The sequence below is a fragment of the Streptomyces viridochromogenes DSM 40736 genome, from assembly GCF_000158955.1.
GTDB lineage: Bacteria > Actinomycetota > Actinomycetes > Streptomycetales > Streptomycetaceae > Streptomyces > Streptomyces venetus.
In genome coordinates this window covers 2,053,159-2,109,727 of record NZ_GG657757.1, presented here as the reverse complement: position 1 = coordinate 2,109,727, position 56,569 = coordinate 2,053,159, and the positions used below count along the sequence as shown (strand labels likewise).

General features: G+C 70.6%; 49 protein-coding genes and 1 pseudogene. 33 read left to right on the top strand and 17 right to left on the bottom strand.

The genetic code is table 11. From position 1 onward, the window contains the following. From uvrC to SSQG_RS09180, 13 genes are all read left to right on the top strand, one after another. On the top strand, positions 1–1,511 hold a 1,511-nt coding region (uvrC, locus tag SSQG_RS09240), incomplete at its 5' end, for an excinuclease ABC subunit UvrC (RefSeq protein ID WP_039932206.1). Beyond that, entirely contained in the window at positions 1,508–2,467 is a 960-nt protein-coding gene (gene rapZ, locus SSQG_RS09235) for an RNase adapter RapZ (RefSeq protein ID WP_003989469.1), read from the top strand. The genes uvrC and rapZ, both read left to right, overlap by 4 nt. Beyond that, positions 2,464–3,543 (top strand): gluconeogenesis factor YvcK family protein, encoded by a 1,080-nt coding sequence (locus tag SSQG_RS09230; RefSeq protein ID WP_039932205.1) that lies wholly within the window; start codon positions 2,464–2,466, stop codon positions 3,541–3,543. Before rapZ ends, SSQG_RS09230 begins: the two co-directional genes overlap by 4 nt. After that, positions 3,534–4,526, top strand: coding sequence for a DNA-binding protein WhiA (gene whiA, locus SSQG_RS09225; protein WP_003989467.1), 993 nt, complete (start codon positions 3,534–3,536; stop codon positions 4,524–4,526). Before SSQG_RS09230 ends, whiA begins: the two co-directional genes overlap by 10 nt. A 151-nt stretch (positions 4,527–4,677) precedes the next feature. Further along, positions 4,678–7,632 (top strand): M14 family metallopeptidase, encoded by a 2,955-nt coding sequence (locus SSQG_RS09220; RefSeq protein WP_039932204.1) that lies wholly within the window; start codon positions 4,678–4,680, stop codon positions 7,630–7,632. Positions 7,633–7,875: 243 nt separating this feature from the next. Beyond that, positions 7,876–8,883, top strand: a complete 1,008-nt coding sequence (gene gap / locus SSQG_RS09215; RefSeq protein WP_003989465.1) for a type I glyceraldehyde-3-phosphate dehydrogenase — start codon at positions 7,876–7,878, stop codon at positions 8,881–8,883. 143 nt (positions 8,884–9,026) lie between these two features. Next, positions 9,027–10,238, top strand: a complete 1,212-nt coding sequence (locus tag SSQG_RS09210) for a phosphoglycerate kinase (protein ID WP_003989464.1) — start codon at positions 9,027–9,029, stop codon at positions 10,236–10,238. A gap of 6 nt (positions 10,239–10,244) precedes the next feature. Further along, on the top strand, positions 10,245–11,021 hold the full coding sequence (tpiA, locus tag SSQG_RS09205; RefSeq protein ID WP_003989463.1) for a triose-phosphate isomerase: 777 nt from the start codon (positions 10,245–10,247) through the stop codon (positions 11,019–11,021). Between the two features lie 101 nt (positions 11,022–11,122). Next, entirely contained in the window at positions 11,123–11,353 is a 231-nt protein-coding gene (gene secG, locus SSQG_RS09200; RefSeq protein ID WP_039932203.1) for a preprotein translocase subunit SecG, read from the top strand. A 207-nt stretch (positions 11,354–11,560) separates the two neighbouring features. Continuing rightward, positions 11,561–11,896, top strand: a complete 336-nt coding sequence (locus SSQG_RS09195) for an RNA polymerase-binding protein RbpA (protein ID WP_003976875.1) — start codon at positions 11,561–11,563, stop codon at positions 11,894–11,896. A 135-nt stretch (positions 11,897–12,031) separates the two neighbouring features. Next, positions 12,032–13,300 carry an MFS transporter gene (locus SSQG_RS09190; RefSeq protein ID WP_039932202.1) on the top strand — a complete coding sequence of 423 codons (1,269 nt, stop codon included), beginning with the start codon at positions 12,032–12,034 and terminating at the stop codon, positions 13,298–13,300. 71 nt (positions 13,301–13,371) lie between these two features. After that, positions 13,372–15,024, top strand: coding sequence for a glucose-6-phosphate isomerase (pgi, locus tag SSQG_RS09185; RefSeq protein ID WP_003989460.1), 1,653 nt, complete (start codon positions 13,372–13,374; stop codon positions 15,022–15,024). 95 nt (positions 15,025–15,119) lie between these two features. After that, entirely contained in the window at positions 15,120–16,094 is a 975-nt protein-coding gene (locus SSQG_RS09180) for a hypothetical protein (RefSeq protein ID WP_003989459.1), read from the top strand. Between the two features lie 24 nt (positions 16,095–16,118). Here SSQG_RS09180 and SSQG_RS09175 read toward each other — a convergent pair whose 3' ends face one another. The 3 genes from SSQG_RS09175 to SSQG_RS09165 are packed head-to-tail and all read right to left on the bottom strand — an operon-like array spanning position 16,119 to position 19,855. Then, complete coding sequence (locus tag SSQG_RS09175; protein WP_003989458.1) at positions 16,119–18,536, bottom strand: FtsX-like permease family protein; 2,418 nt, start codon at positions 18,534–18,536, stop codon at positions 16,119–16,121. A 51-nt stretch (positions 18,537–18,587) separates the two neighbouring features. Next, a complete protein-coding gene (locus tag SSQG_RS09170) occupies positions 18,588–19,343 on the bottom strand; it encodes an ABC transporter ATP-binding protein (RefSeq protein ID WP_039932201.1) in 756 nt (251 codons plus the stop codon). Beyond that, the gene (locus SSQG_RS09165; protein WP_039932200.1) at positions 19,340–19,855 is read right to left on the bottom strand and encodes a PadR family transcriptional regulator; all 516 of its coding nucleotides are present in this window, start codon (positions 19,853–19,855) and stop codon (positions 19,340–19,342) included. Before SSQG_RS09165 ends, SSQG_RS09170 begins: the two co-directional genes overlap by 4 nt. Positions 19,856–19,977: 122 nt before the next feature. On the opposite strand from SSQG_RS09165, the gene SSQG_RS09160 reads away from it, so the two are divergent. From SSQG_RS09160 to SSQG_RS09140, 5 genes are all read left to right on the top strand, one after another. Beyond that, on the top strand, positions 19,978–21,249 hold the full coding sequence (locus tag SSQG_RS09160; RefSeq protein WP_039932199.1) for an ABC transporter substrate-binding protein: 1,272 nt from the start codon (positions 19,978–19,980) through the stop codon (positions 21,247–21,249). 152 nt (positions 21,250–21,401) lie between these two features. After that, on the top strand, positions 21,402–23,060 hold the full coding sequence (locus tag SSQG_RS09155; RefSeq protein ID WP_003989454.1) for a glycoside hydrolase family 13 protein: 1,659 nt from the start codon (positions 21,402–21,404) through the stop codon (positions 23,058–23,060). A 37-nt stretch (positions 23,061–23,097) separates the two neighbouring features. After that, positions 23,098–24,423 (top strand): ABC transporter substrate-binding protein, encoded by a 1,326-nt coding sequence (locus SSQG_RS09150; RefSeq protein ID WP_003989453.1) that lies wholly within the window; start codon positions 23,098–23,100, stop codon positions 24,421–24,423. Between the two features lie 6 nt (positions 24,424–24,429). Then, complete coding sequence (locus SSQG_RS09145) at positions 24,430–25,791, top strand: ABC transporter permease subunit (RefSeq protein WP_039932197.1); 1,362 nt, start codon at positions 24,430–24,432, stop codon at positions 25,789–25,791. Continuing rightward, on the top strand, positions 25,788–26,627 hold the full coding sequence (locus SSQG_RS09140; protein ID WP_003989451.1) for a carbohydrate ABC transporter permease: 840 nt from the start codon (positions 25,788–25,790) through the stop codon (positions 26,625–26,627). The genes SSQG_RS09145 and SSQG_RS09140 overlap by 4 nt, the downstream gene beginning before the upstream one ends. 180 nt (positions 26,628–26,807) lie before the next feature. Here the strand turns inward: SSQG_RS09140 and pgl are convergent, their stop codons facing one another. From pgl to tkt, 5 genes are read right to left on the bottom strand one after another with little or no spacing between them, the layout of a single operon-like run. Next, positions 26,808–27,593 (bottom strand): 6-phosphogluconolactonase, encoded by a 786-nt coding sequence (pgl, locus tag SSQG_RS09135; RefSeq protein WP_003989450.1) that lies wholly within the window; start codon positions 27,591–27,593, stop codon positions 26,808–26,810. After that, entirely contained in the window at positions 27,590–28,723 is a 1,134-nt protein-coding gene (gene opcA, locus SSQG_RS09130) for a glucose-6-phosphate dehydrogenase assembly protein OpcA (protein WP_003989449.1), read from the bottom strand. The genes pgl and opcA overlap by 4 nt, the downstream gene beginning before the upstream one ends. Continuing rightward, positions 28,720–30,243, bottom strand: coding sequence for a glucose-6-phosphate dehydrogenase (gene zwf / locus SSQG_RS09125; RefSeq protein ID WP_003989448.1), 1,524 nt, complete (start codon positions 30,241–30,243; stop codon positions 28,720–28,722). The genes opcA and zwf overlap by 4 nt, the downstream gene beginning before the upstream one ends. A 4-nt stretch (positions 30,244–30,247) precedes the next feature. Then, positions 30,248–31,366, bottom strand: a complete 1,119-nt coding sequence (gene tal, locus SSQG_RS09120; protein ID WP_003989447.1) for a transaldolase — start codon at positions 31,364–31,366, stop codon at positions 30,248–30,250. Between the two features lie 34 nt (positions 31,367–31,400). Then, positions 31,401–33,488, bottom strand: a complete 2,088-nt coding sequence (tkt, locus tag SSQG_RS09115; protein WP_003989446.1) for a transketolase — start codon at positions 33,486–33,488, stop codon at positions 31,401–31,403. A gap of 347 nt (positions 33,489–33,835) precedes the next feature. On the opposite strand from tkt, the gene SSQG_RS09110 reads away from it, so the two are divergent. The 3 genes from SSQG_RS09110 to SSQG_RS09100 all read left to right on the top strand — a co-directional run bounded on the left by SSQG_RS09110 (position 33,836) and on the right by SSQG_RS09100 (position 36,492). Then, positions 33,836–34,822, top strand: coding sequence for a heme o synthase (locus SSQG_RS09110; protein ID WP_039932196.1), 987 nt, complete (start codon positions 33,836–33,838; stop codon positions 34,820–34,822). Positions 34,823–34,880: 58 nt separating this feature from the next. Beyond that, positions 34,881–35,213 carry a hypothetical protein gene (locus SSQG_RS09105; protein WP_039932195.1) on the top strand — a complete coding sequence of 111 codons (333 nt, stop codon included), beginning with the start codon at positions 34,881–34,883 and terminating at the stop codon, positions 35,211–35,213. Between the two features lie 172 nt (positions 35,214–35,385). Next, positions 35,386–36,492: an amidohydrolase family protein gene (locus SSQG_RS09100; protein WP_003989443.1), complete on the top strand. Its 1,107-nt coding sequence runs from the start codon at positions 35,386–35,388 to the stop codon at positions 36,490–36,492. Here the strand turns inward: SSQG_RS09100 and SSQG_RS09095 are convergent. The 4 genes and pseudogenes from SSQG_RS09095 to SSQG_RS09080 all read right to left on the bottom strand — a co-directional run bounded on the left by SSQG_RS09095 (position 36,489) and on the right by SSQG_RS09080 (position 40,077). Further along, positions 36,489–37,496, bottom strand: a pseudogene (locus tag SSQG_RS09095) (COX15/CtaA family protein). The gene SSQG_RS09100 and the pseudogene SSQG_RS09095 sit on opposite strands and share 4 nt — an antisense overlap. A 46-nt stretch (positions 37,497–37,542) precedes the next feature. Further along, entirely contained in the window at positions 37,543–38,259 is a 717-nt protein-coding gene (locus SSQG_RS09090; protein WP_052310440.1) for an ABC transporter permease, read from the bottom strand. A 50-nt stretch (positions 38,260–38,309) separates the two neighbouring features. Next, positions 38,310–39,233 carry an ABC transporter ATP-binding protein gene (locus SSQG_RS09085; RefSeq protein ID WP_003989440.1) on the bottom strand — a complete coding sequence of 308 codons (924 nt, stop codon included), beginning with the start codon at positions 39,231–39,233 and terminating at the stop codon, positions 38,310–38,312. Positions 39,234–39,264: 31 nt separating this feature from the next. Continuing rightward, on the bottom strand, positions 39,265–40,077 hold the full coding sequence (locus SSQG_RS09080) for an aminoglycoside N(3)-acetyltransferase (RefSeq protein WP_003989439.1): 813 nt from the start codon (positions 40,075–40,077) through the stop codon (positions 39,265–39,267). Positions 40,078–40,238: 161 nt separating this feature from the next. On the opposite strand from SSQG_RS09080, the gene SSQG_RS09075 reads away from it, so the two are divergent. Genes SSQG_RS09075 through SSQG_RS09040 form a run of 8 tightly spaced genes read left to right on the top strand, consistent with a single transcriptional unit; the run spans position 40,239 to position 46,801 of the window. Beyond that, entirely contained in the window at positions 40,239–40,982 is a 744-nt protein-coding gene (locus tag SSQG_RS09075; protein WP_003989438.1) for a helix-turn-helix transcriptional regulator, read from the top strand. After that, the gene (gene sufB, locus SSQG_RS09070) at positions 40,979–42,400 is read left to right on the top strand and encodes a Fe-S cluster assembly protein SufB (protein WP_003989437.1); all 1,422 of its coding nucleotides are present in this window, start codon (positions 40,979–40,981) and stop codon (positions 42,398–42,400) included. The genes SSQG_RS09075 and sufB overlap by 4 nt, the downstream gene beginning before the upstream one ends. 58 nt (positions 42,401–42,458) lie before the next feature. Further along, the gene (gene sufD / locus SSQG_RS09065) at positions 42,459–43,643 is read left to right on the top strand and encodes a Fe-S cluster assembly protein SufD (protein ID WP_003989436.1); all 1,185 of its coding nucleotides are present in this window, start codon (positions 42,459–42,461) and stop codon (positions 43,641–43,643) included. Beyond that, the gene (locus SSQG_RS09060; RefSeq protein ID WP_003989435.1) at positions 43,640–43,960 is read left to right on the top strand and encodes a non-heme iron oxygenase ferredoxin subunit; all 321 of its coding nucleotides are present in this window, start codon (positions 43,640–43,642) and stop codon (positions 43,958–43,960) included. The genes sufD and SSQG_RS09060 overlap by 4 nt, the downstream gene beginning before the upstream one ends. A gap of 7 nt (positions 43,961–43,967) precedes the next feature. After that, positions 43,968–44,732: a Fe-S cluster assembly ATPase SufC gene (gene sufC / locus SSQG_RS09055; protein ID WP_003989434.1), complete on the top strand. Its 765-nt coding sequence runs from the start codon at positions 43,968–43,970 to the stop codon at positions 44,730–44,732. Further along, complete coding sequence (locus tag SSQG_RS09050; RefSeq protein ID WP_003989433.1) at positions 44,729–45,985, top strand: cysteine desulfurase; 1,257 nt, start codon at positions 44,729–44,731, stop codon at positions 45,983–45,985. Before sufC ends, SSQG_RS09050 begins: the two co-directional genes overlap by 4 nt. A gap of 16 nt (positions 45,986–46,001) precedes the next feature. Beyond that, complete coding sequence (sufU, locus tag SSQG_RS09045; protein ID WP_003989432.1) at positions 46,002–46,472, top strand: Fe-S cluster assembly sulfur transfer protein SufU; 471 nt, start codon at positions 46,002–46,004, stop codon at positions 46,470–46,472. Continuing rightward, entirely contained in the window at positions 46,469–46,801 is a 333-nt protein-coding gene (locus tag SSQG_RS09040; RefSeq protein WP_003989431.1) for a metal-sulfur cluster assembly factor, read from the top strand. The genes sufU and SSQG_RS09040 overlap by 4 nt, the downstream gene beginning before the upstream one ends. 74 nt (positions 46,802–46,875) lie before the next feature. Here the strand turns inward: SSQG_RS09040 and SSQG_RS09035 are convergent, their stop codons facing one another. Then, the gene (locus SSQG_RS09035; RefSeq protein WP_039932193.1) at positions 46,876–47,706 is read right to left on the bottom strand and encodes an AbfB domain-containing protein; all 831 of its coding nucleotides are present in this window, start codon (positions 47,704–47,706) and stop codon (positions 46,876–46,878) included. A 170-nt stretch (positions 47,707–47,876) separates the two neighbouring features. On the opposite strand from SSQG_RS09035, the gene SSQG_RS09030 reads away from it, so the two are divergent. The 3 genes from SSQG_RS09030 (at position 47,877) to dapD (ending at position 49,865) form a co-directional block, all read left to right on the top strand. Further along, positions 47,877–48,197: a DMT family transporter gene (locus SSQG_RS09030; RefSeq protein WP_003989429.1), complete on the top strand. Its 321-nt coding sequence runs from the start codon at positions 47,877–47,879 to the stop codon at positions 48,195–48,197. Then, a complete protein-coding gene (locus SSQG_RS09025; protein ID WP_039932192.1) occupies positions 48,197–48,745 on the top strand; it encodes a TetR/AcrR family transcriptional regulator in 549 nt (182 codons plus the stop codon). The genes SSQG_RS09030 and SSQG_RS09025 overlap by 1 nt, the downstream gene beginning before the upstream one ends. 130 nt (positions 48,746–48,875) lie before the next feature. Beyond that, positions 48,876–49,865, top strand: a complete 990-nt coding sequence (gene dapD / locus SSQG_RS09020; protein WP_003989427.1) for a 2,3,4,5-tetrahydropyridine-2,6-dicarboxylate N-succinyltransferase — start codon at positions 48,876–48,878, stop codon at positions 49,863–49,865. Between the two features lie 32 nt (positions 49,866–49,897). Here dapD and SSQG_RS38145 read toward each other — a convergent pair whose 3' ends face one another. The 3 genes from SSQG_RS38145 to SSQG_RS09005 form a co-directional block, all read right to left on the bottom strand. Beyond that, positions 49,898–53,749, bottom strand: coding sequence for a tetratricopeptide repeat protein (locus tag SSQG_RS38145; protein ID WP_003989426.1), 3,852 nt, complete (start codon positions 53,747–53,749; stop codon positions 49,898–49,900). Further along, the gene (locus tag SSQG_RS38140) at positions 53,746–54,186 is read right to left on the bottom strand and encodes a hypothetical protein (RefSeq protein ID WP_052310252.1); all 441 of its coding nucleotides are present in this window, start codon (positions 54,184–54,186) and stop codon (positions 53,746–53,748) included. Before SSQG_RS38140 ends, SSQG_RS38145 begins: the two co-directional genes overlap by 4 nt. Positions 54,187–54,263: 77 nt before the next feature. Further along, the gene (locus tag SSQG_RS09005; RefSeq protein WP_039932190.1) at positions 54,264–54,872 is read right to left on the bottom strand and encodes a hypothetical protein; all 609 of its coding nucleotides are present in this window, start codon (positions 54,870–54,872) and stop codon (positions 54,264–54,266) included. Between the two features lie 203 nt (positions 54,873–55,075). Here SSQG_RS09005 and SSQG_RS09000 point away from each other — a divergent pair, with 203 nt between their 5' ends. Then, a complete protein-coding gene (locus SSQG_RS09000) occupies positions 55,076–55,306 on the top strand; it encodes a hypothetical protein (RefSeq protein WP_039932189.1) in 231 nt (76 codons plus the stop codon). Between the two features lie 15 nt (positions 55,307–55,321). Here the strand turns inward: SSQG_RS09000 and dapA are convergent, their stop codons facing one another. Further along, positions 55,322–56,203, bottom strand: coding sequence for a 4-hydroxy-tetrahydrodipicolinate synthase (gene dapA / locus SSQG_RS08995; RefSeq protein ID WP_003989421.1), 882 nt, complete (start codon positions 56,201–56,203; stop codon positions 55,322–55,324). Positions 56,204–56,569: the final 366 nt, after the last annotated feature.

The following is a 56,569-nucleotide window of genomic DNA, read 5'->3' as shown; positions in this document are numbered from 1 at the left end:
CCGAGGAGTTCTGCGACTTCATGACCGGCCGGACGAACACCTACATCCGCCGCCTGGAGAAGCAGATGAGCGAGGCGGCCGAGGCGATGGAGTACGAGCGCGCGGCCCGGCTGCGCGACGACATAGAGGCCCTGAAGAAGGCCATGGAGAAGAACGCGGTCGTGCTCGCCGACGCGACCGACGCCGACCTGATCGCGGTCGCCGAGGACGAGCTGGAGGCGGCCGTCCAGATCTTCCACGTGCGCGGCGGGCGGGTGCGCGGTCAGCGCGGCTGGGTCACCGACAAGGTGGAGGAGATCACCACCGGCGCCCTCGTGGAACACGCGCTCCAGCAGCTGTACGGCGAGGAGAGCGGCGACGCCGTCCCCAAGGAGGTCCTGGTCCCCGCCCTGCCCGACCCCGTGGAGCCCGTCCAGGAGTGGCTCGCCGGGCGGCGCGGCTCCGGCGTCTCCCTGCGCGTCCCGCAGCGCGGCGACAAGAAGGCCCTCATGGAGACGGTGCAGCGCAACGCGCAGCAGGCGCTCGTGCTGCACAAGACCAAGCGCGCCTCCGACCTGACCACCCGCTCGCGCGCCCTGGAGGAGATCGCCGACGCGCTCGACCTGGACAGCGCCCCGCTCAGGGTCGAGTGCTACGACATCTCCCACCTCCAGGGCGACGACGTCGTGGCCTCCATGGTCGTCTTCGAGGACGGCCTCGCCCGTAAGAGCGAGTACCGCCGCTTCCAGATCAAGGGCTTCGCCGGTCAGGACGACGTCCGCTCCATGCACGAGGTGATCACCCGCCGCTTCCGGCGCTATCTCGCCGAGAAGGAGAAGACGGGCGAGTGGATGGACGGGGAGGAGGCCGAGAACGGAGCGAACGGCGAGCACGCCGAGCACGCCGAGAGCCCCCTCGCCGGCGCCGCGAACACCCTCACCGAGGACGACGGCCGCCCCAAGAAGTTCGCCTACCCGCCCCAGCTCGTGGTCGTCGACGGCGGCGCCCCCCAGGTCGCGGCCGCCCGCCGGGCCCTGGACGACCTCGGCATCGACGACATCGCCGTGTGCGGCCTCGCCAAGCGTCTGGAGGAGGTCTGGCTGCCCGGCGACGACGACCCGGTGGTCCTGCCCCGCACCAGCGAGGGTCTGTACCTGCTCCAGCGCATCCGTGACGAGGCCCACCGCTTCGCGATCACCTACCAGCGCACCAAGCGGTCCAAGCGCTTCCGGTCCAGCCCCCTGGACGACGTGCCGGGCCTCGGGGACACCCGCAAGCAGGCACTTCTGAAGCACTTCGGTTCGTTGAAGAAACTGCGATCCGCCACCATCGACCAGATCTGCGAGGTCCCCGGCATAGGCCGCAAGACCGCCGAGACGATCGCGGCGGCCCTCGCCCAGGCGGCTCCGGCCGCACCCGCCGTCAACACGGCGACTGGGGAGATCATGGAAGAGGAACCCGGCACCATGGGTTCCAGTGGGGAACACGTGAGCACGGGAGCCCCGGACGAACGACGGGGGCAGGAGACATGAATGTGAACGAGCACGACGGACACACAGAGCAAGCCGGAGACGGAGCACAGGTGAGTACGGGCACGCCCAACGAGAAGGCCACGGTCCCGGACGCGGCCATCCCCGAGCTGGTGATCATCTCCGGCATGTCCGGGGCGGGCCGCTCGACGGCCGCGAAGTGCCTGGAGGACCTCGGCTGGTTCGTCGTCGACAACCTGCCGCCCGCGCTGATCCCCACCATGGTGGAGCTCGGCGCCCGCTCCCAGGGCAACGTGGCCCGCATCGCCGTCGTCGTCGACGTCCGCGGCCGCCGCTTCTTCGACAACCTTCGCGAGTCCCTCGCCGACCTGGAGGTGAAGAACGTCACCCGGAGGATCGTCTTCCTGGAGTCCTCCGACGAGGCCCTGGTGCGTCGCTTCGAGTCGGTGCGCCGCCCGCACCCCCTGCAGGGCGACGGCCGCATCGTCGACGGCATCGCCGCCGAACGCGAGCTCCTGCGCGAGCTGCGCGGCGACGCCGACCTGGTGATCGACACCTCCAGCCTGAACGTGCACGAGCTGCGCGCCAAGATGGACGCCCAGTTCGCCGGCGAGGAGGAGCCGGAGCTGCGGGCCACGGTCATGTCCTTCGGCTACAAGTACGGCCTGCCGGTCGACGCCGACCTGGTCGTCGACTGCCGCTTCCTGCCGAACCCGCACTGGGTCCCGGAGCTGCGCCCCTTCACGGGCCTCAACGAGGAGGTCTCCGGGTACGTCTTCAACCAGCCCGGCGCCAAGGAGTTCCTCGACCGCTACACGGAGCTCCTCCAGCTCGTCGCCACCGGCTACCGCCGTGAGGGCAAGCGCTACGTGACCATCGCCGTGGGCTGCACGGGCGGCAAGCACCGCTCGGTCGCCATGTCGGAGAAGCTGGCGGCCCGGCTCGCGGCCGAGGGCGTGGAGACGGTGGTCGTCCACCGGGACATGGGACGCGAATGACACGACGTACTCCCCGGCTGAGCCGGCTGCGCCGGGTGATGCCCGAGGGCAACACCTCAGGCAAGGGCAGCCGGCCCGCCGAGGCCCGGGGCGGCAGGCCGCGCCGCCGGGGCGCCCAGCCCAAGGTCGTCGCCCTCGGCGGCGGCATGGGCCTGTCCGCCTCGCTCGCCGCGCTGCGCCGGATCACCGGCGACCTCACCGCCGTCGTCACCGTGGCCGACGACGGCGGCTCCAGCGGCCGGCTCCGCGACGAGCTGGGCGTGCTGCCGCCCGGCGACCTGCGCAAGGCCCTGGCCGCGCTGTGCGGCGACGACGACTGGGGCCAGACCTGGGCCCGCGTCATCCAGCACCGCTTCCAGTCCCAGGGCGACCTGCACGAGCACGCGGTGGGCAACCTGCTGATCGTCGCCCTGTGGGAGCAGCTCGGCGACCACGTCCAGGCCCTCGACCTGGTCGGACGCCTGCTGGGCGCCCAGGGGCGGGTGCTGCCCATGTCCGCCGTCCCGCTGGAGCTCCAGGCCCTGGTCAAGGGCCACGACCCGGCCCGCCCGGACGAGGTCGACACCGTCCGCGGCCAGGCCACCGTCGCCCTCACCCCGGGCGAGGTGCAGTCCGTGCACCTGGTGCCGAACGACCCGCCGGCCGTGCCCGAGGCGGTCGACGCCGTCCTGGACGCGGACTGGGTGGTGCTCGGACCCGGCTCCTGGTTCTCCTCGGTCATCCCGCACCTGCTCGTGCCCGAACTGCTGGACGCGCTCACGCAGACCAAGGCCCGCCGGGTACTCTCCCTGAACCTCGCCCCGCAGCCCGGAGAAACCGAGGGCTTCTCCCCGCAGCGTCATTTGGAGGTTTTGGGACGACACGCCCCTAAACTCGCCCTGGACGTGGTGCTGGCCGACGAGGCCGCCGTGCCCGACCGCGACTCCCTGACCGACGCCGCCGAGCGGTTCGGGGCCGCGGTCGAGCTGGCGCCGGTGGCCCGGCCCGACGGCACCCCGAGGCACGACCCGGAGCTGTTGGCCGCCGCGTACGACCGTATTTTTCGGATGCATGGAAGGATCGGCCCATGGCGATGACGGCAGCGGTGAAGGACGAGATCTCCCGGCTCCCCGTCACCCGGACCTGCTGCAGAAAGGCGGAGGTCTCCGCCATCCTGCGGTTCGCCGGCGGCCTCCACCTGGTGAGCGGTCGGATCGTGATCGAGGCGGAGCTGGACACCGCCATGGCGGCGCGCCGCCTCAAGCGGGACATCCTGGAGATCTTCGGCCACAGTTCCGAGCTGATCGTGATGGCTCCGGGCGGGCTGCGCCGCGGCTCGCGCTACGTGGTGCGGGTCGTCGCGGGCGGTGATCAGCTGGCCCGCCAGACCGGTCTGGTGGACGGGCGGGGCCGCCCGATCCGCGGCCTGCCCCCGCAGGTGGTCTCGGGGGCCACCTGCGACGCCGAGGCCGCCTGGCGCGGAGCCTTCCTGGCGCACGGCTCGCTCACCGAGCCCGGCCGCTCCTCCTCCTTGGAGGTGACCTGCCCGGGCCCCGAGGCCGCGCTCGCTCTGGTGGGCGCCGCGCGCCGCCTGTCGATCGCCGCCAAGGCCCGTGAGGTGCGCGGCGTGGACCGGGTCGTCGTCCGCGACGGCGACGCGATCGGGGCGCTGCTCACCCGCCTCGGTGCCCACGAGTCGGTGCTGGCCTGGGAGGAGCGCCGGATGCGCCGCGAGGTGCGCGCCACGGCGAACCGGCTCGCCAACTTCGACGACGCCAACCTGCGCCGCTCGGCCCGTGCGGCCGTCGCCGCCGGTGCCCGCGTCCAGCGCGCCCTGGAGATCCTCGCCGACGACGTCCCGGAGCACCTCGCCGCCGCCGGCCGGCTGCGCATGGAGCACAAGCAGGCCTCCCTGGAGGAGCTGGGCGCGCTCGCCGACCCGCCGCTGACCAAGGACGCCGTCGCCGGCCGGATCCGCCGCCTGCTCGCCATGGCCGACAAGCGCGCCTCCGACCTCGGCATCCCGGGCACGGAGGCCAACCTCGCCGAGGAGGAGCTCGCCGACAACCTCGTGGGCTGATCCCACGGCCCGTCAAAAAGCCGGGGTCGGCGCCCACTTGGGTGATCGGCACCGGCTTTTGCGTGTCGTTCAGGCGCTCTTGACTCGATCATGGACTGTCATGAGCCTGGCATCTGTTCGCTGCTGCGGCGGACCCAGGCTAGGGGGGTTCATGAGACGAAGAGCGAGATCGATCCTCGCTGTCGGCGCGCTCCTGATCGGCGGAGCGAGCATCGCACCCATCGCCCAGGCACAACCGGACAGCACAGCCCCGTCCGACCCGGACGAAGTCAAGGTCTTCCGCGCCGACGTCACCCGCCGGCAGGTACCCCTGCTGCTCGCCGCCGGCCAGGACGGTCACGAACTCAGCGAGCGGGTACCCGCGAAGGGCACCGCCACCGTCGAGGTCTATCTGACCGACCGGCAGGCGAAGAAGCTGGAGCAGCAGGGCGTCGACCTCACCGAGCACGACCTCTCCGCCAAGGCCAAGGCCCGCGTCGGCGACGCCGCTCAGGGCGTGTTCCGCCCCTACAGCGGCAAGGGCGGCCTGAAGGAGGAGATCCTCGCGGCCGCTCAGGAGAACCCGGACCTCACCAAGGTCGTCTCCATCGGCAAGACCGTCAGGGGCCAGGACATCCTCGCGCTGAAGCTCACCCGGGGCGCGAAGAAGGCGAAGGACGGCTCCAAGCCCTCCGTCCTCTACATGTCCAACCAGCACGCGCGCGAGTGGATCACACCGGAGATGACCCGGCGGCTGATGCACCACTACCTGGACAACTACAAGAAGGACCGGCGGATCAAGAAGATCGTCGACTCCACCGAACTGTGGTTCGTCCTCTCGGCCAACCCCGACGGCTACGACTACACCTTCGCCGACGACGACAACCGCATGTGGCGCAAGAACCTGCGCGACATGAACGGCGACGGCGTCATCGGCACCGGCGACGGCGTCGACCTCAACCGCAACTTCTCCTACAAGTGGGGCTACGACGACGAGGGTTCGTCCCCCAACCCCACCAGCGAGACCTACCGCGGCCCGGGCCCGGGCTCCGAACCGGAGACCCAGGCGCTGCACGCCTTCGAGAAGCGGATCGGCTTCACGTACGGCATCAACTACCACTCGGCCGCCGAACTGCTCCTGTACGGAGTCGGCTGGCAGGTGGCCACGCCGACCCCGGACGACACCCTGTACGAGGCGCTCGCCGGCACGCCCGAGAACTCCGCGATCCCCGGCTACCACCCGCAACTCTCCTCCGAGCTGTATACCACCAACGGCGAGGCGGACGGCCACGCGGCGAACGTCAACGGCATCGCGATGTTCACCCCCGAGATGTCGACCTGTCAGTCGGCCTCGAACGCCGACCCGAACGACGAGTGGAAGGCGGCCGACTGCCGGTCGGTCTTCACCTTCCCGGACGACGAGAAGCTGATCCGGCAGGAGTTCGCCAAGAACGTCCCGTTCGCGCTCTCCGTCGCCGAGTCCGCCGCGCATCCCGACCGGCCGTCCTCGTCGGTCGGACTGAGCGCCGCCGACTTCACCCCCGCCGCGTTCTCGACGTCGTACGCCCGCGGCGGTGACCAGGAGGTCTCCGTCGTCGCGCGGAAGTCGCTGCGCGACAAGGAGCTGAGGTACCGCGTCAACGGCGGCCGCACCGAGGACATGGCGCTCCGGCCCTGGAAGGGCGGTGAGACCTACGGCGGTGAGGACAACCTCTACTTCGACGAGTACCGGGCGAAGGTCAAGGACGGCGACCCGGGCGACCGGGTCGAGGTGTGGTTCACCGCGGAGACGAGGAACGGCAGGAAGGTCTCCAGCGAGCGCTTCACCTACACCGTCGCCGAGCGGCCCCGGGCGAACACCCTCGTCGTCGCCGAGGAGGGCGCGACCGCCACACAGGCGCAGAAGTACGTCGACGCGCTCAAGGCGGGCGGCCGCAAGGCCGTCGTCTGGGACGTCGCCCGGCGGGGCGCACCCGACGCGCTCGGCGTGCTGAGCCACTTCGACACCGTCGTCCACTACACGGGCGCGAGCGTCCCCGGCAACGCCACCCAGCTGCAACTGCGCGCCTTCCTCAACGCGGGCGGCAGGCTGATCGAGGCCGGCGAGCAGGCCGGCGGCAGCGTCGACCTCGGCGGCGGCGCCCTGTCCAACGACTTCAGCCAGTACTACCTCGGCGCCTACAGCCGCACCACGGCCGCCGGAGCCACCGGCTTCACCGGCTCCGGCGAGCTGAGCGGCTTCACGGGACCGCTCGCCGACGCGCCCGGCAACCCGCTGGACAAGGCGGGCCGGTACAACGTCACCTCCGACGAACTGCCGGCCGAGCAGTACCCGCGGTTCGCGAGCAAGGGCGCCGGACAGTTCGCCGGGGCGACCAATCCGTACGGCCCGTACGCCGGCTCCTCGATGGCCGCCGCCGTCCACACCGACGACGCCTACAAGCGCCTCACCCGCACCGTGGACCTCACGGGTGTCACCGCCGCCGACCAGCCCGCGCTGCGCACCCAGCTGATGTGGGACACCGAGTCCGGCTACGACAACGTCCTGGTCGAGGCCCACACCACGGGCGCCGACGACTGGACGACCCTGCCCGAGAAGGGCGGCGCCACCAAGGCCACCGTGCCGACGGAGTGCGAGGGCGGCTTCTACGTACGCGAGCACCCCTGGCTGAAGCACTACCTGACCCAGTCGGACGGCGGCTGCGCCGCGACCGGCAGCACCGGGCAGTGGCACAGCATCACCGGCTCCTCCGGAGGCTGGCAGCAGGTGAACTTCGACCTGAGCGCGTACGCCGGCAAGTCGGTCGAGCTCTCGATCAGCTACGTCACCGACCCGGGCACCGGCGGGTACGGCGTCCTCGCGGATGAGGCCTCGCTCGTCGTCGGCGGCACGGCGAAGGAGACCGAGGGCTTCGAGACCTCGCTCGGCGCGTGGAAGGCGACCGGCCCGCCCGCGGGCAGCCCGGCCGCCCTCAAGGACTGGGCCCGCACCGGGGCCCTCTTCCAGACCTACGGCGCGGTCACCACGGACGACACCGTGCTGCTGGGCTTCGGTCTGGAGCACGTCGTCACCGCGGCCGACCGCGCGGCACTGATGAGGAAGGCGCTCGCCTCCCTCGACGTGTGACCTCCCGAGACCAGGGAACTCTCGGTCAACAGGCACCACGCCGAGTAGCGAAATCGAGTGACCCCGCTCTCGGTGGCGGGCGGTCCGTACCCCTACTGGCCGGTACGGACCGCCCTGCCGTGTATGGGGCATCTGGATGTCACCACCGGGGCCTCAGGGAGGTAGGGTCGGAGGCGGTCGGGGACATCCCAAACAGAGCTCGCCGGCACCTCATGGCCGGCGTACCAACGAGGAGATCGGTTCGTGACGATCCGCGTAGGCATCAACGGCTTCGGCCGCATCGGGCGTAACTACTTCCGCGCGCTCCTGGAGCAGGGTGCAGACATCGAGATCGTGGCTGTCAACGACCTGGGTGACACCGCGACCACCGCTCACCTGCTGAAGTACGACACCATCCTGGGCCGCCTCAAGCAGGAGGTCTCGCACACCGAGGACACCATCACCGTCGGCGACAAGACCATCAAGGTTCTCGCCGAGCGCAACCCCGCCGACATCCCGTGGGGCGAGCTGGGCGCCGACATCGTCATCGAGTCGACCGGCATCTTCACCAAGAAGGCCGACGCCGAGAAGCACATCGCGGGCGGCGCCAAGAAGGTCCTCATCTCGGCTCCGGCCAAGGACGAGGACGTCACCATCGTGATGGGCGTCAATCAGGACAAGTACGACCCGGCGAACCACCACGTCATCTCCAACGCCTCCTGCACCACCAACTGTGTGGCGCCGATGGCGAAGGTTCTCGACGAGAACTTCGGCATCGTCAAGGGCCTGATGACCACGGTGCACGCGTACACCAACGACCAGCGCATCCTGGACTTCCCGCACAAGGACCTGCGTCGCGCGCGTGCCGCCGCCGAGAACATCATTCCGACCACGACCGGTGCCGCCAAGGCCACCGCGCTGGTCCTGCCGCAGCTCAAGGGCAAGCTGGACGGCATCGCGATGCGCGTCCCGGTCCCGACCGGCTCGGTCACCGACCTCGTCCTGGAACTCGGCCGCGAGGTCACCAAGGAAGAGGTCAACGCCGCCTTCCAGAAGGCCGCCGAGGGCGAGCTGAAGGGCATCCTCGAGTACACCGAGGACCCGATCGTCTCCTCCGACATCGTCAACGCCCCGGCGTCCTGCACCTTCGACTCCTCCCTGACCATGGTCCAGGAGGGCAAGAACGTGAAGGTCATCGGCTGGTACGACAACGAGTGGGGCTACTCCAACCGCCTCGTCGACCTGACGGTCTTCGTCGGTAACCAGCTCTGATCGAATAGACCAGGCACCACGATGTGAGAGCAGGGCTCGGGCAGCGCGCGGTCGCGCTGTCCGAGCCCTGACTCACGTACAGATCAGAGCTGTCCGATCACGAGCGCTTACGAGCGATCACGAGCTCTTTCAGGAGTCCCTGCATGAAGACGATCGACGAACTCCTCGCCGAAGGGGTGGCGGGCAAGCGGATCTTCGTCCGCGCCGACCTGAACGTGCCGCTGGACGGCACCACCATCACCGACGACGGCCGTATCCGCGCCGTACTGCCCACCGTCAAGGCCCTCGCCGACGCGGGCGCCCGCGTGGTCGTCGCCTCGCACCTGGGCCGCCCCAAGGGTGCCCCGGACCCGGCCTTCTCCCTCGCCCCGGCCGCCACGCGCCTCGGTGAACTCCTCGGTGCGGACGTGCCGTTCGCCACCGACACGGTCGGCGAGTCCGCCCGCGCCACCGTCGCCGGCCTCGCCGACGGCCAGGTCGCGGTCGTCGAGAACCTGCGCTTCAACGCCGGTGAGACGAGCAAGGACGACGCCGAGCGCGGCGCCTTCGCCGACCAGCTCGCGGCCCTCGCGGACGTCTACGTCGGCGACGGCTTCGGGGCCGTGCACCGCAAGCACGCCTCCGTCTACGACCTCCCGGCCCGCCTGCCGCACGCCGCCGGCTACCTGATCGCCACCGAGGTCGGCGTCCTGAGGAAGCTCACCGACGACGTCAAGCGGCCCTACGCCGTCGTCCTGGGCGGCGCCAAGGTGTCCGACAAGCTCGCCGTCATCGACCGGCTCCTCGGCAAGGCCGACCGGCTGCTCATCGGCGGCGGCATGGTCTTCACCTTCCTCAAGGCCAAGGGCCACGAGATCGGCTCGTCCCTGGTCCAGGAGGACCAGCTCCCGGTCGTCCGGGAGTACATCGAGCGCGCCGAGAAGAACGGCGTCGAGCTGGTCCTGCCGGTGGACGTCGTGGTCGCTCCGGAGTTCCCGGACCTCAAGACCAAGGCCCCGGGCCGGCCCAGCACCGTGGCCGCGGATGCCATCCCGGCCGGCCAGATGGGCCTGGACATCGGCCCGGAGTCCCGCAAGCTGTACGCCTCGAAGATCGTCGACGCCGCCACCGTCTTCTGGAACGGCCCCATGGGCGTCTTCGAGCACCCTGATTTCGCCGAGGGCACCAAGGCGGTCGCCCAGGCTCTCCTCGACTCCCAGGCCTTCACGGTGGTCGGTGGTGGCGACTCCGCCGCGGCCGTCCGCATCCTGGGCTTCGACGAGAACGCATTCGGCCACATCTCGACCGGTGGAGGCGCCTCCCTCGAATACCTCGAGGGCAAGACGCTCCCCGGCCTCGCCGCACTGGAGGACTGACCCTTTATGAGCACGCGCACGCCACTGATGGCGGGCAACTGGAAGATGAACCTCAACCACCTCGAGGCCATCGCCCATGTCCAGAAGCTCGCCTTCGCCCTGGCCGACAAGGACTACGAGGCCGTCGAGGTCGCGGTCCTGCCGCCCTTCACCGACCTGCGCTCCGTGCAGACCCTGGTCGACGGCGACAAGCTGAAGATCAAGTACGGCGCCCAGGACATCTCCGCGCACGACAGCGGTGCCTTCACCGGCGAGATCTCCGGCCCGATGCTGGCCAAGCTGAAGTGCACGTACGTCGCCGTCGGCCACAGCGAGCGCCGCCAGTACCACAACGAGACCGACGAGATCGTCAACGCCAAGGTCAAGGCCGCCTACAAGCACGGCCTGACCCCCATCCTGTGCGTCGGCGAGGAGCTGGAGGTCCGTGAGGCGGGCAACCACGTCTCCCACACCCTCACCCAGGTCGAGGGCGGTCTGAAGGACCTCTCCGCCGAGCAGGCCGAGACCGTCGTGATCGCCTACGAGCCCGTGTGGGCCATCGGCACCGGCAAGGTCTGCGGCGCCGAGGACGCCCAGGAGGTCTGCGCGGCGATCCGCGGCAAGATCGCCGAGCTGTACTCGCAGGACCTGGCCGACAAGGTCCGCATCCAGTACGGCGGCTCCGTGAAGTCCGGCAACGTCGCTGAGATCATGGCCCAGGCCGACATCGACGGCGCCCTGGTCGGGGGTGCCTCGCTGGACGCCGACGAGTTCGTCAAGATCGTGCGCTTCCGCGACCAGTGAGTATGCGGTAGCGGCGATCCGTCGTACCCTTGCGGGGTCCAGTACTGTGCTGGGCCCCGCGTCGTCCATCCGAATCCGAGGAAGTTGGTCCAGCCGTGGTTTTGGGGTTCTCGATCGCCCTGATCGTCTTCAGCCTGCTGCTGATGCTGCTGGTGCTGATGCACAAGGGGAAGGGCGGCGGCCTCTCCGACATGTTCGGTGGCGGCATGCAGTCCTCCGTCGGCGGCTCCTCGGTCGCCGAACGCAACCTCGACCGGATCACGGTCGTGGTCGGTCTGCTGTGGTTCGCGTGCATTGTCGTGCTCGGCATCCTGATGAAGATGAACAACTGATCGAGCCGCAATCCACACGGACCTGTACGTAAGGCCCCATGTTGGGTACGCGCAGCTGAGCGCGGCCTATCATGGGGCTTGCGTCTAGGTGTGAGGGTTGTAACTCCAATCACTGGACGCGCGTTGGGCCTTACGTAGACTGAGGCGCTCGCGGCGAAGCGGAACGCCGACTCGCTTCGCGGCACCATCACGCAGGGAGTTACGACCGTGGCAAGTGGCAACGCGATCCGGGGAAGCCGGGTCGGGGCGGGGCCGATGGGCGAGGCCGAGCGCGGCGAGTCCGCGCCGCGGCTGCGCATCTCCTTCTGGTGCTCCAACGGACACGAGACCCAGCCGAGCTTCGCCAGCGACGCGCAGGTGCCCGAAACCTGGGACTGTCCCCGCTGCGGCTTCCCGGCAGGCCAGGACCGGGACAACCCCCCGGACCCGCCGCGCACCGAGCCCTACAAGACGCACCTGGCGTACGTACGCGAGCGGCGCAGCGACGCGGACGGCGAGGCGATCCTCGCCGAGGCGCTCGCCAAACTGCGGGGCGAGATCTAGAAGTCGAGACCGGCCGGGCACCATCAGGTGCCCGGCCGGAGCTGCTTTCCCCACGGGCGTGACGGCCGCTCGCGGACCGATTGTCAGTGGTGCCCTCTACGGTTTGTGCATCGGGCGGACCGTGAGGGGGAAACAGTGTCGACGGTCGAGGTGGGGGACGTGCGCGCGCCCGCGTGGCGCGGTGGCTTCGGACGGCTGTGGAGCGCGGCCGTGCTGTCCAGCTTCGGAGACGCGCTGCGTACGGCCGCGCTGCCCCTGCTGGCCGTCACCCTGACCGACGATCCGCTGCTCGTGGCCTCCGTCACGGCCTGCGGCTATCTGCCCTGGATCGTCTTCGGACTGCTCGGCGGGGCCGTCGCCGACCGCGTGGACCAGCGGCGCGCCATGTGGACGGTCGACGCGCTGCGCGGCCTGCTGGTCGCCGCTTTCGCGGTGGCCGTCGCGCTCGGTCACGCCTCGATCGGCCTGCTGATCGTGCTGGCCTTCGCGCTGACCGCGCTTCAGACCCTCTTCGACAACGCCGCCACGGCGCTGCTGCCCGCCCTGGTCGACCGGGGCGCCCTCGGTAGCGCCAACGCCCGACTGATGACCGGACAGCGCGTCGCCGGCGGCCTGCTGGGCGGCCCTGTCGTGCCGCTGCTCCTGGTGGCCGGGACCGCCGTCCCCTTCGCGGCCGACGCCGTGACCTTCCTGGCGGCCGCGGCGCTGGTGGCCTCCCTGCGCACGCCGCCGCCCGAGCGGAAACCGCGACCGGCGGGCAGCACCCTGCGCCGGGAGATCGCCGAGGGGCTGCGCACCCTGGTCCACGACCGGGCGCTGCGTGCCCTGTGCACCGCCACCGCCCTGTGCAACATCGGCATGGGCGCCCTCGTCGCCACCCTCGTCGTCCTGGTGACCGGCTGGCTGGACGCCGGCAACGCGGGATACGCGGCGGCCATGACCGCGTACACCGTCGGCAGCCTGGCCGGGGGAGCGCTGGGCGGCCGGCTCGTCGACCGGGTCGGCCGGATGCGTGCGGTGCTGGTCGCCGGGGTGGTGCAGACCGGGACGCTCGTCGTCATGGGGGCCGTGCGCAGCCTGGCCGTGCTCGTCGCCGCGCTGGCCGTGTTCGGGTTCATGGGGATGGTGTGGAACGTCAACACCACGACGCTGATGCAGCAGCGCAGCCCCACCGGGGTGCTGGGCCGGGTCAGCTCCGCGTTCCGGACGCTCGCCGTCGCGGGCGCGCCCGTGGGCGCGTTGCTGGGCGGAGCCGTCGCCTCCGTCTGGGGCGACAACACCCCGGCACTGCTCGCCGCGGTTTTCTTCGCCCTGTCCGTCACCGCGCTGATACCCGCGCGCCGGCCGGACGTACCTGTTGTTGCGCCGGAGGACGGAGCGACGACAGTTCACGGCAACCGCTGATCCAATAGGTTGGGACCGGCAGCGGGGCAGGTACGCAGCAGCACAGGCAAGGAAGAAGGCTGAAGTCCGAGATGAACGCAGACGGCCGTACCAGGCTCAACCAGACGTCCGAGTGGACGGCACTGGCCAAGCACCGCGAGGAGCTGGGCGACGTCCAGTTGCGCGAGCTGTTCGCCGCCGACTCCGGCCGCGGCTCCGGCTACACCCTCCGGGTCGGCGACCTGTACGTCGACTACTCCAAGCACCTCGTCACCGACGACACCCTGCGGCTGCTGCGGGAACTGGCCGCAGCCACCGACGTGTTCGGGCTGCGCGACGCGATGTTCCGCGGCGAGAGGATCAACACCACCGAGGACCGCGCCGTGTTGCACACCGCTCTGCGGGCGCCGCGGGACGCGGTGGTCGAGGTCGACGGCGAGAACGTCGTCCCGAGGGTGCACGCCGTGCTCGACAAGATGACCGAGTTCGCGGACCGGGTCCGCTCCGGCGAGTGGACCGGCCACACCGGCAAGCGGATCCGGAACATCGTCAACATCGGCATCGGCGGCTCCGACCTCGGGCCCGCGATGGCGTACGAGGTGCTGCGCGCATACACGGACCGCTCGATGACGTTCCGCTTCGTGTCGAACGTGGACGGTTCCGACCTGCACGAGGCGGTGCGGGATCTGGACCCGGCGCAGACGCTGTTCATCGTCGCCTCCAAGACCTTCACCACCATCGAGACGGTCACCAACGCCACCTCCGCACGCGGCTGGCTGCTGGAGGCCCTCGGCGACGACGCCGCCGTCGCCAAGCACTTCGTCGCCCTGTCGACGAACGCCGAGAAGGTCGCCGCGTTCGGCATCGACACGGCCAACATGTTCGAGTTCTGGGATTGGGTCGGCGGCCGCTACTCGTACGACTCCGCGATCGGCCTGTCCCTGATGATCGCCATCGGCCCGGACCGGTTCCGGGAGATGCTGGACGGGTTCCGCATCGTCGACGAGCACTTCCGCACCGCGCCCGCCGAGGCCAACGTGCCGCTGCTGCTGGGCCTGTTGGGCATCTGGTACGGCAACTTCCACGACGCCCAGTCGCACGCGGTGCTGCCGTACAGCCACTACCTGTCCAAGTTCACCGCCTACCTCCAGCAGCTCGACATGGAGTCCAACGGCAAGTACGTCGGCCGGGACGGGCGTGAGGTGGAGTGGCAGACCGGGCCGGTGGTGTGGGGCACGCCCGGCACCAACGGGCAGCACGCCTACTACCAGCTCATCCACCAGGGCACCAAGCTGATCCCGGCGGACTTCATCGGCTTCGCCCGGCCGGTCGCCGAGCTGAGCGACGAGCTCAAGGCGCAGCACGACCTGCTGATGGCCAACTTCTTCGCCCAGACGCAGGCGCTCGCCTTCGGCAAGACCCCGGATGAGGTCCGGGCCGAGGGCGTCCCGGAGGAGCTGGTGCCGCACAAGACGTTCCGGGGCAACCACCCGACGACCACCATCCTGGCGCCCGAGCTGACGCCTTCGGTCCTGGGCCAGCTGGTCGCCCTCTACGAGCACAAGGTGTTCGTGCAGGGCGCGGTCTGGAACATCGACTCCTTCGACCAGTGGGGCGTCGAGCTGGGCAAGGTCCTCGCCAAGCGGGTCGAGCCCGCGCTGACCGAGGGCGCCGAGGTCGAAGGCCTGGACGCCTCCACGAAGGCTCTGGTGGCGGCCTACAGGGAGCTGCGCGGCCGGGAGTGACGGCTCTTGCGGACAGCGGACGCGGACGGCGGGGCGCCGTCCGCGTCCCGTAGACTCCGGGCGATCATGACAGCGAGTGCTCGGGGGAGCGCGAAGTGGCACGCACACGCGGAAGTTGGACGGGCGGCACTCTGACGGCCCGGTCCCTGTTGAAGCCCCAGGACGTGGCTCGGGCCGTGTTCCACCCCGCGTGGATACCCCAGCCGCTCGACCCGTCCGTGGAGCGGCTCAAGAAGTTCCGGGTCATCGCCGGGGCGGTCGCGTCCCTCGGCGTCTACACCTTCATCGAGGGCGGCTTCGATCTCACGGAGCTGCTGGAGAACGCGATGACCGCCTCGGTCGTCCTGCTCTTCCTCACACCGCTGACCGTCGGGGCGATGCTCTACGTCTGGCGGCGCACCGGCACCGTCGGGCAGTTGCGGGTGCCGCTCCTCAACTCCCTCAAGCTGCTCCTGCTGTTCGTGGGTTGTGTCGCCGCCCTGCTGGTGCTGGTGCGGACGACGAACGCGACGGGGAATCCGATCGTGATCATCGGGGTCGGCATGACGATGATGTGGATGCTGGTCTTCACGGCGTACGGAGCGGTGCGGGTCTCCGGGAACTTCTTCGGCACGGCTGCCGTGCACCGCTGTCTGCCGCCGCTGCTCGCCGTGGTGACCAGCTGGCTGATGGCCGTCCCGGACCTGGTCACCGGTGATCTGCACGGGCTCAGCCTCACGCTGGGCATCGTCTTCATCCTGGGCGCTCCGGTGACGGTCACCGCGATCGCGTTGCTGGAGATGGGACGGCTGAGGCGGCGGTACGGGATCCGGCTGAAGGCACACCCGGCGACCCTGGCTCCGACCCCCGGGCCCGTCCCGCCGACGGCCCCGCCCGTTCCGCCGGGGATGCCCCCGGCGGGGCAGCCGTACCTGCCGCCGCAGGGGAATCCGTACAACAATCCGTACAGCCACCCGTACGGCAACCCCTACGCGCCCAACCCGCAGCCGCCGTACAGCCCGCACCCGCAGCCGCCGTACAGCCCGCACCCGCAGCCGCCGTACAACCCGCAGCGGCCCTACGGCGGTTGACCGGGGAAGCCGCCGAAGCCGAGGTCAGGCGACCGCGCTCAGCGTGTCCGCGAGGCGGCGGCGGGCCGCCCGGGTCGCGGGTACGGCCGCCAGTGCCGCCGCGCACAGCACCGCCGAAGCGCCGAGCAGCAGCATGAGCAGGGCGGAAGGGCCCTGTGCGATGCCCGCGCCGATACCGCTCCATCTGCCCTGCGCGTCGATCAGCCAGTGGGCGAGGGGCAGGCCCAGTGCCGTGGCGGCCAGGACGGCAGCCAGAGCCGTACAGCCGGTGGCCGTGACCGTGATCGCTGTGATCTGCCGGGGAGACAGGCCGATCGCCTTCAGCGCCAGCAGGTCCCGTTCGCTCTCGCGGACGGTGCCACCGATCGCGGTCAGCAGCTCGATGAGCCCGATCAGGGCGAGGACGGCGATCAGCCCGGCGACGACGGCGCGCAGCGGGGAGAGACCGTCGGCCGGGTTGGTCACGGTGTGCACGTCCAGGTGCCCGCGTCCGGCCGTGGCCAGCCGGTCGGCCACGTCCCGGGGCTCGGCACCGGGGTCCAGGCGCAGCTCGTAGAGGGTCGGTCGGAGCCCGGGGTCGTTCGCGCGGAGGGTGTCGAGGGACGTGGAGATGACCCGGCCGGCGTTCTCCGGCTCGATGCTTCGGCCCACGATGTGCAGGATCTGCGGCTGGTCCCCGACGGTCATCCGCACCCAGTCGCCGACGCGCACGTTCAGCAGGTCGAGCAGCCCCTGCCCGGCCACGGCCTCGTCGGCGCCGCGGGCCGGGCGCCCCTCGGCGAGGGTGTACGGGTAGGGGTCCTGGTCGGTACCGAGGCCGCGCAGGGCGATGGTCGCCGTCTGGCCCGGGACCAGGGCGGCCGTCTCGACGCCGGGGTAGGCGGCGGCCACCTCCGGGTCGCGTTCCAGCAGCGCTCGGGTCTGCCGCTCGCCGAGGCCGGCGTCGGCGCGGACGCTGAGCGCGGTCGGCAGGCCGATCTGCTCGGGCCTGCTGTGGAAGCGGTCGATGGTCGTCCACGCGCTCATCGCCACCACGATCAGCAGCAGCGGCAGCGTGAGACGGGCGACGGTGGCGAGCGAGCGGGGGCGGCGGGTGAAGGCCTTGTGCCAGCCCAGCACCAGGGCGGGCGGAACGCGCGCGCCGAGGGCTCGGCGTGCCGTGCCGGAGAGCCGGCCGGTCCGGGGAGCCGCGGGCGGCAGCCCGAGGAGCCGGCGCGCGCCGCTCGCCGGCCGTCCACCGTGCGCAGCCGTCACGGGCCGCCGCCCGAGCATCCGGCCCGTCGCCGCGGACCACCGCCCGCCCCGCGGCGCGGCGGGCCGCTGGACCGGGACCGGGACCGGGACCGGTGGCACCCGTCCGGCCCGCCACGCGGCCAGACCGGTGGTGGCGCCGATGAACAGCACCGCGCCGACCGGTATCACCACCAGCGCCAGGGTGTGCCCGGGCAGCCCCTGCCACACGCCGACCGCGTCGCCGAGCCGCCCCGGGATGCGGCTGCCCAGCACTTCGGCGAGTCCGGCGGCGGCCACGGCGCCCAGCAGGGCGTAGGCGAGGTGCTGGAGCAGGAAGACACGGACCACCTGGCCGGGGGTGAAGCCGATCGCCTTCAGCACGGAGAGATCCCGCAGATGGCCGCGGATGCGGGTGCTGATCGCCCCGTGCACGGCGAGCCCGGCGGCGACCAGCGCGCCCAGCCCGAACAGGCCCAGTACCTGGCCGAGGAGCCGGTTGTCGCCCTGGGCCTCGGCACGCGCCTGCTGCCAGGTGGACACCTCCCCGATGGCTCCGGCCCCCAGTACGGTCACGGCACGCTGGACGACGTAGGACGTGTCGCCGGGATCCGTCAGACGCAGTCCGATCACCTGGCCGCCGGGGTCCGCCACGGCCGACGGCAGCGCCCACACCAGGCCCGGCTGCTCACCGGGCCGGTAGCGCGGTTCGGCGCTGTCGGCGAGGCCGACGACGGTCAGCCGCCGGGCGGTGCCGGGCACGGTGAGGGTGTCGCCGGGCTCCGCCAGCAGCGCGCGGGCGAGGCGGCTTTCCAGGACCACACCGTTCGGGGTGGCACGGTCCAGCCAGTGACCGGAGACGATCGGCGGGCGGTCGACGGACGGCCGTTCCGGGGTACCGCGCAGCTCCACGGCGGCGCGGCTGCCGCGCGAGGCGACCGTGGTGGCGGCGGTGGGGTAGGGGCCGGCGACGGAGTCGACGCCGTCCAGCCCGGCCAGCTCACCGGTGTCGGCCGCGGTGTCGGTGTGCAGCCACACGTGCGCGCCGTGCGACTGCGTGAACACGCGCTGCCAGGGATTGGTGGCGTACCCGAACAGGGCCGTGGCCAGCAGCAGTGAGGCGACGATGCCGGCGGTGGCGAGGACGAGGAACAACGCCTCACCGCGGTGTGTGCGCAGATCGGAGTGCGCCCAGCGCAGGGTGGCTCGCACGGGCCTCAGTCCTTCGGCCCGCGGCGGGCGCGGTGGTCGTACACCCGCATGTCAGTCCTTGAGTTCCAGTACGCCCGAGATGCCGGGCCGGCGCGGGGGTGTGCCGCCGTCGAGTTCCGCGTCGTCGGCGATCCGTCCGTCGAAGAAGCTGATCACCCGGTCCGCGGCACTCGCCAGCCGCGCGTCATGGGTGACCAGGAGGATCGTCTGGCCGCGCTGGTGGAAACGGGACAGCAGCCGCATCACCTCGCGGGTGCCCTTGCTGTCCAGGCTGCCCGCCGGCTCGTCGGCCAGCAGCAGCGGAGGGTGGTTGACCAGGGCCCGGGCGAGGGCGACCCGCTGCTGCTCGCCGCCGGACAGCTCGCCCGGCATGCTGCGCTCCTTGCCCGTCAGGCCCAGCTCGGCCAGCAACTGCTCCCGCTCGGCCCGCGCCTGCTTCGGCGATGTCCCGGCCAGCAGGGCGGGCAGCTCCACGTTGTCGGCGACGGACAGGTTGGACACCAGGTTGAAGAACTGGAAGACGATCCCGATCCGCTTGCGCCGCTCCACCGCCCAGCGGGCCTCGCCGTAGGTGTCCGTGCACTCGCCGGCGAGCCAGATGCTGCCCGAGTCCGGCCGCTGGAGGCCGCCGAGCAGATGCAGCAGCGTCGACTTCCCGGCGCCGGACGGGCCGGTGATCGCCACGAACTCGCCGGGCCGTACGCACAGATCGACCCCGCGCACGGCATGGGCGGGCGCGCCCTCGCCGTGGTGTGTCTTCACCAGTCGCTCGGCGCGCAGCACAGGAGTGGGACGGTCGTCGCTCACTCCGACTCCTCCAGCTCTTCCTGGCACCGTTCCAGCCAGTCGAGGTCGGCTTGCAGGTGCAGCATCGCGCCCTCTATCAGCAGGTGGGCGATGCGGTTGTCGCGGTCTTCGGCGGCGGCCAGCCGGGACAGCTGCCGCATGGTGTTCAGGTACTGACGCCGCTGCTGGTTGATCAGGGAGATCTGGTCGGCGAGCCCCGTCTGCGGAGCGAGCGCCAGCTTCATGAAGAACTCGTCCCGTACCCGCGGCTCGTCCTCGGGCTCCTCGAACCAGACGCGCAGCGCCTCGCGCCCGGCTTCGGTGAGGTGGTAGACCTTTTTGTTGGGTCGGCTGGACTGCGTCACGTCCTCGCCCTCGATCAGTCCCGACTTCTCGAGGCGGCCGAGGGTCACATAGATCTGGCCGACATTCGGCTGAGGGTACGCGGAGCCCAGCAGTTGCTCAAGGTCCTGCTTGAGCTCGTAGCCGTGGGCGGGGCCGCGGGCGAGGAGTGCCAGGAGGGGCAGGCGCACGCGTGCAGTCCTCCTGTCCGGTCCAATGTGCTCCAGGCCCTAGTATCGCCCATACCTAACAGGTATACATGGCCTCGGATTCCGGGCAAGGGTGCCCGTCGCCGGTGTACAGGGAGGAACCTATGCGGTGGATCCATGCCGCGGGTAGGGGCCTCCTCGTTCTCATCGTGGTTCTGACCGGCTACGTCGCCGCCGGAGCAGAGGCCGGCGAGCCCGCGCGGGGCGGCCGCGGCCCGCTCACCCTCGCCACCGCCGGAGACCTCACCGGCTACCTCGGCCCCCTGCTGGAAGGCTGGAACCGCACCCACCCCGGCGAGAAAGTCACCCTCGTCGAGCTGCCCGACTCGGCCGACGAGACCCAGGCGCAGATGGTCACCGACCTGCGCGACGGCGACCGCAGCCGGTTCGACGTGCTCAACATCGACGTCAACTGGACCCCGGAGTTCGCCGCGGCCGGCTGGATCCGGCCCCTGCCGCGCGACCGCTTCCCCCTGAAGAGCTTCCTCCCGCCGGTCGTGGACACGGCGACCTACGACGGGCAGCTCTACGCCGTCCCGTACGTCACCAACGCGGGCCTGCTCCTCTACCGCAAGGACGTCCTCGCCGAGGAGGGCGTCCCGCCGCCGCGCACCTGGGCGGAGCTGGAGCGGTACGCGAAGACCCTCGCGCCGAAGCACGGCCTCGACGGTTACGCCGGGCAGTTCCTGCCGTACGAGGGCCTCACCGTCAACGCGGCCGAGGCCGTCTACTCGGCGGGCGGCTCGATCCTCGGCGACGAGGGGGAGCGCGTCACCGTCGACTCGGCGGCGGCCCGCGAGGGCATCGGGTTCCTGGCCCGCGGCGTGCGCGAGGGCTGGATCCCGAAGGAAGCGTTGACCTACAAGGAGGAGGAGTCCAAGCAGGCCTTCCAGGACGGCCGACTGCTCTTCCTGCGGAACTGGCCGTACGCGTACGTCGGCGCCTCCGCGCAGGGCTCGAAGGTCGCCGGGAAGGTGGGCGCGGTACCGCTGCCGGGGCCGGACGGGCCCGGGAAGAGCGTCCTCGGCGGCTCCAATCTCGCCGTCAGCACCCACACCCGGCATCCCGACTCGGCCGCCCGTCTGCTCGCCTATCTCACCGGTGAGAACGTCCAGCGCCAGGTCCTCACGCGCGGCGCGCTGCCGCCCGTACGCGCCGATCTCTACCAGGACCCGGCGCTCATCCGCAGGTTCCCCTACCTGCCGACCCTGCGCGAGAGCGTGCTCTCCGCCGAGCCGCGCCCCAAGAGCCCGCGCTACGACCAGGTCAGCCTGGTCGTGCAGGCGGTCGTGCACGACGCGATGGCGGGGCACGAGACGCCCTCGGCCGCGGTGCGGCGGCTGGCGCGCGAGCTCGCCGCGGTCTCCCGTCGCTAGCTCTGCGACAGATCCTTCTAGTTACTTGTTAAGTAACGCCGACGTCTCATCTCGGTGCGAGATGCCCCGGTAAGTCCGTATTTCAGCACCCAACCTGCCACGAGACTCTGTGCTTTTCATTGACACCCTCTCGACACGCCTACTTAACATGCATGCATAACCGCTGCCCTCCTCAGAGACAGGTCGATGGGTTGAACAGGCACCACTGGTGGCGTGACGCAGTGATCTATCAGGTGTACGTCCGCAGCTTCCTGGACAGCACCGGCGACGGCATCGGCGATCTCGCCGGCGTCCGGGCCGGACTGCCCTACCTGAAGAAGCTCGGCGTCGACGGGATCTGGCTGAGCCCCTTCTATCCCTCGCCGCAGCACGACCACGGCTACGACGTGGCCGACTACTGCGACGTCGACCCGCTCTTCGGCGACCTCGCCGAGTTCGACCTGCTCGTGGGCGCCGCGCGCCGGCTCGGCGTCAAGGTGCTGCTCGACATCGTCCCGAACCACTGCTCCAGCGAGCACCCCTGGTTCCGCGAGGCTCTCGCCGCGGCTCCCGGCAGCGAGGCCCGCGCCCGCTTCCACTTCGCCGACGGCCGCGGCCCGGACGGTGACGAGCCGCCCAACAACTGGCACGCGATGTTCGGAGGACCGGCGTGGAGCCGGGTGACCGAGGCGGACGGGCGACCCGGCCAGTGGTACCTGCACATGTTCACGCCCGAGCAGCCCGACTGGAACTGGCGTGACCCGGAGGTCGTCGCCGAGTTCGACCGGGTGCTGCGGTTCTGGCTGGACCGGGGTGTCGACGGCTTCCGCATCGACGTCGCCGCCGGGCTCTTCAAGCACCCGGAACTGCCCGACTCCGACGACCCGGAGGCCGACGCCCGCACCCGCGACTCGGTCAACCCGCTCGCCTGGAACCAGCCCGAGGTGCACGACGTGTGGCGGCGCTGGCGCTCCATATGCGAGGAGTACACCGAGCGCGACGGCGGCGAACGCCTGCTCGTCGGCGAGGTCTCCGTCCCGACCGCCCGCGAGCACGCGCGGTACGTCCGCCCGGACGAGCTCCACCAGGCCTTCTTCTTCGACCTGCTCAGCGCCCCCTGGGACCCCGACGCCTTCCGGAAGGTCATCTCGGAGGCCATGCAGGACATCGCCGGGACCGGCTCGACGGTCACGTGGGTCCTCAACAACCACGACCAGGTCCGCACCGTCACGCGCTACGGCGAACCGGCCACCGAGGGCAGTGGACTGGGCGCCGCCCGTGCCCGCGCCGCCGCTCTGCTGATGCTGGCCCTGCCCGGAGCCGCCTACATCTACCAGGGCGAGGAGCTCGGCCTGCCCGAGGTCGTGGACCTGCCCGACGACGTGCTCACCGACCCGATCTTCCACCGCACCGGCAGCCGGGCCCGCATCCGCGACGGGTGCCGCGTGCCGCTGCCCTGGTCGGGGCAGGCGTCGCCGTTCGGCTTCACCCCCGGTGCGGAGAGCGCCAAGCCGTGGCTGCCACAGCCCGAGTACTTCGCCGAGTACGCCACCGACCGCGCCCTCGCCGACACCCGCTCCTTCTGGCACCTGTACCGCGACGGCCTCCAACTGCGTAGCACCCTCCCCCAGTTGGGCGAGGGCACGCTGCGCTGGCTGGACGCCCCGCCCGGCGTCCTGGCCTTCGCCCGCGGCGACGACCTGGTGTGCGCCGTCAACTTCGGCACGGCCCCCACACCCGCGCCGGTCTCCGGCACCCCCCTGCTCGCCAGCGGCCCCTGCCCCGCCGGGGTACTGCCCGGCTCCACGGCCGCCTGGTGGATCAGTTCCTGAACTCCCCGCAAGTCAACTCCCCGAAGGGACATCAACGATGATGCGACGACGTACCACCCTGCTCACCGGCTGCACCGCCCTCGTCCTGGCACTCGGCGCGACCGCCTGCGGCGGCGGCCCCGTCTCGGCCGGCGGCGGCGACAAGGCGCTCAGCGGCAAGACGGTCACCGTGGCCGGCGTCTGGTCCGGCACCGAGCAGAAGAACTTCCAGAAGGTGCTGGACGCCTTCACCGAGAAGACCGGCGCCAAGACGCAGTTCACGTCCACCGGCGACAACGTCTCCACCGTCGTCGGCAGCAAGATCGAGGGCGGCAACGCCCCCGACGTCGTGATGGTCCCGCAGGTCGGCGTGCTCAAGCAGTTCGCCGGCAAGGGCTGGCTGAAGCCGCTGTCGAAGAAGACCGAGCAGTCCGTGGACGCGGGGTACGCCCCCGTGTGGAAGAAGTACGGCAGCGTCGACGGCACCCTCTACGGCCTGTACTTCAAGGCCGCGCACAAGTCGACCGTCTGGTACAGCCCCGACGCCCTCACCCAGGCCGGCGTCAAGCCGCCGAAGTCGTACGACGAGATGCTGAAGGCCGGGCAGACCGTGTCCGACTCCGGGCTCGCCGCGTTCTCCGTCGCCGGGCAGGACGGCTGGACCCTCACCGACTGGTTCGAGAACGTCTACCTCTCCCAGGCCGGACCCGAGAAGTACGACGCCCTCGCCGCCCACAAGCTGAAGTGGACCGACGCGTCGGTCGTCGAGGCCCTCACCACGCTCGGCAAGCTCTTCAAGGACAAGCAGCTCATCGCGGGCGGCCAGAAGGGCGCCCTGAACACCGACTTCCCCGGCTCGGTGGAGAAGGTCTTCGGACCCGAGCCCGAGGCCGGCATGGTCTACGAGGGCGACTTCGTCGCCGGCGTCGCCAAGGACCAGTTCGGCAAGACGGTCGGGAAGGACGCGAACTTCTTCCCGTTCCCGGCGGTCGCCGGCGGCGAGGCCCCCGTGGTCAGCGGCGGTGACGCGGCCGTCGTCCTCAAGGACGGCAAGAACCAGAAGGCCGCCCAGGCCCTCCTGGAGTACCTGGCCACCCCCGAGGCCGCGGCCGTGTGGGCCGAGGCCGGCGGCTTCCTCTCCCCGAACAAGGAACTCGACCTCGCCAAGTACGGCGACGACGTCACCCGCGCCACCGCCAAGTCCCTCGTGAAGGCCGGGGACACGGTCCGCTTCGACATGTCCGACCAGGCGCCCGCGGCCTTCGGCGGCACGAAGGGCACCGGCGAGTGGAAGCTGCTCCAGGACTTCCTGCGCGACCCGTCCGACCCGAAGGGCACCGCGGCGAAGCTGGAGGCCGCGGCGGCCAAGGCGTACCAGGACTGATACGTCATGACAGCGACCCTCGTGAAAGAGACGAGCCCCCCGCCGCCCGGCACGGTCGCCGACCGCACCCGGCGCCTGCGCCGGCGCGGGAAGGTCGTCGCCCTGCTGTTCGTGCTGCCCGCGCTGCTGCTGCTCGGCGCGCTCGTCGTCTACCCCGTGCTGTTCAGCATCGGCCGCAGCTTCTTCGACGCCTCCGGAACGACCTTCGTGGGCGGCGACAACTACGCCGAGATGTTCCGCGACCCGGCGACCCTCAACGCCGTGCGCAACACGGCCATCTGGGTCGTCGTGGCACCGGCGCTGCTGACCGGCCTCGGGCTGATCCTCGCCGTGCTGGTCGAGAAGGTCCGCTGGGCCACGGCCTTCAAGCTGCTCCTCTTCATGCCGATGGCGGTCTCCTTCCTCGCCGCCGGCATCATCTTCCGGCTCGCCTACGACGAGGACCCCGACAAGGGCGTGCTCAACGCCGCGGTGGTCTCCGTCCACGACGCGTTCGAGGGCTCGTCGTCCTACCCGACGGCCCGGGCGCGTGACGGGCAGGGACTGACGAAGGCGAAGGACGGGTCGTACCGCACCAGCCAGAGCGTGTCGCCGGGGAACGCGGTGGCGCTCGGCCTGGTGGGGGTGCTGCCCGACGACCTGCCGGGCGGCACGAAGCCCGCGTTCGCGGCGGCGGGACAGCAGGCCGCCCCGGACGAGCTGCGCGGCGTGGTCTACCTGGACTTCACCCCCGGTGGGGGAGGGGAGCAGGGCAAGGTCGACCGGAAGGAGAGCGGACTGCCGGAGATGAAGGTCGAGGCGGTGCGCGACGGCAAGGCGGTCGCCACGGCGACCACCGCGTCCGACGGCTCCTTCCGCTTCGAGGGCCTCGAACCGGGCTCCTACGCCGTGCGGTTGCCGTCGTCCAACTTCGCGCCGCCCTACGAGGGCGTCTCCTGGCTCGGACCGGCGCTCGTCACCCCGGCGATCATCGGCGCCTACCTGTGGATCTGGACCGGCTTCGCCATGGTGCTGATCGGGGCAGGGCTGTCGACGCTGCCGCGGGACGCGCTGGAGGCCGCGCGGATGGACGGCGCGAACGAGTGGCAGATCTTCCGGCGGATCACGGTGCCGCTGCTGGCACCGGTACTGACGGTCGTCTTCGTGACCTTGGTGATCAACGTCATGAAGGTCTTCGACCTCGTCTACATCATCGCGCCCGGGCCGGTGCAGGAGGACGCGACCGTGCTCGCGACGCAGATGTGGCTGGTGTCGTTCGGCGGCGGCAACAACCAGGGCCTCGGCAGCGCGCTCGGTGTGCTGCTCCTGCTGCTGGTCGTCCCGGCCATGGTGTTCAACGTCCGCCGTTTCCGAAGGAGTCAGCGATGAACGCGGTCCGCCGCGGATTGGGCAACGGGGTCGTCCAGGCCTTCCTCGTGGTGGTCGGCCTGGTGTGGATGACGCCGCTGGCAGGGCTGTTCCTCTCCTCGCTGCGGTCCGCCGAGGACACGGCGGAGGGCGGCTGGTGGACGGTGTTCTCCAGCCCCGGGCAGCTGTCCTTCGACAACTACTCGGAGCTGCTGGGGAACTCCGGGATCACGCAGGCGTTCTGGAACACGGTGCTGATATCGGTACCGACGACGGTGCTGGTCGTGGTGATCGCGGCGCTCGCGGGCTATGCCTTCGCATGGCTGGACTTCCCCGGGCGCGAGGCGATCTTCCTCCTGGTGGTCGCGCTGCTGGTGGTGCCCGTGCAGATCGGGCTGCTGCCCGTCGCCAAGCTCTTCGGGCAGTTGGGGCTGTTCGGCACGATCCCGGGTGTCGTGCTGTTCCACGTGGCCTACGGCCTGCCGTTCGCGGTGTTCCTGCTCCGGAACTACTTCTCCGAGATGCCCAAGGAGATGCTGGAGGCCGCGCGGATGGACGGGGGCAGTGAGTGGCGCATCTTCACGCGGCTCGTGCTGCCCGTGGGGAGGCCCGCGATCGCCTCCCTGGCCATCTTCCAGTTCCTGTGGGTGTGGAACGACATGCTGGTGGCGTTGCTCTTCGCGGACAGTTCCTCGCAGCCGTTGACGGTGGAACTCCAGTCGCAGATCCGGCAGTTCGGCAGCAACATCGATGTCCTGGCCCCGGGGGCGTTCCTGTCCCTGGTCGTCCCTGTCGTCGTGTTCTTCGCGTTCCAGAAGCACTTCGTGCAGGGTGTGATGGCGGGGTCGGTCAAGTAGCGGTGGGACGGGCACGTGTCGCGGGAGCGTCTCCGGGCCGACCTGACGGCCTTCACCGCGCGCGTGCTGGGCGGGAGTTGAGACCTCCCGCGGGTCCGGAAAACGCCGGAGCGGCCGGAGGCCCCTGCGGTCAGGGGCTCCAGCCGCTCCGGTGACGCGACCGCTCGGCGTGCGCGAAGGTCACGCCAAAGCCGGTGGGTACATCGATCGCGGCAGTTGTGAGGCCGCCGCCCCGTCCAGCAGCCACAGCGTCCGGCTGCGCCCGTACGCGCCCGCCGCCGGAGCCTGCACCTCACCCGCTCCCGAGAGCGCGATCGCCACCGCCTGGGCCTTGTCCTCACCCGCGGCCAGCAACCACACCTCACGGGCCGCGCGGATCGCCGGCAGCGTCAGCGTCACCCGGGTAGGGGGCGGCTTCGGCGCACCGTGGACACCGACGACCGTACGGTCCGTCTCGCGCACCGCCGGCAACTCCGGGAACAGCGAGGCGACATGCGTGTCCGGCCCGACCCCGAGCATCAGGACGTCGAACGTCGGCACGGGCCCGTGGTTCTCCGGGCCCGCCGCCCCCGCCAGCTCCTCCGCGTACGCGGCGGCCGCCGCGTCCACGTCGTCACCGTGGGGACCGTCCGACGCCGGCATCGCGTGCACCCGCTTCGGATCGAGCGGCACCGAGTCCAGCAGAGCCTCCCGCGCCTGCGTGACGTTGCGCTCCGGGTCGCCCTCGGGGAGGAAACGCTCGTCGCCCCACCAGAGGTCCAGCCGGGCCCAGTCGACGGCGTCCCGAGCCGGGGCGGCCGCCAGCGCGGCCAGCAGGCCGTTGCCGTTGCGCCCACCCGTCAGGACCACGGACGCCGAGCCCCGGGAGGCCTGTGCGTCCACGATCCTGGTGATCAGCCGGGCCGCCGCGGCCTGAGCCATCAGCTCCTTGTCGCGGTGGACCACCAGCTGCGGTGCCGTACTCACTTCGTCGTCGCCTTCCGTACCGGCTCCAGCTCGGGCGCTTCCGCCTTCACCGGTGCCTGCGCCGTCGCTTCCGCAGCGGGTGCTTTCGCAGCCCTTTCGACCGGCGCGGGGAGGGCGAGTCGCCCTGTCCCGTCACTTTTGGGCTCACCCCGCTCTCCTTTGGCCACCGACTCCTCCGACACCCTCGGCAGCGGAGCCGACCAGGAGGACTTCAGCCGGTCCACGCCGTACCGCAGCGCCGACGCGTACGTGTCGTCCGGGTCCAGCCGCCGCAGCTCCTCCGCTATCAGCTCGGCCGTGTCCCGGCGCTTGAGCGCCACTCCGCGGTCCGGCTGTCCGTCGATGGACAGGGTGGCCAGGGAGCCGTCCGCGCGGTCCAGGGTGATCGGGCCGCAGTTGGTGTCCATGCGGACCGCCGTCAGACCGGGGCCGCCGGACAGCGACCGCTTCACGGGGACGTCCAGCCGGTCCGCGAGCCACATCGCCAGCAGCTCACAGCTCGGATTGAACTCCTCGCCCTCCACCTCGACGGCCCTGACCTCGCAGGCGACCTGGTCGAGCGCCGCCGCCAGCATCGAGCGCCAGGGCGTGATGCGGGTCCAGGACAGGTCCGTGTCGCCGGGGGTGTAGGTACCGGACCGGGTGGCCAGGTCCCGTACCGGCTGCTCGGAGGCGTACGTGTCGGTGACACGGCGCTGCGCGAGGGCGCCCAGGGGGTCCTTCGCCGGGTCGAGCGGCGCGTTCACCGGCCACCACGCCACCACCGGGGCGTCCGGCAGCAGCAGCGGCAGCACCACCGACTGCGCGTGGTCGGCCACCTCGCCGTAGAGCCGGAGCACCACCGTCTCGCCCGAGCCGGCGTCCGCACCCAGCCGGACCTCCGCGTCCAGGCGGGACTGCGTACGGTCGCGGGGCGAGCGGGAGACACGCTTGATGACCACGAGCGTGCGCGAGGGATGCTCGTGCGAGGCGTCGTTCGCCGCCTTCAGCGCGTCGTAGGCGTTCTCCTCGTCCGTCACGATGACCAGCGTGAGCACCATGCCGACCGCGGGGGTGCCGATCGCCCGGCGGCCCTGCACCAGCGCCTTGTTGATCTTGCTGGCGGTGGTGTCCGTGAGGTCTGTCTTCATGGCCGGCGCCAGCTCCGTCCGTCTCGCTCGAGCATTTCGTCCGCCTCGGCAGGCCCCCAGGTACCGGCCGGGTACTGGGCGGGCTTGCCGTTCTTGTCCCAGTACTCCTCGATCGGGTCGAGGATCTTCCAGGACAGCTCGACCTCCTCGGTGCGCGGGAAGAGGTTCGAGTCGCCGAGGAGAACGTCCAGGATGAGACGCTCGTACGCCTCCGGGCTGGACTCCGTGAAGGACTCGCCGTAGGCGAAGTCCATGGACACGTCCCGGATCTCCATCGACGTGCCGGGGACCTTGGAGCCGAAGCGGACCGTCACGCCCTCGTCCGGCTGGACGCGGATGACGATCGCGTTGGAGCCCAGCTCCTCGGTCGCGGTGGAGTCGAAGGGCGAGTGCGGGGCCCGCTGGAACACGACCGCGATCTCGGTGACGCGGCGGCCCAGGCGCTTGCCGGTGCGCAGGTAGAACGGGACGCCCGCCCAGCGGCGGTTGTCGATCTCCAGCTTGATCGCGGCGTAGGTGTCGGTCTTCGAGGACGCGTTGATGCCGTCCTCTTCCAGGTAGCCGCGCACCTTCACGCCGCCCTGCCACCCGGCCGTGTACTGGGCGCGCACGGTGTCCCGGCCCAGGTCCTTGGGCAGCTTCACCGCGCCGAGCACCTTGGTCTTCTCGGCGGCCAGCGCGTCCGCGTCGAAGGAGGAGGGCTCCTCCATGGCGGTGAGCGCCAAGAGCTGGAGCAGGTGGTTCTGGATGACGTCACGGGCGGCGCCGATGCCGTCGTAGTACCCGGCGCGGCCGCCGATGCCGATGTCCTCGGCCATGGTGATCTGCACATGGTCCACGAGGGACCGGTTCCAGATCGGCTCGAACATCGTGTTGGCGAAGCGCAGCGCCAGGATGTTCTGGACGGTCTCCTTGCCGAGGTAGTGGTCGATCCGGAAGACCTGCTCCGGGGCGAACACCTCGTGGACGACCTTGTTGAGCTCCTCGGCCGACTTCAGGTCGTGACCGAAGGGCTTCTCGATGACCGCGCGCCGCCAGGAGCCGCCCTGCTGGTCGGCGAGCTGGTGCTTCTTGAGCTGCTGGATGACCACCGGGAAGGACTTCGGCGGCACCGAGAGGTAGAAGGCGAAGTTGCCGCCCGTGCCCTGCGCCTTGTCCAGCTCCTCGATCGTGGAGCGCAGCCGCTCGAACGCGTCGTCGTCGTCGAACGTGCCCTGCACGAAGCGCATGCCCTGGATGAGCTGCTGCCAGACCTCTTCGCGAAAGGGCGTGCGGGCGTGCTCCTTGACCGCGTCGTGGACCTCTTGGGCGAAGTCCTCGTGGGCCCACTCGCGGCGGGCGAAGCCCACCAGCGAGAAGCCCGGCGGCAGCAGACCCCGGTTGGCGAGGTCGTACACGGCGGGCATGAGCTTCTTCCGGGACAGGTCGCCCGTGACGCCGAAGATGACCAGGCCCGACGGCCCCGCGATACGCGGGAGCCGTCGGTCCGCGGGGTCACGCAGCGGGTTGCTGCTCGACACCTGTTCAGCCCTCCGAGGGGGCGAGGCGCTTGAGCTCGGCCTCGGTCGACTTCAGCAGGTCGGTCCAGGAGTCCTCGAACTTCTGGACGCCCTCTTCCTCCAGCAGCCGCACCACGTCGTCGTACTTGATCCCGAGCTTCTCGACCGCGTCGAGGTCGGCGCGGGCCTGCTCGTACGTGCCGGCGATGGTGTTGCCGCGGATCTCGCCCTGCTCCTCCGTGGCGAACAGGGTCGCCTCCGGCATGGTGTTCACCGTGTTGGGCGCCACCAGTTCGTCGACGTACAGGGTGGGCTTGTACGCCTTGTCCTTGACGCCGGTGGACGCCCACAGCGGACGCTGCTTGTTGGCGCCCGCCTTCTCCAGGGCGCTCCAGCGGTCCGAGGAGAAGACCTCCTCGTACGCCTGGTAGGCCAGCCGGGCGTTGGCGACGCCGGCCTTGCCGCGCGCGGCCTTGGCCTCGTCGGTGCCCAGCGCGTCGAGCCGCTTGTCGATCTCGGTGTCCACGCGGGACACGAAGAACGATGCCACGGAGTGGATCTGCGACAGGTCCAGGCCGCGCTCCTTGGCCTTCTCCAGGCCGGTCAGGAACGCGTCCATGACCAGGCGGTAGCGCTCCAGCGAGAAGATCAGCGTGACGTTGACGCTGATGCCCAGGCCGATGGTCTCGGCGATGGCCGGGATGCCCGCCTCGGTCGCCGGGATCTTGATGAGCGTGTTGGGCCGGTCCACCAGCCAGGCGAGCTGCTTGGCCTCGGCGACCGTCGCCCGCGTGTTGTGCGCCAGGCGCGGGTCGACCTCGATCGAGACCCGGCCGTCCTGGCCGCCGGTGGCGTCGAAGACCGGGCGCAGGATGTCGGCGGCGTCACGGACGTCCGCCGTCGTGATCATGCGGATGGCCTCTTCGACGGTGACCTTGCGGGCGGCGAGGTCGGTCAGCTGCGTGTCGTAGCCGTCGCCCTGCGAGATCGCCTTCTGGAAGATCGACGGGTTGGTGGTGACGCCCACGACGTGCTGCTGGTCGATCAGCTCGGCGAGGTTGCCGGACGTGATCCGCTTGCGCGACAGGTCGTCCAGCCAGATCGCCACGCCCTCCTCGGAGAGGCGCTTGAGTGCGTCTGTCATGGAAATTCCATCTCCTACGTGTCGTATGTGAGCGTCAGCGCTGGGCTGCGGCGATCGATTCCCGCGCGGCGGCGGCCACGTTCTCGGGAGTGAAGCCGAACTCGCGGAAGAGGACCTTGCCGTCGGCCGAAGCACCGAAGTGCTCCAGGGAAACGATGCGGCCGGCGTCCCCCACGTACTTGTGCCAGGTGAGGCCGATTCCGGCCTCGACCGCGACACGGGCGCGGACGGACGGCGGCAGGACGCTGTCCCGGTACCCCTGGTCCTGCTGCTCGAACCACTCCACCGACGGCATCGAGACCACGCGCGTGGGCACGCCGGCGCCCTGGAGCTGCTCGCGTGCCTCGACGGCGACGTGCACCTCCGAGCCGGTGGCGATCAGGATGACCTCCGGCTCACCGCCGTCGGCCTCGAACAGGACGTAACCGCCCTTGGCGGCGTCCTCGTTGGGCTCGTAGGTCGGCACGCCCTGCCGGGTCAGCGCCAGACCGTGCGGCTGCCCCTTGCCGAACTCCTTCGTCCAGCGCCCCAGGATCTCGCGCCAGGCGATGGCGGTCTCGTTGGCGTCCGCCGGGCGCACGATGTTCAGGCCCGGGATCGCGCGCAGCGACGCCAGGTGCTCGACCGGCTGGTGGGTCGGGCCGTCCTCGCCGAGGCCGATGGAGTCGTGCGTCCACACGTACGTCACCGGCAGGTGCATCAGCGCCGACAGACGCACCGCGTTGCGCATGTAGTCGGAGAAGACCAGGAAGGTGCCGCCGTAGATGCGGGTGTTGCCGTGCAGCGCGATGCCGTTCATCTCCGCGGCCATCGCGTGCTCGCGGATACCGAAGTGGATCGTGCGGCCGTACGGGTCCGCCTCCGGCAGCGGGTTGTCCGCCGGGAGGAAGGAGCTGGTCTTGTCGATCGTGGTGTTGTTGGAGCCGGCCAGGTCGGCCGAGCCGCCCCACAGCTCCGGGATGACCCCGCCGAGGGCCTGCAGCACCTTGCCGGAGGCGGCACGCGTGGCCACGCCCTTGCCGACCTCGAAGACCGGGATCTTCTCCTCCCAGCCCTTGGGCAGCTCGCCCTTGGCGACGCGGTCGTACTCCGCGGCGCGCTCGGGGTTGTTGTCCCGCCACTGCTGGTACGACTTCTCCCACACCGCACGGGCCGCCTGGCCCCGCTCCAGCGCCTTGCGGGTGTGCGTGATGACCTCGTCGGAGACCTCGAAGGACTGCTCCGGGTCGAAGCCCAGGACGCGCTTGGTCGCGGCGACCTCGTCGTCGCCCAGCGCCGAGCCGTGCGCGGCCTCGGTGTTCTGCGCGTTCGGGGCCGGCCAGGCGATGATCGAGCGCATCGCGATGAACGACGGCCGGTCCGTGACGGCCTTGGCCTTCTGGATCGCCTCGTAGATCGCGGCCGGGTCCAGGTCGCCGTCGGGCTTCGGCTCCACGCGCTGCACGTGCCAGCCGTAGGCCTCGTACCGCTTGGCGGTGTCCTCGGAGACGGCCGTCTCCGTGTCGCCCTCGATCGAGATGTGGTTGTCGTCCCACAGCAGGATCAGGTTGCCGAGCTTCTGGTGGCCCGCGAGCGACGAGGCCTCGGAGGAGATGCCCTCCTGGAGGCAGCCGTCACCGGCGATGCAGTAGATGAAGTGGTCGAAGGGCGACTCGCCCTCGGCGGCCTCCGGGTCGAACAGACCACGCTCGTAGCGGGCGGCCATCGCCATGCCCACCGCGTTCGCCACACCCTGGCCGAGCGGGCCGGTCGTGGTCTCCACACCGGTCGTGTGCCCGTACTCGGGGTGGCCGGGGGTCTTCGAACCCCAGGTGCGGAAGGACTTCAGGTCGTCCAGCTCCAGGCCGAAGCCGGCCAGGTACAGCTGGGTGTAGAGGGTCAGGGACGAGTGGCCGGCGGACAGCACGAAGCGGTCACGCCCGACCCAGTCGGCGTCCGCCGGGTCGTGTCGCATCACCTTCTGGAAGAGGGTGTAGGCGGCAGGCGCCAGGCTCATCGCCGTACCCGGATGGCCGTTACCGACCTTCTGTACGGCATCGGCGGCCAGGACACGCGCGGTGTCGACGGACCGCTGGTCCAACTCGGTCCACTCGAGGTCTGTGGTGGTCGGCTTGGTGCTCACCCTGGGTCAGGGCTCCTCTCCACATGTCGGATGCCGGTGTATCGGGGCGCCCACCGGCCGCAGTCGAGCCTACCCCTGTAAGACGTGCGTTCTTTCGAGTCACTCAAGAGTGCCGGGGCTCTTCCCGATCCGCCTCCTGACTGGGCCGTATCGCATTCGACAGGTGAATACGGAGCTGCTCATCCGGGTGCTCAATCGAGCTTTTGGGCGCCCGTCGGAAGCCCCCTGTCAACACGACCCGACCCCCGCGAATGTCCGAGTCTGGGCAACGTCTAAAGTGGCGTGGTACGCGCGAGCCTTTACCGGGACTTCACACGGGTGAGGCTCGCTGGGATGTCTCTGTAGGGGTGTGCGTGACGGCCGTTGAATCCCGTCCAGCGGGTGGGGGCACCACCCATGCCCTTAAGGCTATGGGGGAGATCGGGGCGGACCAGAGCCCGGCCCACCGGCCGTTCGGGGCCCGTGTCATGGCGTTCGTGGCTCTCACCAAGCCGCGGATCATCGAGCTGCTGCTGATCACCACGGTTCCGGTGATGTTCCTGGCGCAGCAGGGTGTGCCCGACCTGACGCTGGTGCTGCTGACCTGCGTCGGCGGTTACCTGTCGGCGGGCGGCGCCAACGCGCTCAACATGTACATCGACCGCGACATCGACGCGCTGATGGACCGCACCTCGCAGCGTCCACTGGTCACCGGCATGGTCAGCCCGCGCGAGTGCCTCGCCTTCGGCATCACGCTGGCGGTCGTCTCCACCCTGCTCTTCGGCCTCACGGTCAACTGGCTCTCGGCCTGGCTCTCCCTCGGCGCGCTCCTCTTCTACGTCGTCGTCTACACGATGATCCTCAAACGCCGTACCTCGCAGAACATCGTGTGGGGCGGCATCGCCGGCTGTCTGCCCGTGCTGATCGGCTGGACCTCGGTCACCAACTCCATGTCGTGGGCGCCGGTCATCCTGTTCCTCGTCATGTTCTTCTGGACGCCGCCGCACTACTGGCCGCTCTCCATGAAGGTCAAGGAGGACTACGCGCGCGTGGGCGTGCCGATGCTGCCGGTGGTCGCCTCCAACAAGGTGGTCGCCAAGCAGATCGTGATCTACAGCTGGGTCATGGTCGCCGTCTCCCTCCTGCTGACCCCGCTCGGCTACACGGGCTGGTTCTACACGGCGGTCGCGCTGCTGGCCGGCGGCTTCTGGCTCTGGGAGGCGCACGGCCTCCAGAACCGCGCCAAGGCGGAGGTCACGGGCGCGAAGCTGAAGGAGATGCGCCTGTTCCACTGGTCGATCACCTACGTGTCGCTGCTGTTCGTGGCGGTCGCGGTCGACCCGTTCCTGCGCTGACGTACGTCACAGCGCCCTGCCCTCGCCAGTCGATCTACCCGTGAGTAGCATCCTGGTCATGGCAGACACGCAGCAGGTTGACTCGAAGGCCGAGCGCAAGGTCGCCCGGCTCGCCAAGCAGATCACCTCCTTCTCCAAGGCCCACGGCGGCGCCGAGGGCCAGGTCGCCTACCTCGGCGAACGCGGCGCCCGCATCGTCCTGGTCGGCGAGGACGGCGGCTGGGGCGACCTGGTGGCCCCGTCGTACGAGATCGCCGAGCAGGCGGTGGAGAAGTCGGGCATCACCCGCCACGACTCCTTCGACGGCGACTTCGCGGCCAAGGTGAAAACGGGCCGCTACGAGTGGTCCCGCATGGCCGGTATCCAGGTGGGCGGCCCCAAGAACGACTGACCCTCTTGGGGGCGCGGGGGGGGTATCGATGTGCGGCTCCGCCGCGTGGGCGCGACCAGCCACACGCGGTGGGCAGCCGCCCGATCACCCGCGGCCCTCTCCGGGACCGCGACCTCAAACCCGCTTCACCCGTTAGGACCTGTAGGACAACACGGTCCACGGGGAGGCCCGGATGATCGAAACGCCGTCCCTAGTGGACCAGTACTGCCACGGAGTACTCCGCACAGAACTGGGCCTCGGCACCTTCGAGGCCCAGCTCTCCCGCACGGAGGGCCCACCCGCCCCCGGCACCACCCTCTTCGACACCCAGACCGGCTTCGCCGTGCGGCGCTGGTGCCCACCCCTGCTCGGCCTCGAACCGCACTGCACACCCGCCCGCTACCTCGCCCGCCGCCGGGAACTGGGCGTCCTGGAGTCCGCCCGCCGGCTCCTGCGCGGCAGCGGCATCACGACGTACCTGGTCGACACGGGGCTGCCCGGCGACCTGACGGAACCCGGCGAGCTGGCCTCCGCCGGAGCCGCCGAGGCCCACGAGATCGTGCGGCTGGAGTTGCTCGCCGAGCAGGTCGCCGACACCTCGGGGACCGTCGAGTCCTTCCTCGCCAACCTCGCCGAGTCCGTGCACGCCGCCGCCGCGAACGCCGTCGCCTTCACCTCCGTCGCGGGCGTACGGCACGGCCTCGCGCTCGCGCCGGAACCACCCGGGCCGGGGGAGGTGCGGGGGGCCGCCGGCCGCTGGCTCGCGGGGCGCGGTGTCGGCGGGGAGCTGAGCGATCCCGTGCTGCTGCGGCATCTGCTGTGGAGCGCCGTCGCCTCGGGCCGGCCGCTCCAGCTGCACGCGGGGCTCGGCGCGCCGGGCCTGCGGATCGACCGTACGGATCCGGTGCTGCTGACGGACTTCGTGCGGGCCACGGCCGGTCTCGGCACCGACCTCGTCCTGCTGCACGGCTATCCGTACCACCGGCACGCCGCCCACCTGGCCGGTGTCTTCCCGCACGTCTACGCCGACTGCGGCGCCGCCCTCGTCCGCACCGGCGCCCGGGCCGCGACGGTTCTCGCGGAGATCCTGGAACTGGCCCCGTTCGGCAAGATCCTCTTCTCCAGCGGCGCGCGGGGGCTGCCCGAACTGCACGTGGTGGCCGCGCACCTGTTCCGCGAGGCCCTCGGCCGGGTGCTCGGCACCTGGGTCGCCGAGGGCGCCTGGTCGCTCTCCGACGCGCAGCGGGTCGCCGGGATGCTGGCGTCGGGGAACGCGCGCCGCGTGTACGGGCTCGACTAGGCCTTGGTCAGCGTGGCGCTCTCGGCAGCAGGTCCCGGTACGCCGGCGATCGGCTCCGGCCGTTCGCGCAGCGACAGCACCACCCGCAGCACCCAGATCCACATCACGGCCGAGCCCAGCATGTGCAGGCCGACCAGGACCTCCGGCAGGTCCGTGAAGTACTGGACGTAGCCGATGACACCCTGCGCGAGCAGGACGAGGAACAGCTCGCGGGTGCGGTTGAGCGGGCCGCGCGGGGCGTCGACCGCCTTGAGGACGAACCACAGGGCGAACGTCAGCGTCACCACGATCCACGCTAGCACGGCGTGCAGCTTGCTCACCGTCTCCCAGTCGACCGGCATCCGCTCGACCTCGCTGGAGTCCCCGGCGTGCGGGCCCGCCCCGGTGACCACCGTGCCGACCAGGATGAGCAGGACGGCGGCCGCGACCAGGAACCAGACCAGCTGCTGCACGGCCTTGCCGACCAGCGGGCGCGGCGGGGCGTCGCCCTCACGGACGCGCTGCCACATCACCGTCGCCACCGCGATCAGCGCCGAGGTCGCCACGAAGTGGGCCGCGACCGTGTACGGGTTGAGACCGACCAGCACCACGATGCCGCCGAGCACCGCGTTGCTCATCTCGATTCTAGTACTACAGCCAGCCAGCCGGACCAGCGCGCGGTACGGCTTTTGTGAAGCGCGCGGCGATGATCGTCAGCCGACGGCCGCGCACAGCACGTACGTCAGCATGCGGTTGCCGAACTCGATGGCGCCATGGACGCCCATCTCGCCGGTGGCGGTGAGCGAGTCGGTGGTGCACTTGGGCCAGGTCGGGCAGCCGAGGCCCGAGCCGGTCAGCCGTACGGCACCGCCGGTGACCACGATGAGCACCGACATCACGATGGCGGACAGGGCCGCGCGCTGGACCGTCCGGGGTTCCGGGGTCCAGCGGTCGGCGATGAAGGCGAGCGGGTTGCGCAGGGCCGCCCTGGCGTCGGCGCGGGTCACTTTTGGCACGCGTCCCATCGTAGGGCGCCGCTTGTGCACGCTTTCACGAGGGTCGGTCATGGGCTCACTCCCAGCGGAAGAACCGTCCGGCCGCGGCCAGTCCCAGGACCGCCCAGACGCCGAGGATCCCCAGGTCGCCCCAGGGCATGGCGGCGCCGTGCCGCAGCACGTCCCGCAGGCCGTCGGACAGCGCGGAGATGGGCAGCAGGCCGAGTACGTCCTGCGCGCCGGAGGGGAACTTGTCGAGCGGGACGATGACCCCGCCGCCCACGAGCAGCAGCAGGAACACCAGGTTGGCGGCGGCGAGCGTCGCCTCGGCCTTCAGGGTCCCGGCCATCAGCAGGCCGAGGCCCGAGAAGGCGGCCGTGCCGAGGACCAGGAGCAGCAGGACCGCGAACGGGTTGCCCTGCGGCGACCAGCCGAGCCCGAAGGCGATGACCGTCAGCAGCACCACCTGGAGCACCTCGGTGACCAGCACGGACAGCGTCTTCGCCGTCATCAGGCCCCAGCGGGGCAGGGGCGAGGAGGCGAGCCGCTTCAGCACGCCGTAGCGGCGCTCGAAGCCGGTCGCGATCGCCTGCCCGGTGAAGGCGGTCGACATCACCGCGAGCGCGAGGATGCCGGGCGCGAGGAAGTCGACCGCCTCGCCCGCACCCGTGTCGACGATGTCGACGGTGCTGAAGAGCACCAGGAGCAGGGTCGGGATGACGACCGTCAGCAGCAGCTGCTCGCCGTTGCGCAGCAGCATCTTCGTCTCGAGCGCGGCCTGGGCCGCGATCATGCGGGCGAGGGGCGCGGCCCCCGGCTTCGGCGCGTAGAGGCCGGTGGCGGTCACGAACGCAGCTCCTTACCCGTGAGCTCCAGGAAGACGTCTTCGAGGGTGTGCCGCTCCACCGAGATCTTCTCCGGCATCACGCCGTGCTGGGCGCACCAGGAGGTGACCGTCGCGAGCAGCTGGGGGTTGACCTTGCCGACGACCCGGTAGGAGCCCGGTGTCAGTTCGGCGGCCGAGGAGTCGGCGGGCAGTGCCTTGAGCAGGGAGCCGACGTCCAGTCCGGGGCGGCCGGAGAAGCGGAGCGTGTTCTCGGCGCCGCCGCGGCACAGTTCCTCCGGCGACCCCTGGGCGATGACCCGGCCCCCGTCGATGATCGCCACGTCGTCGGCGAGCTGCTCGGCCTCGTCCATGTAGTGCGTGGTGAGGATCACCGAGACGCCGTCGGCGCGCAGGTCCCGGACCAGGTCCCAGGTGGCGCGGCGGGCCTGCGGGTCGAGTCCGGCGGTCGGCTCGTCCAGGAACACCAGCTCGGGGCGCCCCACCACGGCCATCGCGAGAGCGAGCCGCTGCTGCTGCCCGCCCGACAGCCGCCGGTACGTCGTACGGCCGCACGAGCCGAGCCCGAGGCGTTCGATGAGCGCGTCCACGTCCAGCGGGTGCGCGTGCAGCTTGGCGACGTGGCGGAGCATCTCGTCGGCGCGGGAGCCCGAGTAGACGCCGCCGGACTGGAGCATCACGCCGATGCGGGGCCGCAGGTCCCGGGACTGTCTGACCGGGTCGAGGCCCAGGACGCGCACCGTGCCGGAGTCCGGCTTCCGGTACCCCTCGCAGGTCTCGACCGTGGTCGTCTTGCCCGCCCCGTTGGGGCCGAGCACGGCGGTCACGCCCTCCCGGGCCACCAGGTCGAGGCCGTCCACCGCGGTCTTCGTGCCGTACCGCTTCACCAGGGCCTGGACCTGGACCACGGGCTCACTTCGCATGGGTCCAGAGTCTAGGTAGGCCGGACGGGGCTCAGACCGGGGGGTGCGGGAATTCCTCCTCGCGGGAGCGGTGGAGCGCCAGCCACCGTTCGGCGTAGGCCACGGCGTCCGTCACCGGGAACAGGCGCGCCTCGGCGGCGCCCACCTTTCCGCGGACGACGGGACGGTCCCGTTCGAAGTCGTAGCCCAGCTCGTCGAAGCGGTCGGAGCTGATGGACACCTCGACCACGGTCTCCCAGCCCTCGGGGCCCGGCCTGCCGACGGCGACGCGCGGGGACGGTATCCGGTACTCGGCGAGGTGAAAGGCGGTGCAGGAGGCGTAGCCGGCGCCGAGCAGCAACACCCGGGCGCCCATCGCCTCCAGCCTCGCGAGCGGGCTGCGCTCCCCGAGCCGGCAGTCGGGCGCGTGTCCCTCGACCACCTCCGCCGCGTGCCGGCCGAGCGCGGCGAACGAGGTCTGGGGGTGCGCGCTGCGCAGTGCGCCGGGCCAGGTGCGCACGGTCTCCGGGACGACGCCGACCCCGCGGGCGGGCGTGATGCGCGGGTCGTAGGCGGGCATCGTGGCGCGGATCGCCGGCCACCACTGCGGGGGCACGGGCGGATCGCTCCACAGCGCCGGGTCCGACAGGTCGCCGGTCTGCGTCGGAACCACCAGCGTGCCGTCCGGGCCGACCGCGTCGAGCAGCCCTCGTACCACCGCGACGGCGCCGCCGTTGACCCAGCCGAGCGAGCTGAGCGAGGAGTGCACCAGGAGGGTCTCGCCGGGCCGCACGCCCAGCTCGCACAGCTGCGTGTGCAGCGTGTCCCGAGTGACAAGTGGGCCGGTCGGAGGGGGTGTGGACATGGTTCGGGAGTCTCCCCGACGCGGCCCCGGCATGCCACCCGTTTGATCGATCGGAGATCGTTTCCGCAGGTCGGATTAGGTATACCTAAGTGACGCAGGGCACCGCCCGGTCGGGCGGACGTGGCTTGCCCGTCCCCGAGGAATTACGCAACAATGGCGTTGTGAAAAACGTCGGCGAGGCTCGGGAGACCCCCGCGGGGGCCCCGCAGGAGGAGCTCGCGACCGGGGAGCGGTCCACCCGCAACCGCGTCGCGCGGTCCATCCTGGACCACGGCCCGTCGACCGTCGCCGAGCTCGCCGAGCGCCTGGGACTCACCCAGGCGGCCGTACGCCGGCACCTCGACGCCCTCGCGGGCGACGGTGTCGTCGAGGCGCGCGAGCAGCGGGTCTACGGCGCGCGTACCCGCGGCCGCCCGGCCAAGGCGTTCGCCCTGACGGACTACGGCCGGGACGCCTTCGACCAGTCGTACGACAAGCTCGCCGCGGACGCCCTGCGCTGGATCGCCGACCGCGAGGGCGGCAACGAGGCGATCGCCGCCTTCGCCCGCGCCAGGATCGCCGCGCAGGCCGGCGCGTACCGCGAGGCGGTCGAGGCCGCCACGCCCGAAGAGCGGACCGAAGCGCTGGCCAAGGCCCTGAGCGCGGACGGGTACGCTGCTACGGCGCGCAGCGCGCCCCACCCGCAGAAGGGTGAGCAGCTCTGCCAGCACCACTGCCCGGTCGCCCATGTCGCCGAGCAGTTCCCCCAGCTGTGCGAGGCGGAGACGGAATTTTTCGCCGAGCTGCTCGGTACGCATGTACAGCGGCTCGCCACCATCGCGCACGGCGACGGCGTCTGCACGACGTTCATCCCCAAGATTTCCCACAACGCATCCGCAAGCACGGCCGGGAGGAACCCCGCATGACTCTCCCCACGGAGACTGCCCACCCTGAGCTCGAGGGCCTGGGCAAGTACGAGTACGGCTGGGCCGACTCCGACACGGCCGGCGCCTCTGCCAAGCGCGGCATCAACGAGGACGTCGTCCGGGACATCTCCGACAAGAAGAGCGAGCCGGAGTGGATGACCAAGCTCCGTCTCAAGGGTCTGCGCCTGTTCGAGAAGAAGCCCATGCCGAACTGGGGCTCGGACCTGTCGGGGATCGACTTCGACAACATCAAGTACTTCGTGCGCTCCACGGAGAAGCAGGCGGCGTCCTGGGAGGACCTGCCCGAGGACATCAAGGCCACGTACGACAAGCTCGGCATCCCCGAGGCGGAGAAGCAGCGCCTCGTCGCCGGTGTCGCCGCCCAGTACGAGTCCGAGGTCGTCTACCACCAGATCCGCGAGGACCTGGAGGAGCAGGGCGTCATCTTCCTGGACACCGACACGGCCCTGAAGGAGCACCCGGAGCTCTTCAAGGAGTACTTCGGGACCGTCATCCCCGTCGGTGACAACAAGTTCGCGTCGCTGAACTCCGCCGTGTGGTCGGGCGGCTCCTTCATCTACGTGCCGCCGGGCGTCCACGTGGAGATCCCGCTCCAGGCCTACTTCCGCATCAACACGGAGAACATGGGCCAGTTCGAGCGGACCCTGATCATCGTCGACGAGGGTGCCTACGTGCACTACGTCGAGGGCTGCACCGCCCCGATCTACAAGTCGGACTCGCTGCACTCCGCGGTCGTCGAGATCATCGTCAAGAAGAACGCCCGCTGCCGCTACACGACCATCCAGAACTGGTCGAACAACGTCTACAACCTGGTCACCAAGCGCGCCGTGGCCTACGAGGGCGCGACCATGGAGTGGGTCGACGGCAACATCGGCTCCAAGGTGACGATGAAGTACCCGGCCGTCTACCTGATGGGCGAGCACGCCAAGGGCGAGACCCTGTCCATCGCCTTCGCCGGCGAGGGCCAGCACCAGGACGCGGGCGCCAAGATGGTCCACATGGCCCCCAACACGTCCTCGAACATCGTCTCCAAGTCGGTGGCGCGAGGCGGTGGCCGTACCTCCTACCGCGGTCTCATCGAGATCGGCGAGGGCGCCCCGGGCTCCAAGTCGAACGTGCTCTGTGACGCGCTCTTGGTCGACACGATCTCCCGCTCGGACACCTACCCCTACGTGGACGTCCGCGAGGACGACGTGTCCATGGGCCACGAGGCGACCGTCTCCAAGGTCTCCGAGGACCAGCTCTTCTACCTGATGAGCCGCGGTCTGTCGGAGGACGAGGCCATGGCGATGATCGTGCGCGGCTTCGTCGAGCCCATCGCCAAGGAGCTCCCCATGGAGTACGCGCTGGAGCTCAACCGGCTGATCGAGCTGCAGATGGAAGGCGCGGTCGGTTAATCCGGTCCGCAATCCCATCAAGCCCTCTACGTAACGGAAAGCGAGCACTACGACAGCCATGGCTGAGGCCCAGAATGCCCCGGTGGGCTCCACCACCACCGGCTCGATCGCGGTGGCGGCCGAGTCGACCGTCGCCACCCGCATGAGCGCGCCCCCCTCCTACGACGTGGCGGACTTCCCCGTCCCGCACGGCCGGGAGGAGGAGTGGCGGTTCACCCCGCTGGAGCGCCTGCGCGGCCTGCACGACGGCACCGCCGTCGCCACCGGCAACGGAGTGAAGGTCGACGTCCAGGCCCCCGAGGGCGTCACCGTCGAGGCCGTCGGCCGCGACGACGCCCGGCTCGGCAAGGCGGGCATCCCGGTGGACCGCGTCGCCGCCCAGGCCTACTCCGCCTTCGAGAAGGCCTCGGTCGTGACCGTGCCGAAGGAGACCGTCCTCACCGAGCCGATCCGCATCGCGGTGCACGGCGAGGGCGGCACCGCCTTCGGCCACCAGGTGATCGAGCTGGGCCCCTTCGCCGAGGCCGTCGTGGTCATCGACCACACCGGTGACGCGGTGCTCGCCGCCAACGTCGACTACCTCCTGGGCGACGGCGCCAAGCTGACCGTCGTCTCCGTCCAGGACTGGGACGACAAGGCCGTCCACATCGCCCAGCACAACGCCCTTGTCGGGCGCGACGCCTCCTTCAAGTCGGTCGTCGTCACCTTCGGCGGCGACGTCGTCCGGCTGCACCCGCGCGTCAGCTACGCCGGCCCCGGCGGCGAGGCCGAGCTGTTCGGCCTGTACTTCACCGACCGCAGCCAGCACCAGGAGCACCGCCTCCTGGTCGACCACAACGTCCCGCACTGCAAGTCGAACGTCGTCTACAAGGGCGCGCTCCAGGGCGACGACGCGCACGCGGTGTGGATCGGCGACGTGCTCATCGAGGCCGCGGCCGAGGGCACCGACACGTACGAGATGAACCGCAACCTGGTCCTCACGGACGGCGCGCGCGTGGACTCCGTACCGAACCTCGAGATCGAGACCGGCGAGATCGTCGGCGCCGGCCACGCCTCGGCGACCGGCCGCTTCGACGACGAGCAGCTCTTCTACCTCATGGCCCGCGGCATCCCGGAGTACGAGGCCCGCCGACTGGTGGTCCGCGGCTTCTTCGCCGAACTGGTCCAGCAGATCGGCCTCCCCGACATCGAGGAGCGTCTGATCGCCAAGATCGAGGAGGAGCTGGAGGCGTCGGTCGGATGACCGCATTCGTACGCGTCTGTGGGCTGGGCGAGCTGGAGGAGGACACCCCGAAGCGGGTGGAACTCGACGGCACGCCCCTGTCCATCGTGCAGACCGAGGGCGAGGTGTTCGCGATCCACGACATCTGCTCGCACGCGAACGTCTCCCTGTCGGAGGGCGAGGTCGACGACTGCCACATCGAGTGCTGGCTGCACGGCTCGCGCTTCGACCTCCGTTCCGGCAAGCCCGACGCCCTTCCGGCGACGCGCCCCGTCCCCGTATACCCCGTAAAGATCGAAGGGGACGACGTGCTCGTCTCCCTCACCCAGGAGTCCTGAGGCACCCATGGCAACGCTTGAAATCCGAGACCTGCACGTCACCGTCGAGGCCGACAACGCCACGAAGGAGATCCTCAAGGGCGTCGACCTCACCGTGAAGCAGGGCGAGACGCACGCCATCATGGGCCCCAACGGCTCCGGCAAGTCGACCCTCGCCTACTCCCTCGCGGGTCACCCGAAGTACACCATCACCGGCGGCACCGTCACCCTCGACGGCGAGGACGTCCTGGAGATGTCCGTCGACGAGCGTGCCCGCGCCGGCCTGTTCCTCGCCATGCAGTACCCGGTCGAGGTCCCCGGCGTCTCCGTCTCCAACTTCCTGCGCACCTCCGCCACCGCCACCCGCGGCGAGGCCCCCAAGCTGCGCACCTGGGTGAAGGAGGTCAAGGAGGCCATGGAGCGCCTCAACATGGACCCGGCCTTCGCCGAGCGCAACGTCAACGAGGGCTTCTCCGGCGGTGAGAAGAAGCGCCACGAGATCCTCCAGCTGGAACTGCTCAAGCCGAAGGTCGCGATCCTCGACGAGACCGACTCCGGTCTGGACGTCGACGCCCTGCGCGTCGTGTCGGAGGGCGTCAACCGCGTCCGCGAGACGGGCGAGGTCGGCACCCTGCTGATCACCCACTACACGCGCATCCTCCGTTACATCAAGCCCGACCACGTGCACGTCTTCTCCGGCGGCCGGATCGTCGAGTCCGGCGGTGCGGAGCTCGCCGACAAGCTGGAGAACGAGGGCTACGAGGCATACACGAAGGGTGGCGCATCCGCGTGACACAGCTGCCGGGCCTCCTCGACACAGAGGCGCTCCGCAAGGACTTCCCGATCCTGGACCGCCAGGTCCACGACGGTCAGAAGCTCGTGTACCTGGACAACGCGGCGACCAGCCAGAAGCCGCGCCAGGTACTGGACGCCCTGAGCGAGTACTACGAGCGCTACAACGCCAACGTCCACCGTGGCGTGCACGTCCTCGCCGAGGAGGCCACGGCGCTGTACGAGGGCGCGCGCGACAAGGTCGCGGAGTTCATCAACGCGCCGAGCCGCGACGAGGTGATCTTCACCAAGAACGCCTCGGAGTCGCTCAACCTCGTGGCCAACATGCTGGGCTGGGCCGACGAGCCCTACCGCGTGGACTCCGAGACCGAGATCGTCATCACGGAGATGGAGCACCACTCCAACATCGTGCCGTGGCAGCTGCTCGCGCAGCGCACCGGCGCGAAGCTGAAGTGGTTCGGCCTGACCGACGACGGCCGCCTGGACCTGTCCAACATCGACCAGGTCATCACGGAGAAGACGAAGATCGTCTCCTTCGTGCTGGTCTCCAACATCCTGGGCACCCAGAACCCGGTCGAGGCCATCGTGCGCCGCGCCCAGGAGGTCGGCGCCCTGGTCTGCGTCGACGCCTCGCAGGCCGCGCCGCACATGCCGCTGGACGTGCAGGCCCTCCAGGCCGACTTCGTGGCCTTCACCGGCCACAAGATGTGCGGCCCGACCGGCATCGGCGTCCTCTGGGGCCGTCAGGAGCTCCTGGAGGACCTGCCTCCGTTCCTCGGCGGCGGCGAGATGATCGAGACGGTGTCGATGCACTCGTCGACGTACGCCCCGGCGCCCCACAAGTTCGAGGCGGGCACGCCGCCGATCGCCCAGGCGGTCGGGCTCGGCGCGGCGATCGACTACCTCAACTCGATCGGCATGGACAAGATCTTCGCCCACGAGCACGCGCTCACCGAGTACGCGGTGAAGCGGCTCCTGGAGGTCCCGGACATCAGGATCATCGGCCCCACCACGGCCGAGGAGCGGGGCGCGGCGATCTCCTTCACTCTCGGGGACATCCACCCGCACGACGTGGGCCAGGTCCTCGACGAGCAGGGCATCGCGGTCCGGGTCGGCCACCACTGCGCGCGGCCGGTCTGCCTGCGCTACGGAATTCCTGCGACCACACGAGCGTCGTTCTATCTGTACTCCACGCCGGCCGAGATCGACGCGCTGGTCGACGGCCTGGAGCACGTACGGAACTTCTTCGGCTGAGAGGCGTGCGGAAACCGTGAAGCTGGATTCGATGTACCAGGAAGTCATCCTGGACCACTACAAGCACCCGCACGGGCGGGGCTTGCGGGATGGCGACGCCGAGGTGCACCACGTCAACCCCACGTGCGGTGACGAGATCACGCTGCGCGTGAAGTACGACGGCACGACGATCGAGGACGTCTCGTACGAGGGCCAGGGCTGCTCGATCAGCCAGGCGAGCGCGTCCGTCCTGAACGAACTCCTCGTCGGCAAGGACCTCTCCGACGCGCGGAAGATCCAGGAGACCTTCCTGGAGCTGATGCAGTCCAAGGGGAAGCTGGAGCCCGACGACGCGATGGAGGAGATCCTGGAGGACGCGGTCGCGTTCGCCGGGGTGTCCAAGTACCCGGCCCGGGTCAAGTGTGCCCTGCTGAGCTGGATGGCCTGGAAGGACGCGACGGCCCAGGTGCTGGGCGGAGCCGACGCCGAGAAGGAGACGACGGCATGAGCGAGACCGTGGAGATGAAGCCGGCCTCGGAGGAGGAACTCCGTGAGGCCCTGATGGACGTCGTCGACCCCGAGCTGGGCATCGACGTCGTCAATCTCGGCCTCATTTACGGCATCCACGTCGACGAGTCCAACATCGCGACCGTCGACATGACCCTGACGTCGGCGGCCTGCCCGCTGACGGACGTCATCGAGGACCAGGCCAAGTCCGCCACGGACGGCCTCGTCAGCGAACTGCGCATCAACTGGGTCTGGATGCCCCCGTGGGGCCCCGACAAGATCACGGACGACGGGCGTGAGCAGCTTCGGGCTCTCGGCTTCAACGTCTGAGATCACTGACGGACGAAAGGGGCGGCACCCTCCCGGGTGCCGCCCCTTGTCCGTGCTCGGACCAGCCCGGATGCTCAGTCGAGCCCGGCCACCAGCCGGAACGCCGAGTCCGCGCGGTACAGGCCGTCGTACTGGTACGGCTCCAGGCGGAGCTGGAAGTTGCGGTGGCGCAGGAAGCGGCCCGGGTAGTTCACCGACTCCAGCATGACCGCGCCGGAGTGGGACGCCGGGCGGGGGCAGAAGGTGGCGTCCTTGCCGAACAGGGAGGAGCCGTCGTTGCGCTCGGCGCGCAGGACGAAGCTGCGGTGGCGCAGGTAGCCGCCGTCGGCCGTGGCGAAGGAGTAGCAGGAGGAGTCGGCCAGGCCCGCCACCCGCTCGAAGGTGGCGTCGCCGCGGTCCGAGGCCGAGCCGGGCGCGGCGAGGGTGACGTAGCCGCCGCTGATCTGCCAGTAGCGGTCGGGGTAGTTGACCGAGCGTATGGACGTCCCGTGCGTAGCCGGGGGCTTCGGCGGTTTCGACGTCCGGTCGGCCGCCGGCGGCTTGGGCTTCTTCCGAGGGGGCTCGGGCTTGGCGTCAGGACTGGGCGATGCACTCGTCGTGGGCGTAGGAGACGGGCGGCGGTACTCCTTGCCGGGCCGGTCCGTGCCCTTCTCGGAGGGCGTCGCGAACGAGATCAGGCCGCCCGGGGCCGAGCTGCTGAGTGTCGACGGCTGCGCCGCCGCGGGGGTCGGCTCGCCCGACCGGCTGTCCATCACCGTGATCGCCGTCACGCACGCGGTGACCGTGGCCACCGCGAGGGCTCCCGCCAGCCAGAGGCGTCGGGTGCCCGGTGCCCGGCTGGTGTCCGGGGCCCAGCCGCTCTCCCACGGATGGTCCTGCGGGGGCCGGGACTTCTCTTCTGACATGCGTTGATTTCCTCCGACGGGCACCCTTGACGGCGGCGCAGTTGTGGTGGCCCGGTGTGTGATCGGTGACACCGTAGTGGAGCCCGTGGATCTCCGGCAGGAGTTTGGAGAGAGCGGTTTCCAGACTTTTGTTGTGTACGGGCGTACATATGCTGTGTACGCTTGTACATATGGGTTACTTGCTGCTTTCCGCGGCCATCGCCGCCGAGGTGGGCGCGACCACCGCCATGAAGTACAGCGAGGGCTTCAGCAGGCTCGGACCCTCGGTGCTCACGTTCCTCGGATACGTCGTCTCCTTCACGCTGCTCGCCCAGACGCTGAAGAGCGTCTCCATGGGCACGGCCTACGCGATCTGGGCCGGCGTCGGCACCGCCGCCATCGCGACGATCGGGATGGTCTTCATGGGTGAGGGGATGACCGTCGCCAAGGCCGCCGGTCTCGCGCTGATCATCGTCGGGGTCGTGGTGCTGAACCTGGGAGGTGCCCACTGATGCCCCGGCGCCACGATCCCGAGCGGCGGCAGCGGATCATCGACGCGGCGATCCGGGTCGTCGGGGCGAAGGGAATCGCCGGGCTGAGCCACCGCAGTGCCGCCGCCGAGGCCGATGTGCCGCTCGGCTCGACGACGTACCACTTCAAGACCCTCGACGAGCTGCTGGTCGCCGCGCTGCGGCAGGCCAACGAAGGCTTCGCCAAGGTGATCGCCTCGCGCGGCGGCCTGGAGGACCCCCGGACCGACCTGGCGGCCGAACTCGCCGGGTCGATGGGGGAGTGGCTCGCGGGCGACCGGACGGGGGTCGAGCTGGAGTACGAGCTCTACCTCGCCGCCCTGCGCCGGCCCGCCCTGCGGCCCGTCGCCGACGAGTGGGCCGAGCAGGTCGCCGAGTCGCTGTCCCGGCGCACGGACCCGGTGACCGCGCGGGCGCTGGTGGCGGTCGTGGACGGCATCTGTCTCCAGGTGCTGCTGACCGGCGTGCCCTACGACGAGTCGTACGCGCGGGAGGTGCTGGGACGGATCGTCGCCGGGGCCCGGGAATGATGCCGGCGGGGCGAGGCGGCGAGGCGTCCGTGCTGCTGAGGGGTGCCCCGCACGGGCGGATACCGCCCGTCCCGTGAGACGCCCCCGCACCGGTTCGCATCGACCGGCGTATGCCGGTTAGGTTGCCCTCATGACCGACACGACTGCTCCTCGCACCACCGGCGCCGTGGCCGCCGGCCTCGCCACGATCGCCGCCGACGGCACCGTCCTCGACACCTGGTTCCCCGCGCCCGAACTGGCGGCCGAGCCCGGCCCGTCCGGCACCGAGCGGCTCTCCGCCGAACAGGCCGCGGAGCTGCTCGGCGGCGGCGCGACCGCGGCGATCGGCCCGGACACCCGCCGGGGTGTCGAGGTGGTCGCGGTCCGCACGGTCATCTCCTCGCTCGACGAGAAGCCGGTCGACGCGCACGACGTCTACCTGCGTCTGCACTTGCTCTCGCACCGCCTGGTCAAGCCGCACGGCCAGAGCCTCGACGGCATCTTCGGCCACCTCGCCAATGTCGCCTGGACCTCGCTCGGCCCGGTCGCCGTCGACGACATCGAGAAGGTGCGGCTGAACGCGCGCGCCGAGGGCCTGCACCTCCAGGTGACCTCCGTCGACAAGTTCCCGCGCATGACGGACTACGTGGCCCCGAAGGGCGTCCGGATCGCCGACGCCGACCGGGTCCGCCTCGGTGCGCACCTCTCCGAGGGCACCACCGTGATGCACGAGGGCTTCGTCAACTTCAACGCCGGCACGCTCGGCACGTCGATGGTCGAGGGCCGCATCTCCGCGGGCGTCGTGATCGGCGACGGCTCGGACATCGGCGGCGGCGCCTCCACGATGGGCACCCTGTCCGGCGGCGGCAACGTGATCATCTCCATCGGCGAGCGCTGCCTGATCGGCGCCGAGGCGGGCGTCGGCATCGCCCTCGGCGACGAGTGCGTCGTCGAGGCCGGCCTCTACGTCACCGCCGGCACCCGCGTCACCATGCCCGACGGCCAGATCGTCAAGGCCCGCGAGCTGTCCGGCGCGTCCAACATCCTCTTCCGCCGCAACTCGGTCACCGGCGCGGTCGAGGCCCGGCCGAACAACGCGGTGTGGGGCGGTCTGAACGAGGTCCTGCACAGCCACAACTGATCACGGACGGCCGTGACCCGCTGGTCGCCTCGTCAACCAGCGGGTCTGCCGGCGAGGGCATGCGCCAAGCCGAGCAGCTCGCCCAGCCGGGGTTCGTCGCTGTGGGGGGAGGCGAGGGCGGACCGCTCCGGGTCGGTGAGCGGGACGAGCGGGCGCTGAAGGACCGAGGCGGGGTGGTGCAGGTCGTGCACCCGGGTGACCCTGGCCGAGGACCGCTGCCATCCACGGACGGTGACGTCGGCGTAACCGGAGTAGGCGACGAAACGTCCTCCGGGCGGGGCGGCCACCGTCTTGAGTACGGTGCCGTCACCGACGAGGAGATCCGGGGCCGGGCACGGTCTGAGACCGTCGGTGGTGTCGAAGAAGTGGACACGGTCCTCGCTGTGCGCGATGCCGCAGACGATGCCCCAGGCCGGCACGGCGGCGAGCTCCGACAAGGGAGGTGTGTCGAGTCGGCGGATCGGACGCAGACCGAAGCCGTCCCATTGCCAGAGGACCACACCGCCGCGTGAGTCGGCGGTCAGCAGCAGATCCTCATCGGCGAAGACCAGATCTCTCACCTCCGTGTTGCCCGCGGACGCGGCAGCGAGCATCTGGGAGTACCGCGCGTCCGTCGCGACGAGCCGGTAGCCGTCGCACAGGACCAGCCGGTCACCGTCGGGCGCTACCGCGATCCGACGGGCCGACGTCAGACCCCAGTCGCTGAAGCTCACGTTCCGCAGGCGTCCGGCGGAGTCCTGCACGATCGCGGCCGGGGCGAGTGCCAGCCCGCCCACGAACCCGTCGGCCGTGGCAACGACGTTCATGCCCGTGAGCATCGCGTCACGGGCCAGCACCGTCGTGCCGTCGGGCCCGTGGCGGACGAGCTCGCGTCCGGGTTCGCGGCCTCCGTGCGACCGTACGGCGACCACCTCGCGAGACCCGAGGCAGGCCAGGGACTCATGGTTCACCGGGCCATGGGAGAGCACCGTACGGCGCCCCGAGTCGAGGTCGAGTGTCTCGATGATCTCGCGCCCGCCACCCGACCGCCGCCCGGCACCGACATCGACTCTCGCCACCGCCAGGACCGCGCTGCCGGGGCGGCGCGAGAAAGAGCAGTGCCTGGCCGAGTAGAGGTGCAGTTCGTCGGGGAGCGGCCTGGTGGCGGCCCGCACGGCGTCATCGATCAGAGCTGCGCTGCGGCGCGCGGACGTGGCACGCAGCCGGTCCAGCAGGTGGCGGTCCGCGGGGTCCGCGGGGAGCCAGCCGCGACGGGGTATGCGTCGGGCCATCCGCACGGCGTCCACCAGGGGCGCCTCGCGCAGCAGCGCCCACAACTGCGGCCAGTCCCGGGCGCGGGCCAGCGCGCGAGCCTCGGAGTCGAGTCGCCGGGGCGGGCGTGGACGCCGGGGGAACGGTGGCATCGCAGAGCGGTGCACGGTGGGGACGGTGGTGGGCACACGGACCGTGAGGCGATCGAGGTCGACCTCCCGGGAACGAGCGCCCGCTTCGGGATCCTCCGGAAGACCGGCCGCCAGGCGGGCGGCGTTCTGCTCGTGCAACGCGCCCACGAGGTGGTCCTCGTACGTGTCGGGCGCCGCGTGGGCCAGCCGTCGCCACATGGCGACCTGCTCCTCGCCCACCGACACCGCTTCCTCGGAACGCCCCACGTCCAGGAGGCCGGACCGCAGCGACCCCAGGGCTCGGCCATGAGATTCGGCATAGCGCAGAGGGTGGGCTTCGGCCAGCCGCCGGGTGATGGCGACCGCGTCCCGCGCGGCACCGAGGGCCTCCTCGAAGTCGCCGTCACGGGACAGCGCCCGGTACAGCGCGAGAAGCGAGTCGGCGAGTGTCGTCTCCTCGATCAGCAGGCCATCGGCCGCCAGTTGCCGGCTCAGCTCGACGGCCTCCCGCAGGGTGCTGGTCTCGTCCGGCGGTGTGAAGGTCAGGGTGGCGGCGTTGGTCAGGGCGATCGCCAGGCCCCGACGGTACTGGGGATCTCGCTCGGCGAGAGCCCGATAGATCCTTGCCGCTCGTTCATTGGCCTGGTAGGCCTCCTCCCACCGGCCGGCCCTCTCCTGGTGGGCGGCGAGGTTGGCGAGAGCTGTGGCGAGGTGCGGCTCGTACGTATCAGGGTCCGTGGCGGTGAGGCGTTCGAACAGCTCCAGCACTCTTTCCTGGGTGCTGAGTGCCTCGGCTCGCCGTCCGAGGTCGGAGAGAAAGCCCGCCACGTTCGTCAGGGCCCGGCCGAGGTGTTCCTCGTAGCGGCGCGGATCACCCGCGGCGAGTTCGCCGAACAAGGCCGCGGCGCGCTGCGTGGCCTCCAGAGCCTCCTCGGTCCGGCCGAGATCATCGAGGTGGTTGCCGTGATTGACGAAAAGCCTGGCGTGGACGGCCGGATCGCCGGTCGAGGCGAGCCGGTGTTCCAGCAGACGGACCATGACGGTCGCTCGTCCGACGGTGAGGTCCGCCGGGGCAGGATCGGGCAGGTGCGAGGCGATGTCCTCGAGCAGGCCGGCCTCGATGTCGGGCAGTCCGGCCAGGGCGGTGAGGGCGGCGCCGCCCGCCGAGACGCCGAGACCCGGGTCGGCGGCCAGTAACGGGTACAGGCAGGTGGGTCCGACATGCGGCCACCTGGCCGCCGCGACCGCCAGAGCCATGACCGGCCGGGCGGGCCCGGAGCCGTGCCGCAGCACGGTCGCCGCGGTGTCGGCCGCCCATGGCTGGGCGGGGTAGTCGGCAGGATGGCCGGGCAGCGTGAGGGCGACGAAGTCCTCCGCGAGACGGTCGGGGTAGAGGGGTTCGAGGACGGTGTCGCCCGCGGCCGCGGGCGGAGGATAGCACACGGCATGGTCGGCCAGGACGCCCGCGGTCGGCCGGCCCATCCCCAGGTCGTCCACCAGCGCGGCACCCCGCAGGGGAGGCTGGGCACCGCCCAGAGACGCCGCGAACACCGTACGGTTCATCACGGCGGGCGGTGTGGCGATCCGCGCCTGGCCCCGTTTGTCGTGCAGCAGCGTCCAGGCCAGCTGCTCCCGGTCCAGCAGGTAGACGGTCAGGCCCGCCAGGTCCTGTGGTGCCCGTCGGCCGCCGGCCCGGGCGTCCACCGCGACCAGCGCGGCCATGTGCACGGCGAGCGTGAGGCCGAAATCGGCGTGTGTCAGGTCCGGTTGTCCGGACGGCGGATCGAGACCGTACCGGGCGGCGAACCCGTGCAGGGCCGCGTGGAACATCTCCGGTCTCCCGTCCGTCCCGCCGTGCCGCTCCCCGGCGCCGGGCGGCGAGAGCGGCGACAGCTCCTGGGTGGACGTGGACACCTGCTCGTTGGCCAGGGCCGCGCGCAGCGCCGGCCAGGACGTCGTGTCGCGCGCCAGCAGAAGGACGCGGGTCGGCACTCCGTGCTGGTGCAGCAGAGCATTGCTGAACAGCCACGTCAGGCTGGTCAGCGACCACCGGTCGGCGTAGTCGACCACAAGGAGCAGACCGGCAGCGTCCGTCAGGCGCAGATCCTGACTTCCGGGCGGGGGCAGGACGCTGCCCGGCCCCTCCACGGCGGTGACCACCTTCCAGCCCAGGGACCGCATCTCGTGGGCGAGTTGATGAGCCAGCCGCGTCTTGCCCTGGCCACCCTGGCCGTGCAGCCAGCGTGCCGCTCGTGATGGTCCGCCGGTGCACCACGTACGCAGGGAGAGCAACTCGTGCTCGCGGCCGGTGAAGGGGACGACGGCGAAACGGGCGTTGAGCATCCGGCTGGGCTGCTCACGGATCCACTCGGAGCCGGGATCCTCCGGAGCGGACCAGGTGCGCAGGAGGTAGAGGGGCGTGCCGTCCCCGAAGACGTGGATGTCCGCGCCGATGGCTCCGTAGGCGAACCCACCGGTGGCCGTGACGTGTTGTGCGCTCACGGCTGGAGGTCGGGCCGATCGGCCGGCGGCTGCTGATGGACGATCAGGTTCCCGCCCTGAACCCCGAAGGCCTGGCCGTGGTCCCGGGCGTCGACGTGCTGAACCCAGTTCTGCTGTGTTCCCGGCAGCGCGCTGTTCAGATGCCGGGTCAACTCACCCAGCTCGTCGACGGCTTCAGGGTGGGCGAGCAGGAACTGCTCCACACGCAGTCGCCAGGCGGGCAGCAGACTCCGCCGCGCCTCATCGGAGTCGTCCGCGGCGCTCACCAGCGCGGCCTCTTCGTCCAACCGTGCGGCCAACTGCGCCGGTTCGCCCTCCCGGCCGCGCCCGAACACTCGCACCAGTCCGTCCCGTGCCACCTGCCAGGTGTCCGTGGCCATCGCCCCGACCAGCGCTGTGGAGGCGGCAGCGGCGAGCGCCGCCATCGAGTCGATCATCGGCTTCCCTCCCCCGTGGTGCCCATGTGCCCCCATGGTGCCACCGGAGCGGCGGATGCGGCAGGCTCAGTACCCGCCTAGCTGCTGCCGTCGGCGTGCAGCGGTGCGCCGTCCAGGGACGTGTCGGTGAGGGTGGTGCGGACCTCGGTGCTGATCTCCGTGCGGCTCAGGACGGCACAGGTGATCTTGAACAGGAGGAAGCCCGAGCGGTGCGTGCCGGTGACCATGCCCGAGTTCGTGCAGTGGGTCACGCCTTCCCGGAGCCAGTCGTACAGGCTGTGGAGGTCGTCGTCCCTCCAGCCCTCGAGGGCGGCGGCGTGGATGCCGAGGGAGATCCTTTCGGCCAGGTAGTCCGGATCGAGCACGCTCCGGAAGCGAATGGTCAGGCCCTCGAACTCGTGACCCTGGTGGAAGCCCCACCTCGCCTGTAACTCGCTGACGCCCCGAGCGAGGGGCCGGGCGGGGAGGACCCACTCGTACGCGTCCATGTGGGGCGCCGTGTGCTTCAGCCACCGGTCCTGTTCGTCCGGCCGGACCACCCAGGGAAGCGGGACATGTGGAAAGCGCGGCCATTCGACCTCGGGGCAGTCCCATCGGGTCCTCCAGGACCGGACCTTCTCCCGGTTGGCGATGTACTTGGCCCGCAGTTCTCCGGCCTGCCGCCGCTTGCGCCCGCGTAGGTCCATGCGTTCCGGCCCTCCCCTCAGCCTTGCCAGGCACTCTCCCCGCGCGCCTTCGGACCCCCAGTGTCCACCCGCTTCAGCTCCAGCCACACCCCGAACCAGGCCACGTACGAGTTGTCCGGCGTGACCTCGCAGCCGTTCCGGCAGATGAACCGGTGGACGCAGTGTCCGATCAGACGCCGAACCGACGAAACGAGGAACGGGACATGAAGAACGAGTGCGGGCGGGCCCTGACGCGCTGTCTGGCCGGGGCGGTCGCGGTGCTGGCGGTGTGCTGGCTTCCGGCGGGGGCCGCGCACGCCGACGAGACCAGCACGAACTCGCACAACGGTCACCGGTTCGGTCTGGCCAACGTCCACGTCGGCCAGATCGACGACCCCGCGGAGGACGTGCTGGAGCACACGCTGCTGTTCGGGGACGGGTACGCCTGGAACTGAGTCAGGACGTCTTGATCAGGTCGGCAGGTTCTCGTAGAGGGAGCGCAGCTCGTCGGTCCTTCCCGGGTCGGCGGGGCGCAGGGGTGCGCGGACCGGTCCGGCGGGGAGGTCCAGGGTGTTCAGGAGCGCCTTCGTCGTGACCGTGCCCGGCAGGCCCGCCGACATGATCGCCTCGATGAGGGGCGTGGCCCGCTGCTGGAGGCGGGCCGCCCGGGGCGCGTCGCCCGCGTCGAAGGCGTCCAGAACCTCCCGCAGGTGGTGCGGGATCACGTTCGCGACCGTGCTGACGTACCCCGCCCCGCCCACCGCGTACAGGGCGAGGTTGTGTTCGTCGCAGCCCGCGTAGTACGCCAGGTCCGTGCGGTCCAGCACCTTCTGGGCGGCGAGGAAGTCGTGGGAGCAGTCCTTGACCGCGACGACCGCGGGGTGTCCGGAGAGGCGGAGGATCGTCTCGGGTTCGATGCGGACCCCGGTGCGGACCGGGATGTCGTAGAGCATGAGCGGGAGTTCGGTCGCGTCCGCGACCTCGCGGAAGTGGGCCTCGATCGCCTCCTGCGGGGGCCTGTTGTAGTACGGGGCCACCACGAGCAGGCCGTCCGCGCCCGCCTTCTCGGCCTCCCGGGCGAGGTCCACGGTGTGCCGGGTGTCGGCGGTGCCGACGCCCGCGACGATCGACGCGCGGTCGGCGACGGCCTCGCGGACGGCCGTGATCAGGGCCGACTTCTCGGCGTCCGTGGTGGTCGGTGACTCGCCCGTCGTGCCGGACAGGACGACGCCGTCGCAGCCCTGTGCGACCAGGTGGGCCGCCAGGTGCTGCGCGCCGTCGAGGTCCAGTGCGCCGGAGCGGGTGAACGGGGTGATCATGGCGCAGAGGGTGCGGCCGAACGGGGGTGTCATGCCGAGTAGTGTCGGCGGCGTGACCGTGTAGCTCTAGTTACTTTTCGTTCCCTGTATTCGTAAGTGATGCTTCCCGGTTGTCTTGTGTCGGCTTCCGTTCGTGTCGGCTTCCGTCTCCGGGTTGCCTCCGGGGTGCTTCCGGGTTTCCGTGGTGGAGTGCCCTATGTCCACAGCGGGCCTTTCGGGTCACCATGGCCAGGACGGTCGGCGACGGCATTTCATGGAGGCGTCATGAAGCTCGGCAAGGCACTGGCCACCGGGGTCGCGGAGGAGCTCCCGCAGAGCCGGGACGAGGAGATCGAACTTCCGGACCTCCGGCCCGACTTCCAGGAGGCCGAGGAGGCTGCCCTGGAAGAGGCTCCGGTC

Bases quoted from the DNA above. Each gene is read 5' to 3' on its own strand.
- SSQG_RS09220 (WP_039932204.1), top strand. From the start codon at position 4,678: ATGAGACGAAGAGCGAGATCGATCCTCGCTGTCGGCGCGCTCCTGATC.
- SSQG_RS09105 (WP_039932195.1), top strand. From the start codon at position 34,881: ATGGCAGACACGCAGCAGGTTGACTCGAAGGCCGAGCGCAAGGTCGCC.
- SSQG_RS09040 (WP_003989431.1), top strand. From the start codon at position 46,469: ATGAGCGAGACCGTGGAGATGAAGCCGGCCTCGGAGGAGGAACTCCGT.
- SSQG_RS09090 (WP_052310440.1), bottom strand. From the start codon at position 38,259: ATGATCGCGGCCCAGGCCGCGCTCGAGACGAAGATGCTGCTGCGCAAC.
- SSQG_RS09085 (WP_003989440.1), bottom strand. From the start codon at position 39,233: ATGCGAAGTGAGCCCGTGGTCCAGGTCCAGGCCCTGGTGAAGCGGTAC.
- SSQG_RS09005 (WP_039932190.1), bottom strand. From the start codon at position 54,872: ATGGACCTACGCGGGCGCAAGCGGCGGCAGGCCGGAGAACTGCGGGCC.
- sufB (WP_003989437.1), top strand. From the start codon at position 40,979: ATGACTCTCCCCACGGAGACTGCCCACCCTGAGCTCGAGGGCCTGGGC.
- SSQG_RS09150 (WP_003989453.1), top strand. From the start codon at position 23,098: ATGATGCGACGACGTACCACCCTGCTCACCGGCTGCACCGCCCTCGTC.
- opcA (WP_003989449.1), bottom strand. From the start codon at position 28,723: ATGAAGACAGACCTCACGGACACCACCGCCAGCAAGATCAACAAGGCG.
- sufC (WP_003989434.1), top strand. From the start codon at position 43,968: ATGGCAACGCTTGAAATCCGAGACCTGCACGTCACCGTCGAGGCCGAC.
- SSQG_RS09100 (WP_003989443.1), top strand. From the start codon at position 35,386: ATGATCGAAACGCCGTCCCTAGTGGACCAGTACTGCCACGGAGTACTC.
- dapA (WP_003989421.1), bottom strand. From the start codon at position 56,203: ATGACACCCCCGTTCGGCCGCACCCTCTGCGCCATGATCACCCCGTTC.
- SSQG_RS09140 (WP_003989451.1), top strand. From the start codon at position 25,788: ATGAACGCGGTCCGCCGCGGATTGGGCAACGGGGTCGTCCAGGCCTTC.
- SSQG_RS09230 (WP_039932205.1), top strand. From the start codon at position 2,464: ATGACACGACGTACTCCCCGGCTGAGCCGGCTGCGCCGGGTGATGCCC.
- rapZ (WP_003989469.1), top strand. From the start codon at position 1,508: ATGAATGTGAACGAGCACGACGGACACACAGAGCAAGCCGGAGACGGA.
- SSQG_RS09030 (WP_003989429.1), top strand. From the start codon at position 47,877: ATGGGTTACTTGCTGCTTTCCGCGGCCATCGCCGCCGAGGTGGGCGCG.
- SSQG_RS09160 (WP_039932199.1), top strand. From the start codon at position 19,978: ATGCGGTGGATCCATGCCGCGGGTAGGGGCCTCCTCGTTCTCATCGTG.
- tpiA (WP_003989463.1), top strand. From the start codon at position 10,245: ATGAGCACGCGCACGCCACTGATGGCGGGCAACTGGAAGATGAACCTC.
- SSQG_RS09035 (WP_039932193.1), bottom strand. From the start codon at position 47,706: ATGTCAGAAGAGAAGTCCCGGCCCCCGCAGGACCATCCGTGGGAGAGC.
- SSQG_RS09025 (WP_039932192.1), top strand. From the start codon at position 48,197: ATGCCCCGGCGCCACGATCCCGAGCGGCGGCAGCGGATCATCGACGCG.
- SSQG_RS09155 (WP_003989454.1), top strand. From the start codon at position 21,402: ATGCATAACCGCTGCCCTCCTCAGAGACAGGTCGATGGGTTGAACAGG.
- SSQG_RS09060 (WP_003989435.1), top strand. From the start codon at position 43,640: ATGACCGCATTCGTACGCGTCTGTGGGCTGGGCGAGCTGGAGGAGGAC.
- SSQG_RS09145 (WP_039932197.1), top strand. From the start codon at position 24,430: ATGACAGCGACCCTCGTGAAAGAGACGAGCCCCCCGCCGCCCGGCACG.
- pgi (WP_003989460.1), top strand. From the start codon at position 13,372: ATGAACGCAGACGGCCGTACCAGGCTCAACCAGACGTCCGAGTGGACG.
- tal (WP_003989447.1), bottom strand. From the start codon at position 31,366: ATGACAGACGCACTCAAGCGCCTCTCCGAGGAGGGCGTGGCGATCTGG.
- whiA (WP_003989467.1), top strand. From the start codon at position 3,534: ATGGCGATGACGGCAGCGGTGAAGGACGAGATCTCCCGGCTCCCCGTC.
- sufD (WP_003989436.1), top strand. From the start codon at position 42,459: ATGGCTGAGGCCCAGAATGCCCCGGTGGGCTCCACCACCACCGGCTCG.
- SSQG_RS09000 (WP_039932189.1), top strand. From the start codon at position 55,076: ATGAAGAACGAGTGCGGGCGGGCCCTGACGCGCTGTCTGGCCGGGGCG.
- dapD (WP_003989427.1), top strand. From the start codon at position 48,876: ATGACCGACACGACTGCTCCTCGCACCACCGGCGCCGTGGCCGCCGGC.
- SSQG_RS38140 (WP_052310252.1), bottom strand. From the start codon at position 54,186: ATGATCGACTCGATGGCGGCGCTCGCCGCTGCCGCCTCCACAGCGCTG.
- SSQG_RS09210 (WP_003989464.1), top strand. From the start codon at position 9,027: ATGAAGACGATCGACGAACTCCTCGCCGAAGGGGTGGCGGGCAAGCGG.
- SSQG_RS09080 (WP_003989439.1), bottom strand. From the start codon at position 40,077: ATGTCCACACCCCCTCCGACCGGCCCACTTGTCACTCGGGACACGCTG.